Annotated in this window: 55 protein-coding genes, 2 tRNA genes, 1 rRNA gene and 1 riboswitch (1 of these 59 only partly in view); of the genes, 3 read left to right on the plus strand and 55 right to left on the minus strand. The window is 51.0% G+C overall.

All coding sequences use genetic code 11. The features are described 5' to 3' along the window. The 38 genes from ACFQ88_RS36250 to ACFQ88_RS36435 form a co-directional block, all read right to left on the minus strand. Positions 1-549: the beginning of a S8 family serine peptidase gene (locus ACFQ88_RS36250; RefSeq protein WP_379462414.1), read on the minus strand. The gene continues 1959 nt to the left of window position 1, outside the view; 549 of the gene's 2508 nt are visible here — the first part of the coding sequence; its start codon is at positions 547-549; its stop codon lies beyond the left edge, outside the window. Between the two features lie 369 nt (positions 550-918). Continuing rightward, on the minus strand, positions 919-2433 hold the full coding sequence (locus ACFQ88_RS36255; RefSeq protein WP_379462416.1) for an NADH-quinone oxidoreductase subunit N: 1515 nt from the start codon (positions 2431-2433) through the stop codon (positions 919-921). A gap of 4 nt (positions 2434-2437) precedes the next feature. Next, entirely contained in the window at positions 2438-4066 is a 1629-nt protein-coding gene (locus ACFQ88_RS36260) for a complex I subunit 4 family protein (RefSeq protein ID WP_379462418.1), read from the minus strand. Next, entirely contained in the window at positions 4056-5939 is a 1884-nt protein-coding gene (nuoL, locus tag ACFQ88_RS36265) for an NADH-quinone oxidoreductase subunit L (RefSeq protein WP_379462420.1), read from the minus strand. Before nuoL ends, ACFQ88_RS36260 begins: the two co-directional genes overlap by 11 nt. A 76-nt stretch (positions 5940-6015) precedes the next feature. Continuing rightward, positions 6016-6327, minus strand: a complete 312-nt coding sequence (gene nuoK / locus ACFQ88_RS36270; protein WP_239630509.1) for an NADH-quinone oxidoreductase subunit NuoK — start codon at positions 6325-6327, stop codon at positions 6016-6018. 2 nt (positions 6328-6329) lie between these two features. Next, on the minus strand, positions 6330-6854 hold the full coding sequence (locus ACFQ88_RS36275) for an NADH-quinone oxidoreductase subunit J (protein WP_379462422.1): 525 nt from the start codon (positions 6852-6854) through the stop codon (positions 6330-6332). A 1-nt stretch (position 6855) separates the two neighbouring features. After that, the gene (gene nuoI, locus ACFQ88_RS36280; RefSeq protein ID WP_239630511.1) at positions 6856-7299 is read right to left on the minus strand and encodes an NADH-quinone oxidoreductase subunit NuoI; all 444 of its coding nucleotides are present in this window, start codon (positions 7297-7299) and stop codon (positions 6856-6858) included. Positions 7300-7344: 45 nt separating this feature from the next. Further along, positions 7345-8358 (minus strand): NADH-quinone oxidoreductase subunit NuoH, encoded by a 1014-nt coding sequence (gene nuoH / locus ACFQ88_RS36285; RefSeq protein WP_379462425.1) that lies wholly within the window; start codon positions 8356-8358, stop codon positions 7345-7347. Further along, complete coding sequence (locus ACFQ88_RS36290; protein WP_239630513.1) at positions 8358-9458, minus strand: NADH-quinone oxidoreductase subunit D; 1101 nt, start codon at positions 9456-9458, stop codon at positions 8358-8360. Before ACFQ88_RS36290 ends, nuoH begins: the two co-directional genes overlap by 1 nt. A 6-nt stretch (positions 9459-9464) precedes the next feature. Then, the gene (locus ACFQ88_RS36295; protein WP_379462493.1) at positions 9465-10466 is read right to left on the minus strand and encodes an NADH-quinone oxidoreductase subunit C; all 1002 of its coding nucleotides are present in this window, start codon (positions 10464-10466) and stop codon (positions 9465-9467) included. Beyond that, complete coding sequence (locus ACFQ88_RS36300; protein ID WP_239630515.1) at positions 10463-10981, minus strand: NuoB/complex I 20 kDa subunit family protein; 519 nt, start codon at positions 10979-10981, stop codon at positions 10463-10465. Before ACFQ88_RS36300 ends, ACFQ88_RS36295 begins: the two co-directional genes overlap by 4 nt. Next, on the minus strand, positions 10966-11331 hold the full coding sequence (locus tag ACFQ88_RS36305; RefSeq protein WP_028550961.1) for an NADH-quinone oxidoreductase subunit A: 366 nt from the start codon (positions 11329-11331) through the stop codon (positions 10966-10968). Before ACFQ88_RS36305 ends, ACFQ88_RS36300 begins: the two co-directional genes overlap by 16 nt. Before the next feature lie 353 nt (positions 11332-11684). After that, a complete protein-coding gene (locus ACFQ88_RS36310; protein ID WP_239630517.1) occupies positions 11685-12086 on the minus strand; it encodes a F0F1 ATP synthase subunit epsilon in 402 nt (133 codons plus the stop codon). A gap of 132 nt (positions 12087-12218) precedes the next feature. After that, complete coding sequence (atpD, locus tag ACFQ88_RS36315) at positions 12219-13625, minus strand: F0F1 ATP synthase subunit beta (protein WP_239630518.1); 1407 nt, start codon at positions 13623-13625, stop codon at positions 12219-12221. Between the two features lie 125 nt (positions 13626-13750). After that, the gene (gene atpG, locus ACFQ88_RS36320; RefSeq protein WP_239630519.1) at positions 13751-14608 is read right to left on the minus strand and encodes an ATP synthase F1 subunit gamma; all 858 of its coding nucleotides are present in this window, start codon (positions 14606-14608) and stop codon (positions 13751-13753) included. A 119-nt stretch (positions 14609-14727) separates the two neighbouring features. Next, positions 14728-16245, minus strand: coding sequence for a F0F1 ATP synthase subunit alpha (gene atpA / locus ACFQ88_RS36325; RefSeq protein WP_239630520.1), 1518 nt, complete (start codon positions 16243-16245; stop codon positions 14728-14730). 17 nt (positions 16246-16262) lie between these two features. Continuing rightward, positions 16263-16814, minus strand: a complete 552-nt coding sequence (locus ACFQ88_RS36330) for a F0F1 ATP synthase subunit delta (protein WP_379462497.1) — start codon at positions 16812-16814, stop codon at positions 16263-16265. Then, the gene (gene atpF, locus ACFQ88_RS36335) at positions 16811-17299 is read right to left on the minus strand and encodes a F0F1 ATP synthase subunit B (protein ID WP_239630522.1); all 489 of its coding nucleotides are present in this window, start codon (positions 17297-17299) and stop codon (positions 16811-16813) included. The genes ACFQ88_RS36330 and atpF overlap by 4 nt, the downstream gene beginning before the upstream one ends. 85 nt (positions 17300-17384) lie before the next feature. Next, on the minus strand, positions 17385-17600 hold the full coding sequence (gene atpE, locus ACFQ88_RS36340) for a F0F1 ATP synthase subunit C (RefSeq protein WP_054796275.1): 216 nt from the start codon (positions 17598-17600) through the stop codon (positions 17385-17387). Positions 17601-17712: 112 nt separating this feature from the next. After that, positions 17713-18492 carry a F0F1 ATP synthase subunit A gene (atpB, locus tag ACFQ88_RS36345; protein WP_239630523.1) on the minus strand — a complete coding sequence of 260 codons (780 nt, stop codon included), beginning with the start codon at positions 18490-18492 and terminating at the stop codon, positions 17713-17715. Positions 18493-18517: 25 nt separating this feature from the next. Further along, entirely contained in the window at positions 18518-18886 is a 369-nt protein-coding gene (locus tag ACFQ88_RS36350; RefSeq protein WP_239630524.1) for an ATP synthase subunit I, read from the minus strand. A 1-nt stretch (position 18887) separates the two neighbouring features. Next, positions 18888-19124 carry an AtpZ/AtpI family protein gene (locus ACFQ88_RS36355; protein ID WP_239630525.1) on the minus strand — a complete coding sequence of 79 codons (237 nt, stop codon included), beginning with the start codon at positions 19122-19124 and terminating at the stop codon, positions 18888-18890. 174 nt (positions 19125-19298) lie between these two features. Further along, complete coding sequence (wecB, locus tag ACFQ88_RS36360) at positions 19299-20441, minus strand: non-hydrolyzing UDP-N-acetylglucosamine 2-epimerase (RefSeq protein WP_379462501.1); 1143 nt, start codon at positions 20439-20441, stop codon at positions 19299-19301. Positions 20442-20466: 25 nt separating this feature from the next. Next, positions 20467-21096 (minus strand): uracil phosphoribosyltransferase, encoded by a 630-nt coding sequence (gene upp / locus ACFQ88_RS36365; protein WP_239630527.1) that lies wholly within the window; start codon positions 21094-21096, stop codon positions 20467-20469. 186 nt (positions 21097-21282) lie between these two features. Then, positions 21283-22443 carry a tryptophan synthase subunit beta gene (trpB, locus tag ACFQ88_RS36370; protein ID WP_379462503.1) on the minus strand — a complete coding sequence of 387 codons (1161 nt, stop codon included), beginning with the start codon at positions 22441-22443 and terminating at the stop codon, positions 21283-21285. A gap of 90 nt (positions 22444-22533) precedes the next feature. Beyond that, positions 22534-23862 carry an ABC transporter substrate-binding protein gene (locus tag ACFQ88_RS36375; protein WP_379462505.1) on the minus strand — a complete coding sequence of 443 codons (1329 nt, stop codon included), beginning with the start codon at positions 23860-23862 and terminating at the stop codon, positions 22534-22536. 172 nt (positions 23863-24034) lie between these two features. After that, a complete protein-coding gene (gene glyA / locus ACFQ88_RS36380) occupies positions 24035-25282 on the minus strand; it encodes a serine hydroxymethyltransferase (protein WP_379462507.1) in 1248 nt (415 codons plus the stop codon). Positions 25283-25345: 63 nt separating this feature from the next. Next, complete coding sequence (locus ACFQ88_RS36385; protein WP_239630531.1) at positions 25346-26053, minus strand: TIGR01440 family protein; 708 nt, start codon at positions 26051-26053, stop codon at positions 25346-25348. After that, the gene (rpiB, locus tag ACFQ88_RS36390) at positions 26025-26483 is read right to left on the minus strand and encodes a ribose 5-phosphate isomerase B (protein WP_239630532.1); all 459 of its coding nucleotides are present in this window, start codon (positions 26481-26483) and stop codon (positions 26025-26027) included. The genes ACFQ88_RS36385 and rpiB overlap by 29 nt, the downstream gene beginning before the upstream one ends. 97 nt (positions 26484-26580) lie before the next feature. Beyond that, positions 26581-26661: riboswitch (ZMP/ZTP riboswitch) on the minus strand. Between the two features lie 44 nt (positions 26662-26705). After that, positions 26706-27293, minus strand: coding sequence for a low molecular weight protein arginine phosphatase (locus tag ACFQ88_RS36395; protein ID WP_239630533.1), 588 nt, complete (start codon positions 27291-27293; stop codon positions 26706-26708). A 144-nt stretch (positions 27294-27437) separates the two neighbouring features. Continuing rightward, on the minus strand, positions 27438-28001 hold the full coding sequence (locus ACFQ88_RS36400; RefSeq protein ID WP_239630534.1) for a manganese efflux pump MntP: 564 nt from the start codon (positions 27999-28001) through the stop codon (positions 27438-27440). 461 nt (positions 28002-28462) lie between these two features. Next, positions 28463-29548, minus strand: coding sequence for an L-threonylcarbamoyladenylate synthase (locus ACFQ88_RS36405; protein WP_379462511.1), 1086 nt, complete (start codon positions 29546-29548; stop codon positions 28463-28465). 125 nt (positions 29549-29673) lie between these two features. Continuing rightward, positions 29674-30480 carry a stage II sporulation protein R gene (gene spoIIR, locus ACFQ88_RS36410; RefSeq protein WP_379462513.1) on the minus strand — a complete coding sequence of 269 codons (807 nt, stop codon included), beginning with the start codon at positions 30478-30480 and terminating at the stop codon, positions 29674-29676. Positions 30481-30759: 279 nt separating this feature from the next. Beyond that, a complete protein-coding gene (prmC, locus tag ACFQ88_RS36415) occupies positions 30760-31659 on the minus strand; it encodes a peptide chain release factor N(5)-glutamine methyltransferase (protein ID WP_239630537.1) in 900 nt (299 codons plus the stop codon). 4 nt (positions 31660-31663) lie between these two features. Beyond that, complete coding sequence (gene prfA, locus ACFQ88_RS36420; RefSeq protein WP_379462516.1) at positions 31664-32737, minus strand: peptide chain release factor 1; 1074 nt, start codon at positions 32735-32737, stop codon at positions 31664-31666. A 41-nt stretch (positions 32738-32778) separates the two neighbouring features. Then, the gene (ychF, locus tag ACFQ88_RS36425) at positions 32779-33879 is read right to left on the minus strand and encodes a redox-regulated ATPase YchF (RefSeq protein WP_379462518.1); all 1101 of its coding nucleotides are present in this window, start codon (positions 33877-33879) and stop codon (positions 32779-32781) included. A 129-nt stretch (positions 33880-34008) separates the two neighbouring features. Next, a complete protein-coding gene (locus ACFQ88_RS36430; RefSeq protein WP_379462520.1) occupies positions 34009-34713 on the minus strand; it encodes a peptidoglycan recognition protein family protein in 705 nt (234 codons plus the stop codon). Between the two features lie 241 nt (positions 34714-34954). Further along, the gene (locus ACFQ88_RS36435) at positions 34955-35443 is read right to left on the minus strand and encodes a PilZ domain-containing protein (RefSeq protein WP_379462523.1); all 489 of its coding nucleotides are present in this window, start codon (positions 35441-35443) and stop codon (positions 34955-34957) included. Positions 35444-35678: 235 nt separating this feature from the next. Between ACFQ88_RS36435 and ACFQ88_RS36440 the strand changes: the two genes are divergently transcribed. Continuing rightward, complete coding sequence (locus ACFQ88_RS36440) at positions 35679-36122, plus strand: thiol-disulfide oxidoreductase DCC family protein (RefSeq protein ID WP_379462525.1); 444 nt, start codon at positions 35679-35681, stop codon at positions 36120-36122. Positions 36123-36348: 226 nt separating this feature from the next. After that, the gene (gene tadA, locus ACFQ88_RS36445; RefSeq protein ID WP_379462527.1) at positions 36349-36807 is read left to right on the plus strand and encodes a tRNA adenosine(34) deaminase TadA; all 459 of its coding nucleotides are present in this window, start codon (positions 36349-36351) and stop codon (positions 36805-36807) included. A gap of 99 nt (positions 36808-36906) precedes the next feature. On the opposite strand, the gene ACFQ88_RS36450 is transcribed toward tadA, so the two are convergent. The 7 genes from ACFQ88_RS36450 to map all read right to left on the minus strand — a co-directional run bounded on the left by ACFQ88_RS36450 (position 36907) and on the right by map (position 41381). Next, positions 36907-37572: a LiaF transmembrane domain-containing protein gene (locus ACFQ88_RS36450; protein WP_379462529.1), complete on the minus strand. Its 666-nt coding sequence runs from the start codon at positions 37570-37572 to the stop codon at positions 36907-36909. A gap of 4 nt (positions 37573-37576) precedes the next feature. Further along, on the minus strand, positions 37577-38662 hold the full coding sequence (locus tag ACFQ88_RS36455; protein ID WP_379462531.1) for a hypothetical protein: 1086 nt from the start codon (positions 38660-38662) through the stop codon (positions 37577-37579). After that, a complete protein-coding gene (locus ACFQ88_RS36460; RefSeq protein WP_379462533.1) occupies positions 38662-39189 on the minus strand; it encodes a hypothetical protein in 528 nt (175 codons plus the stop codon). Before ACFQ88_RS36460 ends, ACFQ88_RS36455 begins: the two co-directional genes overlap by 1 nt. Continuing rightward, positions 39186-39668: a sigma-70 family RNA polymerase sigma factor gene (locus tag ACFQ88_RS36465; protein ID WP_379462556.1), complete on the minus strand. Its 483-nt coding sequence runs from the start codon at positions 39666-39668 to the stop codon at positions 39186-39188. The genes ACFQ88_RS36460 and ACFQ88_RS36465 overlap by 4 nt, the downstream gene beginning before the upstream one ends. Before the next feature lie 318 nt (positions 39669-39986). Further along, a complete protein-coding gene (locus ACFQ88_RS36470; RefSeq protein WP_239630546.1) occupies positions 39987-40289 on the minus strand; it encodes a hypothetical protein in 303 nt (100 codons plus the stop codon). Positions 40290-40486: 197 nt separating this feature from the next. Further along, a tRNA-Arg gene (locus ACFQ88_RS36475) sits at positions 40487-40563 on the minus strand. Between the two features lie 71 nt (positions 40564-40634). Beyond that, positions 40635-41381, minus strand: coding sequence for a type I methionyl aminopeptidase (gene map, locus ACFQ88_RS36480; RefSeq protein ID WP_379462536.1), 747 nt, complete (start codon positions 41379-41381; stop codon positions 40635-40637). Between the two features lie 165 nt (positions 41382-41546). On the opposite strand from map, the gene ACFQ88_RS36485 reads away from it, so the two are divergent. After that, positions 41547-41753: a hypothetical protein gene (locus ACFQ88_RS36485; RefSeq protein ID WP_239630548.1), complete on the plus strand. Its 207-nt coding sequence runs from the start codon at positions 41547-41549 to the stop codon at positions 41751-41753. A gap of 61 nt (positions 41754-41814) precedes the next feature. On the opposite strand, the gene ACFQ88_RS36490 is transcribed toward ACFQ88_RS36485, so the two are convergent. The 10 genes from ACFQ88_RS36490 to rrf all read right to left on the minus strand — a co-directional run. Further along, a complete protein-coding gene (locus ACFQ88_RS36490) occupies positions 41815-41961 on the minus strand; it encodes a small acid-soluble spore protein P (protein WP_239630549.1) in 147 nt (48 codons plus the stop codon). A gap of 16 nt (positions 41962-41977) precedes the next feature. Then, entirely contained in the window at positions 41978-42166 is a 189-nt protein-coding gene (locus ACFQ88_RS36495) for a hypothetical protein (RefSeq protein ID WP_239630550.1), read from the minus strand. Positions 42167-42189: 23 nt separating this feature from the next. Then, entirely contained in the window at positions 42190-42534 is a 345-nt protein-coding gene (locus ACFQ88_RS36500; RefSeq protein WP_239630551.1) for a hypothetical protein, read from the minus strand. A 227-nt stretch (positions 42535-42761) separates the two neighbouring features. Beyond that, positions 42762-42851: transfer RNA gene (locus tag ACFQ88_RS36505), tRNA-Ser, on the minus strand. A 47-nt stretch (positions 42852-42898) separates the two neighbouring features. Next, the gene (gene serS / locus ACFQ88_RS36510) at positions 42899-44185 is read right to left on the minus strand and encodes a serine--tRNA ligase (protein WP_379462539.1); all 1287 of its coding nucleotides are present in this window, start codon (positions 44183-44185) and stop codon (positions 42899-42901) included. A gap of 11 nt (positions 44186-44196) precedes the next feature. Further along, entirely contained in the window at positions 44197-44769 is a 573-nt protein-coding gene (gene pdxT / locus ACFQ88_RS36515) for a pyridoxal 5'-phosphate synthase glutaminase subunit PdxT (RefSeq protein ID WP_239630553.1), read from the minus strand. Positions 44770-44796: 27 nt separating this feature from the next. Beyond that, positions 44797-45678 carry a pyridoxal 5'-phosphate synthase lyase subunit PdxS gene (gene pdxS / locus ACFQ88_RS36520; RefSeq protein ID WP_379462542.1) on the minus strand — a complete coding sequence of 294 codons (882 nt, stop codon included), beginning with the start codon at positions 45676-45678 and terminating at the stop codon, positions 44797-44799. Positions 45679-45792: 114 nt separating this feature from the next. Beyond that, positions 45793-47082 carry a D-alanyl-D-alanine carboxypeptidase family protein gene (locus ACFQ88_RS36525; protein ID WP_379462544.1) on the minus strand — a complete coding sequence of 430 codons (1290 nt, stop codon included), beginning with the start codon at positions 47080-47082 and terminating at the stop codon, positions 45793-45795. Positions 47083-47211: 129 nt separating this feature from the next. Further along, entirely contained in the window at positions 47212-48669 is a 1458-nt protein-coding gene (gene guaB, locus ACFQ88_RS36530) for an IMP dehydrogenase (RefSeq protein WP_379462546.1), read from the minus strand. 433 nt (positions 48670-49102) lie between these two features. Then, a 5S ribosomal RNA gene (rrf, locus tag ACFQ88_RS36535) occupies positions 49103-49195 on the minus strand; the annotation flags it as partial.

The raw sequence follows: 49195 nt of genomic DNA on the forward strand, positions 1-49195 counted from the left end.
GTCTTTTTCCTCCGCATAGCGGACAATATCATTCATATAATCAGAATATTTATTAATGCCAAGGGACAGCACAACTATTTTCGCCCCATGATCAATGGCATACTTGATTCCTTCGCCCAGTTTCTGCTCCCCGCCGGAACCGTCCGACTCCAGCGCTTTGATCGGCATGATTTTGGCATCCCACAAAATGCCCGAAATGCCTCTGTCATTGTTGGCTGCGGCAGCCAATACGCCGGCCACATTCGTTCCATGCCCGTTATCGTCCTGGGGCAAGAGCTTCGAATTGATCAGATTGATCCCTGGAACCAAATTCTTTTTCAAATCGGGATGATTCAAATCGACCCCGGTATCGACGATGGCTATCGTTATATTGGAATTGCCTTTCGCTATATCCCATGCTTCATTGATATGGATGTCTTTTAAGTAAGTTTGCTTTTCCCCCAGAGGATCGTTTGCCGTTGCCGCCAGCACTTGACCGGCACACAGCAGCATCATCACGATCACAACGGCCCAATGAACGAGTTGGCGAGTAACGGTTTTATGTAACATGTCCATGGTTCCTTCTTTGCTTTTTGGAGTAGCTTACCTATTTCGATACAGCCCCCTTGTTTCCTGCCGTACGGGGCCGTTCCCAGACTAGTAAATGATGGAGGTTTGAGCAGCGCCATCGTTTAGCTCATTCATTGTACCACTTCTATTCCGTGCGGTGAATAGCTGGATGACGCCCTCTCGATGCAAAATTATGACAACTTAGCGACGGTCATTCCTTTGACTGCCTAACCCCCTATTCAGAAGTACCGATCGGTTCCGTATCGTTGCGCACCATGCTAAGTATTAACACAAAAAAGCCCGGTTTGACACGCATGAAAGCGGCCAACCGGACTTTATTTTTTATGACTCAGGTCTATTCTTCTGGAACTAGCTCAAGAAAAATAAATCCTGCGTCAAGGAGAAGATTTGTTCGATCCATCCCAGCACCCATTGAGGGACGATACCGAGCAGCACGCTAATTCCCGCACACAGCCACAGTGTAATCCCAAGAGGCAAGGGCACTACGACGTCACGCGACTCGAAATCGGTACGCATGAACATTTGGCGGATCAAGCCAAAGTAATAATAGAATGAGACTACGCTCGTACCGATCATGACGGCTGCCAGCCAGTAATGCTGAGTCTGCATGGTGCCCATCATAATGTACACTTTACCGAAGAAGCCGCCGGATAAGGGAAGCCCCGCCAAGGAAAGCACCAGCAGCACGGTCGCTATGGCGACTCCCGGAGCCCGGTAATACAGGCCGGCCAGCGAACTGATCGCTTCTTCGCCTGAAGACCGTTCCATAATCATGAGGACGGCGAAAATCCCGATGTTCATAAACAAGTAGGCAATCAGGTAAAAAGCAAACTCCGAAAAGTTGGAGTAGTGCGCCATAGCAAATTGGACCGCGATCGGGACAAGCAAGTAACCTGAATTGGCAATTCCGGAGTAAGCCAACAGCCGCTTCAGGTTGTTTTGGCGCAGGGCGGTAAAGTTACCGATGATCATTGCCGCTGCCGCCACCACCATGAGGGATAGCAGCATATCGCCGTGGAACGGCAGGCTCATCAACTCTCCAATACCGAACACGCCGTATAGCATCCGGAATATGATAGCGAACGCCGCTGCCTTCGATACGACCGCTAGAAACGCCGTGACCGGCGTCGAAGCTCCCTGATACACGTCCGGCGCCCACATATGGAACGGAGCCGCCGCAATTTTGAAGCCGAATCCGGCCAGCAGCAGGAAGAACGACAAGTACAGGAACGGCATCATGGCTTCGCCGTTTTGTCCGAGCGCCGCATTGATTTCCGCGATACTGGTTGACCCCGACATTCCGTACAGGAACGACATCCCGTACAAAATCAAGGCCGACGAGATCCCGCCCAGCACAACATATTTGAACGCACCTTCGTTGGAACGGAGATCCTTCTTCCTCATAGCAACCAGAATATAAGACGTGATGCTGAGCAGCTCCAAACCGACATAGAGCGTAATCATGTCGCCGGACGACGCCATAATCATGCCGCCTAATGTTGCAGGGAGAAGCAAGTAGTAGAACTCCCCGATATGCGGTACTTCCTCTTCCTTTACGGAACCGATGCTCATGAACGTTACCAGTGCAGCCCCCGTCAGAAGAATCAGCTTCATGATGTTCGCAAAGTCGTCAACGCGGTAGCTGAAATTCAACAATACTTTCGGCTCCGTCGGATTCAAATATCCGAGTACGAACAAGCCCGATACGACAATGCTTACGAGCGAGAGCCATCCGAGCGCCGTACGATTCACTCGTTTGGGCAGCAACAGGTCGAGCAGCGACAATACGACCGCAGCTATAACCAGAGTCAGCTCCGGTGCCAAGTATGCCAGATCGCTCCCTTGGAGACGTAGTTGTTCCACCGGTCTAACCCCCCATCTTCACTACGGTATGGATAAATTGATCGAAGCTGCTGACCGTCTGATGCAGCGGATCGCTCAGCACCGCAGGGTAAATGCCCAGCACGACGACAAAGGCAACCAGCGCTACCATCGGAATAGCTTCCATTAACCGGGCATCGCGTATGCCTTCCGGCTGTACTTTCGGCGGCCCGTAAGTAATGCTCAGTACCCCGCGCAATACATACACCGCCGTCAGAATCACGCCGACCGTTCCGATCACCGTAATGATTTTGGCTTTTTCGAACAAGCCCGCGAAGGCCAGGAACTCACTGATGAACCCGGACAAGCCCGGCAGACCAAGCGATGCCATACCAGCAACCAGCAAAATGCCGGAAATGAACGGCACGTTCTTGGCGAGCCCGCCCAGCTGATCCAGCATGGTCGTTTGCGTCCGCTCATAGATAGCACCGACCAGAAGGAACATAAGCGCCGAAATCAAGCCGTGGGACACGAGCTGGAAGATCGCCCCCTGCATCCCTATCGTGTTGAATGCCGCAATCCCGAGCAGCACGATCCCCATATGGCTAATACTGGAGTAAGCCAATACCAGCTTGAAATCCTTTTGTACGAATGCCAGGATCGCCCCGTACAAAATATTAATTACACCCAGAATCGCCAGTACCGTCGCCCACTGCGTCGCTTGCTGCGGGAACAGCAGGATGCCGAAGCGGATCAAGCCGTACGCCCCCATTTTCAGCAAAATGCCGGAGTGGATCATAACAATCGACGGCGGAGCTTCCGTATGTACCTTCAGCATCCAAGTGTGGAACGGGAAGATCGGCAGCTTGATTCCGAACGCAACCAAGAGCAGGATGAATAGCGTCCATTTCATCGTCTCGCTCATGAAGAACGGGTTGCCTTCCAAATCTCCTTGATTTACATAAGCCGCCTGGTCCTGAAACAAATGACTCGTTATGACGCTGAGGTCACCGCTGTAAAAAATCGATGTGCCGGCATCATTCGACACTTGCCCGAAGCCTGCGGTCACAATAATAATCAGAAACGCAATCAGCATGACGGCCGAGCCCAAGCCGTTGTAGATCAAGAACTTGTTGGCCGCCCGCTCCCGCTCCATGTAGCCCCAGATTCCGATCAGGAAAAACACCGGAATGAGCGTCACTTCGAAGAAGACGAAGAATAAGAACAGGTCTTGCGCCATAAAGACTCCGAACATCCCGGTTTCTAACAGCAAGAACAAAATGTAGTACGATTTCCATCTTTTCTTGATATACACCGACGCAAGCGCCGCCATCGTACCGATGAATGCGGTTAGGAACACCAGCGGCAGTGACAAGCCGTCTACCGCCATGTTGTACTTGAACTGGAAGTAGTAAGACGTCATCTGATTCAAGCCTTGCGCCTCATGATTGAGAGGGACTTGAATCCATGTCGCTTCCTCCTTGAACTGCATTCCTTCGAGCTGGTGATTGAAATCGGCATAGAGCCAAGCCGACAAGGCCAGCGGGATCAGTGTGGCGATTATGGCGATCGTCTTGATCCATCTGCCCCGGTCTTTCGGCATGAATAGAAGCACCAGAACGCCAAGCAAAGGAGAGAAGGTGATCAGCGATAAAATATACGAGCTATCCGACATGGATAAACCTCCTTCCCGCTAATGCCAGCACCAGAATGATAAGCCCTAGCAGCGTCATCAAGCCGTAGCTTTGCACCTGACCGTTTTGCAGCCTGGAGCCGATCCGGCCGATCCCTACGACGGAATAGCTGGCCAGCTTCACAATGCCGTCAACGATATACTCGTCGAACAAATGCAGTACGATGCCGAGCCCTTTGAGCGGTTTCACGATAATGGTGTCATAAATCTCATCGATATAAAACTTCCGGTTTAGCAGCCGGTACAGCCACGGAGCGCGGCTTGATACGGCATCACTCGGGATCGAACGTTTCACGAAGACCAGATAACCGAGCCCGATACCCGCTACTCCTGCCAGAGTAGAAAGGATCATGACGATTCCGCTGGCATGCTCTTCCGCCTCGTGACCGGTCAACCAGGTGCCGAGCCAAGGACTGAATGGCGTGAACACGAAGCCGGCTACTACGGCGAGGACAGCCAACACGATAAGCGGCAGTGTCATCGTTGCCGGAGATTCGTGCACATGCGCCTGGTGGCGAGGCTTGCCCAAGAACACCAGGAAGAACAGTCTAGACATGTAGAACGCTGTAAAGAACGCAGCGATGAGCCCGATCCAGAACAACAACGGATTATTGGCATACGCTTCTGCCAAAATCGCATCCTTCGACCAGAAGCCGGATAGCGGAGGAATTCCCGATAATGCCAGGGCACCGATGCCGAACGTCCAAGCCGTAATTTTCATCTTGCTTCCGATGCCGCCCATCTCATGTATATCCTGCGTATGTACGGCATGGATGACGCTGCCTGCCCCGAGGAACAGCAGCGCTTTGAAGAATGCGTGCGTAAACAAGTGGAAAATGCCCGCCGTATAGGCGACCGTCGTCCCAATCCCCAGCGCCATCATCATATAGCCCAGCTGGCTGACGGTGGAGTAGGCGAGAATCCGCTTGATGTCGTTTTGCGCCGTCCCGATGACGGCTGCGAATATAGCTGTAAAGCCTCCGATGCAAGCAACTACCATGAGCGCCGTTGGAGAGGCCCTGAAAATGTCAAACGTGCGCGCAACCAGATATACGCCAGCCGCAACCATTGTCGCAGCATGGATCAGGGCGCTTATCGGCGTAGGGCCTTCCATCGCGTCAGGCAGCCATGTGTGCAATGGAAACTGGCCTGATTTGCCTATCGCACCGACAAAGATTAATATTGCGATCCACGTAGTTATATCGCCCGATATTTTCCCGCTAGTGAACGCATTATGAATCGAGGTGAAGTCCAGAGCGTGATTAGGCATCGCCCAGAACAGAAGAAGTATGGCAATCAGCAAGCCGACATCCCCGATTCTTGTAACGATGAACGCCTTCTTGGCCGCAGCCCGCGCCTCGGGCTTGAAATACCAAAATCCGACCAAGAGGAACGAGCACACCCCGACCAGCTCCCAGAATATGTACAGCTCCAGCAAGTTTTCCGAAATGACCAGCCCGAGCATGGAAAACGTGAACAGCGCTATGTACGAGAAAAATACATTGATTCGCTCGTCTCCCTCCATGTACCCTTTCGAGTACAGGTTGACCAGCAAGCTGACCAAGGTCACGATAACAAGCATCAATGCGTTCAGGTTCGTTATTTCAAAGCCCATGTTCAGCGAAAACGTGCCGAGATTGATCCATTGCAGCTTATTCCACGTATAGTCCTCGATTTGACCGCCCAACCGCTCGATGAAGATGAGCAAGGAGACGACAAAAGAGGCGAAGACCGCAACGATACTGATATAAGCGCCCGCTTCTTTTAATTGGCGTCCCACTGCCGTCAGTATTAGAAACGATAGCAGCGGGAACAACGGGATGAGCCAGGCATACTGCGAGTAGGCCGATATCATGAGTTAATGTCCTCCTCCTACAAGTTTGCGTAAGCAAACTTACTTCGAAAGCGCTGCTAGTCGACTCGCCAGCAAGCTATCGTTTCAACGAATCCATCTCGTTGACATCCGTCGTTCCTTTGTTGCGGTACAGCGCGATCAAAATCGCGACCCCTACGGCCGCTTCCGCCGCGGCAATCGTAATGTTAAACAGCGAGAAGATTTGCCCCGTCAAGTTAGGATGAATGCCCAGCTTGGAAAAGGCGACGAGATTCAAGTTCACTGAATTCAGCATCAGCTCGATGGACAACAGCACGACGACGGCGTTCTTTTTGGACAAAGCGCCGTACAGTCCGATACAGAACAGGATCGCCGCCAAAGTCAAATAAGGAGTTACCAACCCTTCCATGCCTAGTCCTCCTCTCTCTTGGCGATGACAATCGCTCCGATGAAGGCTACCGTCAAGAGCACTGACATCAGTTCAAAAGGAATGACATGCTGATTGAACAACAGCTTGCCGATCTCCATCGTGTTGTCCTCTGCCGCCTTGAACTCTCCCGATGGGAAGGTGACGTTCTGAATCGCATAGAACAGGACGCCGAACAGCGCCAAGGATCCGATAATCAGCAGCACATTATGGACCGGCCGCTTCGGCTCCGCTTCCTCCCCCTGGTGCTTGGTCATCATGATCCCGAAAATCATGAGGATTGTTATCGCACCGGCGTAGATCAATATTTGCACAAAAGCTACGAACTCCGCATCCAGAATGACGTACAATCCCGCCATACTAATAAAGGTCAGAGCCAGTGCGCACACCATGTGAACGACCTTGTCGAAGCTGATCATAAAGATCGCCCCGCCTATCGCCATCAGAGCAAAGACGAAAAACGCGATATTCTCACCGCTGGATAAAAACGTTCCGATATTTCCCAGCATGCTATTTCGCCCCACCTTTCGGAAGCGCCGAGTTGTTTTCCTTCCGCACATTCACATTGTTTTCGTTGAGCCACTGCAAGTTTTTGAACAGATCGTCACGGCTATAGGTACTGAGCTCAAAATTATTCGTCATGACGATAGCTTCCGTCGGACATACTTCCGTGCACAAGTCGCACAAAATACAAATTTCGAAGTTGATATCGTACGTATCGATGACCTTGCCCTTTTTCTCTGGGTCCGGGTTCGCTTTACCGATTAAGTTGATGCATTCCGTCGGGCAAATCCGAGCACACTGGTTGCAAACGATGCATTTGTCAGGATCAAAATGCTGTATGCCCCTGAACCGGTCCGGCATTTGCAAAGGCACGTCCGGATATGCATAGGTCACTTTTTTCTGCGTCAAGCTTTTCAGGGTAACACCGAGACCTTTGACTATGCCTTTCATGATTTCTCACCCTTTCCAAAGCGCCATGGTTATTTGAATGGAAACCTACGATCTGAGTCCGATACTCATCAAAATCGCCGTTACGAAGATGTTAACGAGCGCAAGCGGCAGCAGCACCTTCCAGCCCATTCCCATCAATTGGTCGACCCGAATCCTTGGCAGTGTGGCCCGAATCCAGAACAGGAAGAACACAATGAACGAGAACTTCAACAGAAACCAGATGATCCCCGGGATAAATTCCAGGAACGGGAACGGCGCGTGCCACCCGCCTAGGAACAAGGTCGTCGTCAATCCGGCGATGGCAAACACGTACACATACTCCGCGAGCATAAAGAAGGCAAAACGGAAGCCGCTGTACTCGACGTGATAGCCGGCTACAAGCTCCGACTCCGCTTCAGGCAAGTCGAACGGGGTACGGTTCAGCTCCGATACTCCTGCGATGATGAACACGACAAACCCGATGATTTGGGGCAAAAAGTTCCAATGCCAGAACCCGCCCGCCTGCTGCTCGGCGATCACATTCAAATTCAAGCTGCCGGTCATCATAATAACGCCGATCACCGAAATGACCAGAGGAATTTCATAGCTGATCATTTGCGCAGCGGACCGCATGCCGCCAAGCAATGCGTACTTGTTGTTGGACGCCCAGCCGCCCAATACGATACCGATCGTCGATATTCCCGAAAGGGCTACGTAATATAGCAGCCCTACGTTCAAATCGGTGCTGATCAGTCTTTCCGAATACGGAATGACTGCAAGAACAACGAAGGCCGGAATGAAGGTGATGACCGGAGCCAAAATAAACAGCTCCCGTTCCGCCTTCCGCGGAATCGTATCCTCCTTGATAAGAAGCTTCGTCACGTCCGCGACGCTCTGCAGCAGTCCTAATGGACCTACACGGTTCGGCCCGATCCGGAATTGCATCCAGCCGATAACCTTGCGCTCAAAATAGATGGCATACGTTACGAAGCCCAGTACGACCAGCAGCAGGACGACGCCCCAAGCAAAAAAGATCGCGAAATTGGTCAAAGTCAACTGCTGTTGCAATAAATCTCCCATTAGCAGTCCACCTCCCCAACGACAATATCGATGCCTCCGAGAATCGTAATTAGATTGGTCATTGTTTCGCCGACTAACAATTTCGGCAAAATCTGTAAATTAACGAATGAAGGTCGGCGGAATTTCAGCCGATATGGCTTATCTTTACCCCTGGATACGATGTAGCAGCCGATTTCTCCGCGCGGCGCTTCAATCCGGGCATAGACTTCGCCTTCCGGCGGGCGCACCACCCGAGGTACCTTGCCCATGATCTCGCCTTCTGCCGGGAATTGCTCCACAGCCTGCTCCAAAATGCGCAACGATTGGCGTATTTCCTCAAACCGGATTAAATAGCGGTCGTAGCAGTCCCCGTTATGGCCAACCGGCACATCGAACTCAAACCGGTTGTACAAGCTGTAGGGCTGATCCTTCCTAATGTCCCAATTCACACCGGTACAACGCAGGTTCGCTCCGCTTAAGCCGTAAGCGATAGCGGTTTGCGCATCGTATTTGCCAATGCCCTTGATCCGGGCCAAAAAGATCTCGTTGCCGCTGACCAGATTGTTGTACTCGTCCAGCTTGCTTCTCATGTAAGGAATGAACTTCCTTACCTTCTCGATCCAGCCTTCCGGCGCATCCCATTTTACGCCGCCGACCCGCATGTAGTTGTAGGTCAACCGTGCGCCGCACAGCTCGTTGAACAAATCAATGATGATCTCCCGGTCACGGAACGCGAACAGGAACGGGCTCATGGCCCCGATATCGAGCAAATACGTGCCCCACCAGACCAAGTGGCTGGCAACGCGCTGCAGCTCCATAACAATCAGCCGCAAAAACTCCGCTCTCTCGGGGATCTCCAGCTGCATCAGCTTCTCAACGGCATGAACCAGCACATAATTGTTGGTCATGGCCGACACATAATCCATGCGGTCCGTGTACGGGATGATCTGAGTGTATGACAAATTTTCCGCAAGCTTCTCGGTTCCTCTGTGCAAATACCCCATCACCGGATCGGCATGCGTTATGATTTCCCCGTCCAGCTTAACCACGATACGAAAAACCCCGTGGGTACTCGGATGCTGAGGCCCTACATTTAACAGCAACTCTTCCGTTCTAATCAAGAGACTCTACACCTCCGGGTCAAGCGGTTCATAGTCTTTGCGAAGCGGATGGCCGACCCAATCGTCAGACATCATGATTCTTCTCATATCCGGATGTCCCGGGAAATCAATGCCCAGCAAATCATAAATTTCGCGTTCGTTCCAGTTGGCCGTCGGCCAAACACCGGTTACCGAAGGGATCGTTGCCGCATCCCGATTCGTTTTTATTTTGACGCACAGCTCCTGCTTCGTCTCCAAAGACAACAGATGGTAAGCAACCTCCATATGTGTCTCCTGGTCGATGCCGGACACATTGCGCAAATAATTCAGTTGGAATTCGCTATGGTCCCTCAGCTGCTCTGCAGAGGAAACCCACTTCTCATTCTTGATGATGATATACGGAAGATGGCCGTCCTTCTCATTGATAAAAGCCTCCTCCACCGCATCGTCGCCTATCTGCTCCTTCAAGATTTTGACCCATTGGTCCAATCTCGGCTGATTTGGTGACGGCTGCTTGGGAGCATCATCCTCGCCCTCCGTCTTCTTCGCCCGCGCGTTAGCCCTTGCAGCCCGTGCTTCGGCTGCCGCTTTCGCCTTCGCTTCCTTCTCCTCGTCCGAAGGAGCGGCACTCTCCGCTGCCGGCGCGTCTGACGGCTCCTTGGCAGCCGCACGCGCAGCACGTGCAGCCGCTCTAGCCGCTGCTGCGTCAGCCTTTGCCTGTGCGTCGTCGGCTTTCTCCGCCTTCGGCTCGACCTTGGCGTCCGCCGGTGCGTCAGTGGCCTCGGCCTTCGGCTCTGCAGGAGCTGCAGCAGCCTTCTCAGCTTGTGCCGCCGGAGCCGCTTCACCTGCCTCAGCTGACGCCTCCGCTTGCTTCGCTTCCGCCGGCTCGGCTGCAGCTGCAGGCGTGACCTGCTCGCTTGGCGCAGCGCTCTCCGGCTTATTTACAGCCTCATCGGCTGCCGCAGGCTCCTCTTTCCGGGACTCGGCCGCCGCATCCTGAGGCAGATCCTTCTTTTGCTCATCGCTCATCGGTTCGTCACCTGCTTACCGGTTTTTGCTTCGTAGCGAATTTTCTCCTGCAGCTTGTTGATTCCGTAAATAAGAGCGGCAGGATTCGGCGGGCAGCCTGGTATATATACATCGACAGGTACCACCTGATCGACGCCTTTAACCACTGCGTATGATTTCACATACGGACCGCCCGCCGTTGCACAGGATCCCATGGCAATAACCCATTTGGGCTCCGGCATTTGTTCGTACAATCGGCGCAGCAGCGGAGCCATCTTCTTCGTTACGGTTCCGGCCACGATCATTACGTCCGATTGTCTGGGAGACGTGCGGAAAATAACGCCGAACCGGTCAAGATCATAATGAGACCCCCCGGTTCCCATCATTTCAATAGCACAGCATGCCAGTCCGAAAGTCAAAGGCCACAAGGAATTGCTTCGTGCCCAAGACTTGATCTGCTCCAGCGTCGTCATAAACACATTGCGTTCGAGCTCTTGTCTTTCTTCCGGAGTTATCGACTCTAAATTGAAGTCCATTGCAGCACCTTCTTCTTCCAAGCGTAAATTAATCCGACTACCAGCAGCCCGACAAAAATACACATCTCTACAAGCGCAAACAAGCCTAATTGCTTATACGCAACGGCCCATGGGTACAAAAATACAGTTTCCACATCAAAAATGACAAACATCAGCGCAAACAAATAATAACGGATGTTGAACCGCACATGGCTCTCGCCCACAGGCTCATTACCGCTCTCATAAGTGGTATACTTCTCCTCCACCGGTTTGTTTGGGCGAAGCAATCGTCCCACTGTAAGCGCTACAATAGGAAGTAACACTCCAAGCATGAGAAAAATGGCTACGACCACGTAATTGTTCATGTACATCGTGAACGATCCGCCTCCCACTTCGTTTTGGAAAGTATGTTCTTTGATAGTCTGTGCAGGATGGATTTTACAGTAGAGGCTCGTTCTGTCTTCTTGCATCCTATGTAAGCGCGAACAAGACGATTTCCCGATGTCCGTCTATTGACTAATCTTATCTTGCACATCACTTCTGTTAATTTATGCCTAAACAATTATAACAAATGCCCGTTGGGGTGTCTAATACAAATTCCCTTGAAAAGGTAATTATTCCGTTCATTTGACCCTTCTGCATGCAGGATAGGCCGCCAACCTCATCATTTCGATATGCAAAAAAAGCGGAGGAACCCAAGTTCCCCCGCATTTTAAGTTGTAGCTTATTTTCTCCCAAAAACCTCGATCCGATTCAATGCTTTTTGCAATGCCACCTCGGCGCGTTTAAAATCATATTCGTCCTTTTTGGACGAGAGACGTTGTTCTGCGCGGGATTTGGCTGCTTTAGCACGCTCGATATCGATTTGTTCCGGCAGCTCAGCGCTTTCCGCCAGAATAACCACTTTGTCCTTGCGAACCTCCATAAAGCCGCCGTTTACCGCGATATGCTCTTGCTTGCCGTTCTGCTTCACGGTAACCGGTGCAATTTTCAATGGAGTAACCAAAGGAATGTGATTTGGCAGAATGCCAAGCTCGCCTTCTACGCCCTTCACGATAATCATGTTCACTTCTTGGGCGAACACTTTGCGCTCAGGAGTTACAATTTCAAGTAGGAAAGTACTCACTTGGATTCCTCCTAAGAACTTTTCTTATGAAAAGTCCACTTCGTAAGCGAACACCAAACTCGCTTCGTGTCCGTACTGCATGCGCCGGACGAATGCTCTCGAGAGGTCCGCCCGGCGATGTATATGAATGAATTACAACGTTTTCGCTTTTTCGATCGCTTGCTCGATTGTACCTACGTTATGGAAAGCCGGTTCAGGAAGATTGTCGTGCTTGCCTTCGAGAATTTCCTTGAAGCTGCGAACCGTTTCTTTAACCGGTACATACAAGCCCGGAATTCCGTTAAATGCCTCGGCCACGTGAAGCGGCTGAGCAAAGAACAATTGAATCCGTCTTGCGCGGTGAACCGTGAGCTTATCTTCGTCGGACAATTCGTCCATACCGAGGATCGCGATGATATCGAGCAGTTCTTTATAGCGCTGCAAAATTTTCTTAACGCCTTGCGCTACGTTGTAGTGCTCTTCGCCAAGAATTTCCGGAGTCAAAATACGGGAAGACGATGCCAATGGATCCACCGCTGGGAAAATACCCATTGCCGCGATGTTACGCTCCAAGTTCGTCGTTGCATCCAAGTGAGCAAACGCTGTAGCCGGAGCCGGATCCGTATAGTCATCCGCAGGAACGTAGATCGCTTGGATCGACGTAACGGAACCTTTTTTCGTGGATGTGATACGTTCTTGCAATTGACCCATTTCCGTTGCCAATGTCGGCTGGTAACCTACCGCAGAAGGCATACGTCCAAGAAGGGCGGAAACCTCGGAACCTGCTTGAGTAAAACGGAAAATGTTGTCGATAAACAGAAGCACGTCACGGCCCTCTTCATCACGGAAATATTCCGCCATGGTCAAACCGGACAATGCTACGCGAAGACGGGCACCTGGAGGCTCGTTCATTTGTCCGAAAACCATCGCGGTTTTGGAAATAACGCCAGATTCCTTCATCTCGTGGTACAAGTCGTTACCTTCACGTGTTCTCTCGCCTACGCCGGCGAATACGGAGATACCGCCATGCTCGGAAGCGATGTTGTGAATCAACTCTTGCATCGTTACCGTCTTACCAACGCCCGCACCGCCGAACAGACCGATTTTACCGCCCTTCGCGTATGGAGCCATCAAGTCGATAACTTTGATCCCTGTTTCCAAAATTTCCGCTTGCGTCGACAAATTGTCGAACGCTGGAGCGCTTTTGTGAATTGGGCTTGTCAAAGTGCGGTCCACTTCTTCAACTCCGTCGATAGGATCGCCCAATACGTTAAATACACGGCCCAATGTTGCTTGACCTACAGGAACGCTGATAGCCGCGCCTGTGTCCACTGCTTCCAAACCGCGAACCAAACCGTCAGTGGAAGACATTGCAACGCAGCGAACCAGATTGTCGCCCAAATGTACAGCAGCTTCAACCGTCAGCTTGATGTCCTGTTCGCCTGCTTTTTCAGCTTTTTTCTCAATTTTGATCGCATTTAAAATCTCAGGGAGGTGTCCACGCTCGAACTCAATGTCGACGACCGGCCCCGTAATGTTCACAACGCGCCCTTTGCTCACTGTTTTCCCTCCTAAAGCTCTATTCTTGGACTAAGCCGCTTCTTAGCTTACACGATAGCTGCGAGCAGGCTTGTCACAAGCTGTACTTTTTAAACCGATGTCCGTACGTTCCAATATTGCGTATTCTAAGACTGTGCGTTCGCGCCAGCGACGATCTCGGAAATCTCTTGAGTGATGGCAGCCTGACGAGCACGGTTGTAAGACAGTGTCAACGAGCCGATCATCTTCGTCGCATTTTTCGTAGCGTTGTTCATGGCCGTCATTCTCGCACCGAATTCGCTTGCTTTACCATCCAGAACCGCACTGTAAATCAGTGTCTCTGCATATTTCGGAAGAAGTACTTCCAGAACGCCTTCCGGGGAAGGCTCATATTCATAGTTCGATACTACCGTTCCGCCCATATCTTCCATCGGTAAAAGCTGTTTCATCGTAGGAATTTGAGAGATCGCGTTCACGAACTTGTTATACACCAGGTACAACTGATCGTAGGTTCCGTTCTCGAAGTTTTTAACCGCTGCAGCAGCAACCGTCTTAATGTCACTGAAGGTCGGCGAGTCCGAAAGACCCGTCACTTCTTCAACGATAGTGATATTGCGCTTGCGGAAGAAGTCTCTGCCTTTGCGCCCGATCACAAAGATCGAGTACTCGGAAGGGGACTTATGTCTTTCGTTGATCTCCGCCATTACTTTACGCAGCACGTTTGCGTTATAACCACCAGCGAGACCACGGTCCGAAGTGACAACAAGATACCCCGTCTTTTTCACTTCGCGGTTTTGCAGCATTGGATGCTTAACACCCTTGGTACCTGCTGCAATACTGCCGACCACTTCCTTCAGCTTATCCGCGTAAGGACGCGCAGCTTCGGCTGCCTCTTGCGCTCTTCTAAGCCTAGAGGCCGCAACCATCTCCATCGCTTTCGTGATTTGCTTGGTGCTTTGTTTGGACTTGATCTCGCGCTTAATTTCGCGCATCCCTTTTGCCATGCTTGCTCACCTCTCTCTCGAAGCTTTTCCTTGGACAGAAAAGCCTTCACTCGAAAAGCCTGTTAAAAGACTTCATATGAAACACCGAGCTTCTCAAGCGAGAAGCTCAGTCTTAAGTTTTATTCTGCGGAAGGTGCGAATCCTTTTTTGAAGCTTTGGATCGCATCTTTCAATGCGTTCTCATTATCCGACGTCAAATCATTCGTGTCGCGGATGCTTTGCAGAATTTCCGGACGGTTGGAATCTACGTAAGCCAAGAAACCTGCTTCAAAACGACGAATGTCTTGAACCGGCAAATCGTCAAGATGTCCTCTTACCACCGTGTAGATGGAGACTACTTGCTTCTCAACCGACAGTGGTTGGTGAACGCCTTGCTTCAGAATTTCCAGCGTACGCAAGCCGCGGTCCAAACGGGTTTTGGTCGCTTTATCCAAATCGGAACCGAACGCGGCGAAAGCAGCCAATTCACGGTATTGAGCAAGGTCGGTTTTGAGCGTACCTGCGACCTTTTTCATCGCTTTGATTTGAGCGGAGCTACCTACCCGGGATACGGAGATACCGACGTTAACCGCCGGACGCTGACCGGAGTAGAACAGGTCCGACTCAAGGAAAATCTGACCGTCCGTAATCGAAATTACGTTTGTTGGGATATAAGCGGATACGTCGCCGGCTTGCGTTTCGATGAACGGAAGCGCGGTAAGCGATCCTGCGCCGAGCTCGTCGCTCAGCTTAGCTGCACGCTCGAGCAAACGGGAGTGCAAGTAGAACACGTCACCAGGATAAGCTTCCCGACCCGGAGGACGGCGAAGCAGCAAGGAAAGCTCGCGGTATGCTGCCGCTTGTTTCGTCAAGTCATCGTAAATGATAAGCGCGTGCTCGCCTTTGTACATGAAGTACTCGCCCATTGCGCAGCCTGCGAAAGGAGCAAGCCACAGCATTGGAGCAGGCTCGGAAGCACTTGCCGTTACGACGATCGTATAATCCATAGCGCCTGCTTTACGCAGCGTTTCCACAACGTTTACAACGGTGGATTGCTTTTGGCCGATCGCAACGTAAATACATTTTACGCCGTTGCCTTTTTGGTTGATGATCGTATCGATCGCAATGGCGGTTTTACCTGTTTGACGGTCACCGATGATCAACTCGCGCTGACCTCGACCGACAGGAATCATCGCGTCAATCGCTTTGATACCTGTTTGCATAGGCTCATGAACCGATTTACGGGCCATAACGCCTGGCGCCGGGGATTCAACCGGACGGAACGTCGTTGTGTTAATAGGACCTTTGCCGTCAACCGGCTGTCCAAGTGGATTCACTACGCGACCGATCAATTCGTCGCCTACAGGAACCTCCATGATACGGCCGGTACGTTTAACTTGGTCGCCTTCACGAATGTCTTTGTAAGGTCCCAAAATAACGATACCGACGTTGCTTTCCTCAAGGTTAAAGACATAGCCTAGAACCCCGCTCGGAAACTCAAGCAATTCGCCCGCCATAGCGTTTTCCAAACCGTGAGCGCGAGCAATACCGTCACCGACTTGAATGACTGTACCAACGTCAACGACTTGCATGTCGGATTTAAAGTTTTCAATCTGTTGTTTGATCAATGTGCTGATTTCTTCCGGTCTGATACTCAAGATTTCCTCACCCCTATCTACAGTGCTTGAGATTGATTCAATGATTTTTTCAACCGCTCAAGCTTGCCGGACAAGCTGCCGTCATACAGACGGTCGCCAATGCGAACTTGAATGCCTCCAAGCAAGCTTTTATCGAGAACCGATTCCACACGGATTTGTTTGCTTATCAATTTGCTGAAAGATGCCGTGATGCTGTTCAATTCGGCCTCCGTCAATTCCACAGGAGTATAGACGATGGCTTTCGCTTCACCCAGCGCGTCGCCGGCAATCTTGTTATAAGCATTCACAACTGCTTCAAGCGATTCTTCTCTTCCTTTTTCGATCAAAAGATTGATCGTGTTTACCACGACTTCCGAAAGAGTGGATTCGAAGATTTGCTTGATCAACCCGATTTTCACATCAGCCCCGATGCCCGGATGCTTGATCAGCTTGTTCAGATCCGCATTTTCTTTCAAAACGGAAAGAACGGAGTCAAGCTCCTGCTCTACTTGAGCAATCCGGTCTTGATCGCGGGCTACTTCAAACAAGGCTTTCGCGTATCTTTTGGCTGCAATTGTGTTCTGGCTCATTGATTGTTGCCCCCTACTTCTTTCAGGTAGTGCTCAATCAATTGCTCCTGAGATTTTTCGTCAATTTGCTTCTCGATAATTTTGGAAGCGATCATGACGGACATTGCGCTAACTTGACCTTTAAGAGCTGCAATGGCTTTGTTCTTTTCATTCTCAATATCTTTGAGCGCTTCGTCTTTCATACGAGTCGCTTCCGCTTTAGCCTGCTCCACAATTTCCTCGCCTTGCTTGGCGCTGGTTCTGCGAGCTTGTTCAATAATCTCCTGAGCTTCTTTGCGTACATCCTGCAATGCTTGCTTTTGCTCAGCCATCAGTTGTTCCGCTTCACGGCGGTTTTGTTCTGTTGTAGTGATTTGTTCAGACAGCATGCGTCTGCGTTGTTCCATGATACCGAACAAAGGCCCGAAAGCATATTTGTTCAAGAGTGCATATAAAATCACGAACGCTACGATCGCAAACACGAACGATTCCCAATGCCAACCCATTTAAGCAACTCCTTTCGGTGATTTCAGGCAAAACGAAGGCGTGGAAGGGCTTAGGCCTTCCGCGCCAAACCTAATCGTCATGGAATTAAGCGCCGAAGAAAATCAAGAAGCCGAGAACGACGCCGATAATTGGAACAACCTCTACGATACCGACCCCGATAAACATTGTTGTTTGCAATGTACCGCGAAGTTCTGGTTGACGGGAGATACCTTCAACTGTCTTGCTTACGATCATACCGTTACCGATACCTGCGCCAAGTGCGCCCAAACCGATTGCCAAAGCTGCTGCCAAAAATTCCATTGTTAAATCCTCCTCAAAAATTGTACTGGATTTTAGTATAGTTGTATTTCTCTTATTCTCTTTCCACGCTTAATTGAAACGCTGCCATGGTTGAGATAAGTTCGTAAAGAGACTAGTGATGACCATCTTCCTCGTGTACGGTCGCTTGCGAGATGTACACCATCGTAAGAATCGTAAACAAAAACGCCTGAATGGCACCGACGAAAATACTGAAGCCTTGCCAAGCAATAAGAAGCGGAGTCCCGAAAACGCCTGCCATCAGGATCGTCGCAATCAACACTTCACCCGCAAAGATGTTAGCGTACAAACGAAGACCGAGCGTAAGAGGCTTGGAAATCTCCTTGATCAAGTTGAGCGGGAAGAAGAACCAGAACGGCTCGAAGTAGTGTTTCAGATAATGCTTTCTGTTCAGCTTCAACCCAAGGTAATGCGTCAGTATAAATACAATCGTTGCCAAACCGAAGGTTACGGATACGTCGGCGGTCGGCGATTTCCACCAAGCCACTTCAGCACCATGCTCGCCGTGTGCGTTGTGAATCATTTCCTCGGAGACGATCGTGTATCCCATGAATGTCACCGGTTGCTCATGCGTAGTAACAAAACCGAATGGCAGACCCAACAGGTTGGATACAAAGATGAACATAATCAAAGTCATGCCAAGCGCCACATAAGGCTTCACTCTGTTGAGCGGCATCGTGCTGGCGATCAGGTTTTGTACGAACTCGATGACCCATTCCATAAAGTTTTGCATTTTGGACGGATTGGTTACGGACAAGTTCTTCACAGCCATGCGAGCCATAATGAACACGATTACGCAGGATACGATAATCCCGAGAAAACTGGACAGGTCAATATTCAAACCACCCAGCTGTAACACCGGAAATTCATGCATTCGATATTTCCCCCCTTTCCATGCACTACGAATGATTTCTTTTACTAAATAGTAAACCCATCAGGAGTGTTGCCAATTGGACGAAAAATAATCCAATAATGGTGAAAATAAGGTCGAATTGCGGCACTTTCAATGCGATCATGACCCCAATCAGTGCCATGCACATTCTGGAAACCGTTCCCAAACCAACCCGTTTCTCCGTTTTTTCGATAATGTTGCGGGAGATCGCTTTGATCTTGATCGACAAAATCCAAGCGTTTACAAGGCTGATCGACATTCCGAGAATGAAGCCCGCAGCATAGGTGCGGTACATCGGAACAAAGGCCCAGAACAGCAGCAAGGCAGACAAAAACAACAATGTGGCGCGAACGATAGGCTTCATCTGGTCATTCATTTTATTCCCGTTTGTCCTCCAGAAACTTTTTAAGAACCAGTACGACCGTGAAGATACCGATTGCAAATCCAATCAGTACTCCCCAGATCACCCAAGCCTTTTCGCCATTGCCAAATTGTTTTCCGGCCAAGCCTCCTACAAAATACCCTATCGTAGTGCAAACGACGATGTCGATGCCCAAAGCGCTGACCAAAGCAGCTGCGCGCCAAGGTGAATTGTACGGATCTTTTTGATTCATAGGCTGTACCCTAACAATCCTCATTTATTTTATCTAAGGTTAGCTTCATTTGTCAATGAAAGATAGATTGGTTTTTTTAATCAAAAATCTCCAGAAACCCTTGATATATCAAGGATTTCCGGACTTGCAAACCAAACAGTGCAACTGTACGCTGTGACGTTTGTCATAGGATTGTCACGGTTGGAACGGCTCGGGTCTTGCAGAAGCATGTCCAAAATGGTAAAGGATGGCCTGAACGATACGTTCCGACGCTTTTCCGTCGCCGTACGGGTTCGCCGCCTGGCTCATTTTTTGGTACAATTTGTCGTCGGTCAGCAGTGCTCTCGCACGCTCGTAAACCTTCTCTTCATTAGTCCCTACAAGTTCCAGCGTTCCCGCATCGATCCCTTCCGGACGCTCGGTAGTTTCACGCAGAACGAGCACCGGTACACCGAACGAAGGCGCTTCCTCCTGAAGACCTCCGGAATCGGTCAAAATCATATGCGCATGCGGATAAATGTTATGGAATTCAAACACGTCCAATGGCTCGATCAGCTTGATGCGAGGGTGTCCGCCAAGCAGCTCGTACGCTGGTTCCTTCACAGCCGGGCTCGGATGAACCGGGTAAACGATGGCGATATCCTCGAATTCATCGGCAATACGCCGTACGGCGCGGAAAATTTGCCGGTGCGGCTCCCCTTGCGCTTCACGGCGGTGAGCCGTCATCAGCACAAGACGCTTGCCTTCGGCCCATTCGAGCACCGGATGGTTGAAATCCTTCTGTACCGTATACTGGAATACATCCGTAACTGAATTGCCTGTCACGAAGATCGACTCATCGGATTTGTTCTCCTTGCGGAGGTTGCCAGCCGATAAATTCGTCGGCGCAAAATGAAGATCAGCCAGCACTCCCGTCAGCTGCCGGTTCATTTCTTCCGGATATGGCGACATTTTGTTCCATGTCCTAAGCCCCGCTTCAACATGACCTACCTTTACCTGCTGCAGGAACGCAGCGTAACTGGCCAAAAATGTCGTCAGCGTGTCGCCGTGGACAAGAACCAGATCCGGCTTCTCCTCCCGGAACACCGGCTCCAGGCCTTGCAGCACCCGAATCGTCACTTCGTTCAGGGTCTGACGCTCTTTCATGACGTCCAAGTCGTAGTTCGGCTTGATTTTGAACGTGTCGAGCACCTGATCCAGCATTTGACGATGCTGCGCCGTTACGCAAACCAGCGATTCGAAATGCTCCGGATGCTTCTGCAGCTCGAGCACAAGCGGCGCCATCTTGATAGCCTCAGGCCTCGTGCCGAAAATGGTGATCACTTTAATTTTGCTCATATCCGGTTTCCCTCCGATTTGTTTCTTATTTCGTTCCGAACAAACGGTCCCCTGCGTCTCCCAATCCCGGGATGATGTACCCGTGATCGTCCAAATAATCGTCGATGGCCGCTACATAAATATCCACGTCCGGATGCGCCTGCTGTACCGCTTGTACGCCTTCAGGCGCAGCAATAAGGCACATCAGCTTGATTTGCGTGCACTGACGGTTCTTTAACGCCGTAATCGCCGCATTAGCCGACCCGCCGGTTGCGAGCATCGGATCGATTACGATCAGCTCCCGCTCCGTTACATCGGTCGGCAGCTTGGCATAATATTCAATCGGCTCGAGCGTCTCCGGATCACGGTACAGCCCGATATGGCCCACCTTAGCCGCCGGAACCAGCTGCAGGATGCCTTCGACCATGCCGAGACCTGCACGCAAAATAGGGATCAACCCCAGCATCCGCCCCGATATGACTCGGCATTCAGCGGTAGCGACAGGCGTTTGCACCTGCACCTTCTGCAAAGGTATGTCCCTCGTTATTTCATAAGCCATCAGCGTGGCCACCTCATCGACAAGCTCGCGAAAATCTTTCGTCGTCGTGGCCTTGTCCCTTATGTAAGTGAGCTTATGCTGTATCAACGGATGATCGCACACAAATACTTTTCCCATATTCTGTCCCCTTTACGCCAAATCTTATCTATTATACCACAATTGTCAGATGCTATCCCAACAACTTCGCATTTTCGTAACAAGATTGGATTGGCGGCATAAACAGGCATTGAAAAGCCTCCCCCAGTATAAGCAGAAGTCTCGATTTCCTATACTTAGAGGAGGCCTATGATTCAACGACGCTTACTATTTTTGCAGCATATGGAACACTTGTTCTACATCCTTGTCGCCACGCCCGGACAGGTTCACGATCAGGATATCCTCGCTGGACAGCGTCGGAGCCAGCTTGAGCGCATAAGCAACCGCGTGCGCGCTTTCCAGAGCGGGAATGATCCCTTCCGTCTTGGACAGTACCTGGAAGGCTTCTAGCACTTCCTCGTTCGTCACCGTGTAATATTCCGCGCGTCCGCTTTCTTTTAAATAGCTGTGCTCAGGTCCGATCCCCGGATAATCGAGACCTGCCGCGATAGAATACGTTTTTCTCGGCTCGCCGTTCTCATCGAGCAATACGAGGCACTTGAAGCCGTGAATGATGGCCGGTACGCCTTCCGAAAGCGTCGGAGCCTGATCCGGCTCTACGCCGATCAAGCGGACGGACGGCTCATCAATATAATGGGCGAAGGAGCCGATCGCGTTGCTGCCGCCCCCTGCGCATGCAAGGACAGCGGTAGGCAAGCGGCCTTCCTTCTCCATGATTTGCCGCTTCGATTCCTCACTGATAACCGATTGGAAATGCTTGACCATCGTCGGGAACGGATGCGGTCCTACTGCCGAGCCCAGCAAATAAAACGTGTTCTTGTAGTTTTGCACCAAATCGCCGAGCGCCTCGTCCACGGCGTCCTTCAGCCTGCCTTGGCCTTTATCGACGGCAACGACCTTCGCACCGAGCAGCTCCATCCGGAACACGTTCAAAGCCTGACGGCGCGTATCCTCCGCTCCCATATAGATGGTGCAGTCCATGTCGAACATCGCGCACACGGTGGCCGTCGCCACGCCATGCTGACCCGCTCCGGTCTCCGCAATGATCCGCTTTGCTCCCATTCGCTTGGCAAGCAGAATTTGCCCCAGCACGTTGTTGATTTTGTGCGAGCCGGTATGGTTCAAGTCTTCGCGCTTCAAATAAATTTTGGCTCCGCCAAGCTTCGCCGTCAGATGCCGGGCATAGGTCAAAGGATTTTCCCTGCCGACATACTCTCTCAAATAATATTGAAACTCCTCGATAAACTCGGGATCGTTCTTATACTTCTCAAATTGCTGTGCCAAATAATCCATAGCTTCCTGAAGATCGGGAGGAATAAAGCTGCCTCCGAATTGGCCGAAATAACCTGGGGTTTGAACCGTTTCCATATCTTCTACCATCCTCCTCAAGCTTCTGCAACATATATGGTATTTATTGTACTAAATGGCATTCGGTTTGTACAAGCACGGTTTTTGCGGTTATTTCTTCCCTGCGGCAGCGGCAGCGGCTTCCGCCTCTTCAATCTTCTTGTTCGCCTTCTCTGCCGCTTCTCTAAGTGCGGTATTGATGTCTTTCGTGCCAAGGTTGACGTTCTTGAGGGTCGTATTCAACTCTCCGCTAGCCGTAGCGTTGTATTTATCGACTCCGCCGGAAGGGGCGTACTTATCCGGCTGCAATGCTTTGACGTTCTTCCCTTTGTACATCGGGTTGTCTTGTCCGAACGCCTGCCGGATCTCCTTTTTATTCAGAACGGTCAAGAACTTCCCTTCCTTGGACTTTTGCATCTGATATTCGTCCGTTGTCAAATAGCTGATCGCCTCAAACGCATCGTCCTTATAATCGCTCATGGACGTTACGAAGAAGTAGGTCGGATACGCTTGCGGTCCGACGCCCGGCATCTCTTTATAGAACGGGAACGAGGCGAGATCCCAGTTCATGTCCCCGAGCTCCTTCTCAGAATGGAGCGCGGTCGACGCGAGGAACATTCCGATGTTCCGGTCCTTGAAGAACCGGTTCCGCTCGTTCGGCTCCGACATCTGGTTAGCCTGCAGGTTGTATCCCGGGATTTTATAAAACCGCGTCAAGTTATCGGAGAACGTCTTCCACTTCTCGTTCGTGTCAAAGGTAGCCTTCCTCGTCGTCGGATCGATCATAGGCATGGAAAATTGGTTCATGACCGCCAAATGGCCGTAGGAAGAGGCAAAGCCGTAGTATTGGGTGCCGCTGTCCATGCGGGTGAGCTGCTTGCTCAATTCGTATAGATCATCCCAAGTCATGCCGTCCTTCGGATAGGCGACCCCGAATTTATCGAAAATATCTTTGTTGTAATAAATCGTAGACGGGGGAACGAGCACAGGAATCCCGTAGATCGCATTGCCTCCGGCCTGCTTCTTCGCAGCGTCCACCATCGTAGGCTCGAGTCGGCTGAGATCATAATTAAACTTTTTGATCTGCGGGGTGATATCGTATTGAAGCTGGTTCTCGATGAGTTGGGCGGCTACCGTTCCGATCGACGTATAAAGGATATCAATTTTTTGGCCCGCGGTCAGCAGATCCTGGATTTTACCGCCAGCGATATATTTGAAGGTGATGTGAGGATATTTTTGCTTCATCGGATCACCGAACGTCTTCATGAAATCCTCTTCGCTCCAGTCTTGAGGAAACGGATGGTACACAACGAGCTCAATCGGGTCTCTTTTGGCTTGAGGCTGCGGGCTGTCTGTTCCCGTTGTAGCTCCTCCTCCGCCGCAAGCGGATAATAAGGCCATGCAGATAGCTGGTACGATCCAAAATGCTTGTTTACTCATCATTGACCACCCCTTATAAAAATTAAAACAAAAAATAAAGCGCTTTCACAACTACATATTATATGCTATTTTTCCTTATTTAGGAATATACAAAATTCAATTACAGTTGCATGAAGTTCAGCAATGCAAAAAAGAGCCGGCGCCCTTAAGCGTCGACTCTCTTGTGTTATTCTTAGTAAGCCAATCCAGGATACAGCGGGAATTGAGCGGTCAAATCTTTCACCATGCCGCGCACTTTGTCATGAACAGCGGCGTCGGATGGGTTTTTCAAGGTCAAAGCGATAATTTTGGCGATCGTTCTCATCGCTTCCTCGTTCATGCCGCGGGAAGTTGCAGCCGGTGTACCGATCCGGATTCCGCTTGTTACCATAGGCTTCGCCGGGTCGAAAGGAATCGCGTTTTTGTTACAAGTCACGCCTACTTCGTCGAGCAAATGCTCGGCGTCTTTACCGCTGATGCTCAAGCTGCGCAGGTCGATCAGCATCAGATGGTTATCCGTACCGCCGGAAACAAGATCAATGCCTTCGGCAATCAGAGCTTCGGACAACGCTTTGGCATTGTTAATCACGTTTTGCGCATACGTTTTGAATTCAGGCTGCAAAGCTTCACCGAACGATACCGCTTTGGCCGCGATAGTATGCATCAGAGGACCGCCTTGCGTTCCAGGAAATACGGCTTTATCGATAGCTGCAGCCCAAGCTTTGCGGCACAGGATCATACCGCCGCGAGGTCCGCGAAGCGTTTTGTGAGTCGTTGTTGTTACGAAATGAGCGTAAGGAACCGGATTCGGGTGCAAGCCTGCAGCAACCAGACCGGCGATGTGAGCCATGTCCACCATGAACAATGCGCCTACATCATTAGCGATTTGAGCCAAAGCTTCGAAATCGATAATGCGCGGATATGCACTTGCACCGGCAACAATCAAACGAGGCTTATGCTTGAAAGCCACTTTGCGCACATCATCATAATCGATGCGGGAATCGGATTCGCTTACTCCGTAAGCAACGAAGTTGTACAAAAGACCGGATGCGTTAACAGGGCTTCCGTGAGTCAAGTGGCCGCCATGAGCCAGGTTCATACCCAATACGGTATCTCCAGGCTGAAGTGCCGCCAAGTAAACCGCCATGTTCGCTTGAGCGCCGGAATGAGGCTGAACGTTCGCATGCTCCGCACCGAACAGCTCTTTTGCGCGATCGCGTGCAATATCTTCAACGATATCGACGTACTCGCATCCGCCGTAATAACGGCGGCCCGGGTAACCTTCCGCATATTTGTTGGTAAGAACCGTACCCATAGCTTGCATAACCGCTTCACTTACAAAGTTCTCCGAAGCTATCAGCTCGATTTTATCGCGTTGACGGCCGATTTCGAGATTCATCGCCTCAACGATTTTAGGGTCTTGCTTGCGTAATTGTTCCATGTCTAATGTCCTCCTTAAAGTTCGGCTTATAGGGATGTATCATTCCAATTAAGACTAATCAATTTAGCTGCAGGTTTCCGTGCCGTTAGCCGGAACTTCTTGGGCAGTATAAACCGCCCGCGCTCCGCCGATGAGCTTTGGTCGGGTAAACGCCATTTGGACGGACGCCTGTCCGATCTGGCGAATGGTCGGTCTAACCGGAACGGCTACCCGCTTCAGATGCATGCCGATCAGCGTGCCCCCGATATCGATTCCCGCATGAGCTTCCACCGTTTCGACAACACACGCTTGCTCCAGCTTCTTAAAAGCATAGGACGCCATGGCTCCGCCCGCTTTGGGTACCGGAACGACCGATACTTGCTCCAGACGATATTCCTTCATTGCCTCCCGCTCCAGCACAAGCGCCCGGTTCAAATGCTCGCAGCATTGAAACACAGGGTAAAATCCGACCTCGGCCCGTACCGCCTGGATGGCGTCGAACAAATGCCCGGCGACCTCTTCCGTTCCGGAAGTGCCGATGTGCCGGCCGATCACTTCGCTCGTGCTGGTACCGAATACGATCAGCTGTCCCCGCTCGATGTTACCCGCACGGATAAGCTCGCGCAGCACCTGCTCCAGCGCAGGACGTATCGAAGCGATATCCCACGCGCCGTTATCTGCATGACTCAAGTCTCCAGAGCTTGCTGCTGCAGTAGAAACGTCCGAATTGTTCACTTGAATCGCCTCTTTCATCAAGCTTCCGTTACGGATGAATTGCGTACTTGTCTTCAAGCGCCTTGACTTTATTAATGCGGTTTTGGTGACGTTCTCCTTGGGAGAATTCGGTTTCGAGCCAAATTTTGACGATTTCCTGCGCTACCCCCGGCCCAATGACACGCTCGCCCATGGACAGCACATTCGTATCGTTATGCTCGCGGGTTGCTTTCGCCGAGAATAGGTCGTGAACCAACGCACAGCGAATGCCCGGTACTTTGTTGGCCGCAATCGTCATCCCGATCCCTGTTCCACAGATCAGAATCCCTTTGTCGGCTTGACCGGATACAACCTGGTCGCATACGGCAATCGCATAGTCGGGGTAATCGACCGAATCCGTACAGTTGCACCCGACGTCGGCTACCCGATGCCCTAACGATTCGATAAATCCGATCAATTCATCCTTCAGACGTACTCCTGCATGATCTGCTCCAATTGCAATGTTCAATGTCTTTCGCCTCCTGACTGTAGTTAGCTTCATTATAACCGAAAGATGGCAAAAAAACGAAAAAAGAGCAATCGAGTGCTGCGGACAGCACATCGACGCTCTTTGCCCAGGCGACCGGCCGTATGTCCCGATGCTCCACTGTGGTTAAGCCCACTCGTCGCCAGTTACATCGGGTCTTGTAATGTATCTTTATCATAGCGGAAATAAAGGCAGGTGTAAAGCCTAATTGGCTTGTGACTTTAGCTTTGCAACCAGCTTCAGCAATGCCGCTTCGATTTCCTCCGCACACTCTCGGTACAAGGACAAAGAACCTCCGAACGGATCGGCGATATCGTAATCGGGAAGCTTGCGCTCCAGCGTCAATATTCTCGCCCGTTCCTCGTCCGTCACTTGCTGGGACAGCGCCCGTTTTACCTGCAAATCGGCGATAAGACTCTCCATTTCCGCAATCAGGTCGGCGGCGTTCGGATCGTCGTCCACATATTCTTTCAGCGTATAGATTTTATCGATAAACTCCGGGTAACGTCCGATGGCGTGCTGTTTGTGGCCCGACGTCATGGTCAGGACGATATCGGCCCATTCAATCAACGATCTTGACAAAGTGCTGGAGCTCATGCTGCAATCCGAACCGGTCTCCTTCAATATCGCAGCGGCATGACGCGATACGGGAGCTCCATCCATCGCCGACACTCCGGCTGACCGCACCTCGATATGCGGTAATTGATGTTCCGCCAGCAGCCGCCGCATTAATCCTTCGGCCATTGGACTGCGGCAGGTATTGCCAGTACAAACGAATAAGATTCGATTCATAGGGATCCCTGCCTTTTCTTGTATAAGGATAGGCTGCATAGAGCCTTACCTCTCTATTGTACCTCAAAATCGCAAAAATAGGGACTATCCGGTTAACCAGCCCGAGCCAAAGATCGGTAGCTTGACTGGCGGCGAGGCTGGCTGCTAGAACAAGAAATGAACTCCGAACGCCAACAAAATAACACCGCCCATCGCTTCTCCGTATTCTCCCACCCATTTGCCCATCTTGCTGCCCAGCATCAGACCGATTATGGACATGAGCCCTCCGACGGAGCCGAACATCAGCACGGTCAATACGACATCACCGGCAAACATCCCGAGCGACACTCCCACGGAAAAAGAGTCTATGCTTACGCTAAGAGCGAATAAAACGATGCCCCATAACGTCCGGTGGTCGATGGATCTCACTTCATCCCCTTTTAGGGAGCTGTACACCATATGGATACCGAGCAGCAAAAGCAGGGCTCCGCCGGCTTTGGTAGCGACCCCGCCCAACAAGGAGCTCACGTAGCCGCCCATAAACATCCCCATTAACGGCATCAACATGTGGAAAAGAGCAATGACGAAGCTGAGCTTCAATATGTCTAGCTTCCGGATTCCCTTCATGCCGATCCCGATGCCCAGCGACAGCGCGTCCAATCCCAGGGCAATAGCCATGATCAATATCGCGATAAATTGCCCCACCATTAGCGGAGATGTCCAATCCATCCACCCTCTACCCCCTGTCCGTTCCTAATCAACATATGCGGACGAGTTGGGAAACATGACTTGTCTGGGAATTTGGTGGGACAAAGGTGGAGCCGCGAACGGTAAAATGACGGTAAAAGCTGACCAGCTTACGATGCGAGTTTGCTAAAGCAAACCTTTAGCTATTTCCCCCCGTTTCTCACTGACATTTTCGGCAGTTCGCTGCGGGATTATACCTGTACCAGCGCCTAGACTTGGGTTATCGCCAAGCGGAAAAAAGCCGGTCTCCATTAAGGGAGCACCGGCTAGACTTCAATTTGCTAATGCGCGCGAATCTCAGGATGACTTTCGAGCTGCGCGGAGGTTAGTCAAACGCCATAGAATTCCGCGTAGATAAGGAATGCTCTAGGCTTCTATGACACGATCCGCGCTGCGTGGAGATCGGTCAAGCCCCATAGAATTCCACGTAGATAAGGAGTGCTCTAGGCTTCTATGACACGGTCGCCGGCCGCCTTGCGCAGCCGGTTCATGATAGCGGCCCCGATGCCCTCCTCGGGGCAAGTCTCGGCCAGGATGAAGCTGATCCCCGCTTCATCAAATTCGCGCAGCGCAGCGTACAGCCCCTGCGCCACCGATTCCAGGTCGCCCAGGCTGCCGCAGGCGACGACTCGATCCGCGCGCAGAGCGTCGGCGTGCTCACGGAACGTGAGGGCACCGGTACGCTCCCCGCGCGCACGGGCTGCATCGAGCTCGCGTTGGATGCGAGCGAGCACCCGTTCAGGCGCATCGCCCTGAACGAGCGTCATGACGCCGCGCGGCGCGTAATGCGTGTACTTCATCCCCGGCGAGCGCGGGGCCGCCGCGGGTTCAGCGTGCGCGGACGATTCGCGCACCTCCACACCCGGCAGCGCTTCGCGAAGCTGCGCTGCGGTAATGCCGCCCGGCCGCAGGATATGGAGCACGCCGCGGCCACTAGCTTCCTCCGGGCCGGCAGCGGCGTACTCCACCACCGTCGATTCCAGGCCGACGCCGGTCGGCCCCCCGTCGACGATGGCGTCGATGCGGCCCGTGAGATCCTCCAACACATGCTCGGCGTGTGTTGGGCTCGGCCGGCCCGAGCGGTTCGCGCTCGGCGCAGCTACGGGACAGCCTGCAGCGGCTATAAGCTGCAGCGCAACGGGATGGTCGGGCATGCGCAGCCCGACCGTAGACAGCCCCGCGGTGACAAGCGGGGACAGGACGCCGGGACGAGCCGGCAGCACGACCGTCAGCGGTCCCGGCCAGAAGGCGTCCAGCAGACGCGAAACGGCCTCATCCGGCGGAAGCGTCAGTTCCTCCAGTTGAGACCGGTTGGCGATATGTACGATCAAGGGATTATCCGACGGCCTCCCCTTGGCCGTAAATATTTGCTGCACCGCTTCCGTCTGTCTGGCATCCGCTCCCAATCCGTACACCGTTTCTGTCGGAAAGGCGACCACGCCGCCCTGCTGCAGCACAACCGCCGCCTCCGCGACGATGGCCGGATCCGGATTCCCGGCTGTTACCTTCCAGTATGTCGTCATCGTCATTCCATCCTTATCGCGATAAGTTTCCCTCTGTATCTTTTGAATACCGGGCTCTCGCTTTACCTAGCGAGCCAGCATGCTATTAATCTTTGTGGCCGATGTGGCTTCGGCTACTTTCCCCTGCTCAATTAAGCAAACATGGAGCCGATTTTTTTCAGTAAGTCCCACAAAAAGAAGCGAATTTCCGGCTGTGGAGTCTCGTCATCAACAACCACTACAGCCGATTTGCTGTCAGTAGAACCCTTCGAGCCTTGAACCGTTTTGGAGTCGCTGCCTTTACTAGCATCGCTTGCCTGCTTGCTTTCGGTTTTAGTGCCTTTTCCGCTGTCAGCTGCTGCCTTACTGTCGGCTTGCTTCGCTTCCGGAGCGCTTTTGGCTTGAACCTCGTTCGGGCTTTTCGCAATCGCTTCACTATCTACAAAGCATAGCGGCGGGAACAGCACACACCACCAGTTTTGGCCTTCCGCTTCACCGATCGAAACGCGAAGCGCTTCGTAGTTGCCTGCAGGATAAACCAAATTGCCGTACATTTTGGTCGGAAACGGAACCATCCCAAGCTCTACATGATAGGAATAATCAAAGCCGTTTTTGCGCAGCGTTTGCCCTACCAGCTCGTTCAATTCCGGCAAATGGGCCCTGACGGTTTCTCTCGCCGCTTCAATAGTTTGCGGACCGGTAACCCATTCGTTCATTTGAGCGACGATAGCATCGCGAACCTCGCGCTTGATCCATTGATCGGACGGCGAGTCCGAATTAGCCAATATACGAAGACGGATCGATTCGTCAGGAATCTTGCCTTCCGAGCTGCCGGTTGCCGATACTGCAGCAGACGCATAAACGACCGTATTTTCACGCTGTGCTTCCCAACAAGAGATTAATAGAATAATTGCAAATGCTATATACAAATAATGAACTCGGGATGTCCGCTTAACCATGGTCCGTTGCCCCTCTCCATTCGCTTCATAGTGACTAGTATGGACGGAATGGAGAAGGTTTAAACCTATCAATCTATTTTTTAACTCTATTATTTCTTAGATAACTTAGAGAGAGAGTACAGATTCCGAGACGGTCTAGATCCTCTCACAAGCTTCAAGCGAAGGATTCTGGACTAGATCATATCCCGTTTCGGCTTCCCTCCCCCTGCTCTTCTTTTTTGGGGTCTACCCTACCCTCTTGCCCACGGTTTATTTACTCATTCGGGCAAGCAAAAAGCTTCACGGATGGTTTACGGAGATGACATGGCGGTTAATCCCGGCCAAATCCGGCACAATCCGGATTTCATCCCAGGCCGCTGCATCCGCCAGCATTTGCGAGACAGCTTCGGCCTGGCCGATGCCGACCTCGAGCCCCACAAGCGACGGCAGCGCCGGAAGCTGTGCCAGCTGCGCAATCAGCCGACGGTACAGCACAAGCCCGTCCGCCCCGCCATACAGCGCGGAAGGCGGCTCGTACAGCCGTATCTCCGGCTGCAGTCCCTCCTCATCCGCCTGCGGGATGTACGGCGGATTCGATACGACCGCATCGAGCTTCAACCCCCGCTCGATGTAAGGCGCTAGCAAGTCTCCTTCCACGAAGGAGACCCGCTCGCCAACCCCGTTCAGCTCCGCATTCGCTCTTGCCACCGCCAGCGCAGCCGGCGATATGTCCGAGCTCATGATGCTCCACTGCGGGCACTGCACGGCGAGGCTCACGGCAATCGCCCCGCTCCCGGCACCGATGTCGGCGACAAGCGGGCTTGTCTTGCGGTCGCCTCCATCCTGCCACAGCTGCTTGCCGAGCAGCACGATCTGCTCGACCAGCAGCTCCGTCTCCGGCCGTGGAATCAGCACGGCCGGGTTCACCTTGAAGGGGAGCCCATAAAATTCCTGCTCCCCTATAATATACTGCACCGGCTCGCCGGCCGCCTTGCGCTGCAGCAGCGCTTCCCATTCCCCTTGGCGTTCCACGGGGAACATTTCCTGCCAGCGCAGCAGCAGCTCGCTGCGGCTCCAGCCGAACAAATGCTGCAGCAGCAGCTCCGCACAGTGGGCCGCTTCAAGGACGTCATACCCCTGTAAAAAAGAAGAAGCCTTCACATAGGCTTCACGAATCGTCAACTTCCGTTCGACGGTCATCTCTTTACACTTGTTCCCCTTTATCCATGAGCTCCGATTGCGCAGCAATCGTAAGCGTGGAAATAATCTCTTCCATATCGCCGTTCAATACAGCATCCAAACGATGCAGCGTCAATCCGATACGGTGATCGGTAACGCGGCTTTGCGGGAAGTTATACGTCCGAATCCGCTCACTGCGGTCACCGGTACCGACTTTGCTTTTCCGCTCGCCTGCATATTTGGACATTTCCTCTTGCTGCAGCTTGTCGAAAATACGGGCGCGCAGCACCTGGAGCGCTTTTTCCTTGTTCGAGTTTTGCGATTTGCCGTCCTGACACGTCGCTACGATCCCCGTTGGGACGTGAGTCACGCGTACGGCCGACTTCGTCGTATTAACGGATTGTCCGCCGGCTCCGCTGGAACAGAACGTATCGACGCGAATATCGTTGTCGTTGATCTCGATATCGATGTCCTCCATCTCCGGCAATACGGCTACCGTTGAAGTGGACGTATGAATACGCCCGCCGGATTCCGTTGTCGGAATCCGCTGTACGCGATGCGCGCCGCTCTCGAACTTCAGCTTGCTGTACGCACCCTTCCCGTTCACCATGAAGATAATCTCCTTGAATCCGCCGAGATCGTTCATGCTGACATCCATAATTTCCGTCCGCCATCCTTGGGCGTCGGCAAACTTCGTATACATCCGGTACAGATCGGACGCGAACAAGGCCGCTTCATCTCCGCCGGCTGCGCCGCGGATTTCCACGATCACGTTCTTATCGTCATTAGGATCCTTAGGCAGCATCAAAATTTTGATGCGCTCCTCTAGCTCCTCCTTGCGTTGGGAGAGCTCTTCAAGCTCCATCTTCACAAGCTCGCGCATTTCGTCGTCGAGCTTCTCGTTCTGCATGATCCGTGCAGCATCGTACTGCTCTACTACGGCTTTGTATTCCGTATAAGCCTCGTACGATTCCTGCAGATCGGATTGCTCCTTGGAATATTCCCGCAGCTTTTTCGTATCGCTGGTTACATCCGGATCGCACAGCAGCTCACTCAATTTGTCATAGCGGTCCGCCAACGATTGCAGTCTGTCTAACATCTTCATTCACCCCTTATGTCGCCAATGCTAGTAATATTATTTTAAACATTAAAACGGAAATGCATAACATCGCCGTCCTGCACTACGTACTCTTTCCCCTCCAACCGCAGCTGTCCTTTTTCCTTCGCAGCGTTCATCGATCCCGCATTCACCAGGTCGTCATAGCTCACAACCTCGGCACGAATGAAGCCGCGCTCAAAATCGGTATGAATGACGCCGGCCGCTTGCGGAGCTTTCATTCCTTTACGGATCGTCCATGCGCGCACTTCCTGCACGCCGGCCGTAAAGTACGTGTACAACCCGAGCAGCTTATACGCCGCTTTGATCAGGCGGTTCAAGCCCGATTCCTGCAAGCCCAGCTCCTCCAGGAACATTTCCTTATCTTCGCCTTCAAGCTCGGCGATCTCGGATTCCACCTTCGCGCTGATCGGCACTACCTCTGCGCCTTCCAGTGCTGCATATTCGCGAACCTTTTGCACGAACGGATTGTCGTCGGCGTTAGCCACTTCCGATTCGCTCACATTAGCCGCGTACAGCATCGGTTTCATAGTCAACAGGTGCAGATCGCGGATAAGCAGCTTTTCATCTTCCGTCAGCTCTACGCTGCGGGCCGGCTTATCGTTGTACAGCGCCTCTTTGATCCGCTCAAGGCATTCCACTTCAGCAGCGTACTTCTTGTCGCCGCCTTTCATATTTTTGCGGGATCGTTCAATCCGCTTCTCGACCGATTCCACGTCTGCCAATATCAGCTCCAGGTTGATCGTCTCGATATCGCTAATCGGATTGACCGTACCGGATACGTGCGTAATGTTCTCATCCTGGAAGCAGCGCACCACATGAACGATGGCATCCACTTCGCGGATGTGGGCGAGAAACTTATTGCCCAAGCCTTCGCCGCGGCTCGCGCCTTTAACCAAACCGGCAATATCTACAAATTCGAAAGCGGTAGGCACCACATTCTTCGGCACGACCATCTCGGTCAGCTTGACCAGCCGCTCATCCGGAACCTCGACTACACCCACATTCGGATCAATCGTACAGAAAGGGTAATTCGCCGACTCGGCACCCGCTTGCGTAATTGCATTAAACAAAGTGGATTTGCCAACGTTCGGCAGGCCCACGATCCCTGCTTTCAAAGCCATATATAGGACAACTCCTTAGCTATCGTTTCTAATATTACTAAATAGTTATTATATCGCAAAAAGAGGTCCCCTGTCACGCAAGAGACCGTTTTTCCAGCAATATTCAGCATTTTATTTCTTCGTACCTGTCTATAGCTGCCCGGAAACTCGCCGCAGCTCATTGGCCAACCGATGAAATTCCGCTTGTGCCTGCGCATCATCGGTTGCAAAATAGGCCGCCGACAAAAAGCCGATCACTTTATTCGCATCGTCCGGGCTAATTAAAATGTCCGGCTCCAGACTCGCTTCATATTCCGCCGCAACATCGATAATAAGATCGTCGAACGTTTTGCCGACCAGCGCGAGCGCCCCTACCGGGTCCGTTCTTCGCTGAGGATCGAGCCTATAATGACCGATGAGATCGTTCGCCGGGTTCAGTCCGTATAAAAAGCATGCGTAGGCGAGCGTCCAGCAATATCTTCGGTAAGCCTCCTCCATGTCGATGGATCCGCCGTAGCATAGCTCAATCGATCCGGCCGCATCGTTGGCATTGGTTCCGTAGCGTATATTATCGCCTACGACATCGTATCGGACATGCCATGCCTTTTCCGGAGGGGCTGTCAAAAACGGAATACACTCGATAATCGACCTGTCATCCACAAAAAGATGCGCCGACGCTTCCATATCATTATGAGTTCGTTCGTAAAAGGTCACATTATTGGCAGCCGTAGAGCCGGGGTTCCCGGTATCATGCGCAACCAAAAAACGGCAAGGCTCCAGCGGAATCATCGGCCTGCGTCGGCTCGGTCCCGTCAAATAGGCGGTTGTTATGTCGTATTTCATTCGAAATGCCATCATGCTACCCCCTCTATGTCCTTTTTCTTATCCTTATGCATCCCGCTTCCTATTTCTCACGGCCCCCGCCCGTTTTCCGGCAAAAAGCGGCAGGAGCCCGCACCCGAATTGGACACGCTGAAATGCTGCGAACAAGTGACATGTTGGGAGTAGGCAAAAGTACCTCAACAGCTCCGGTTAAACAACAAAAAATCGCCGTTTCCGGCGGAATAAAGCTACGATGCGGCAGTGTTTCACACCTTTATTTAAACATTCGTTTTTCCGTTTCTATTTTCTTGTTCTCAAAGTACGATTCGATCTGCTTTCTTAGCACAAAAGCCCGTAAGGAATTAACCTGCTCAGAAGACATGTCGGTGAATTGAACTCCGTAGTAGTATCGGTCACCCAGTAAATCCTGCCTCACTAACTCGGCACGGCACGATAAGAAAAAACCGATATGAAGCTCCAAATCAATCTGGCTCCAATTGCTCTCTCCATTTATAGCATCTTTCTCCAAAGTAAAGCCAACACCGCTTACGCTGATGTTATGAATACGGAGCTCGATCTCCTCCTCCGGAAGTCTCATTATATCTCCCGGCCCCGAGGCGATACCGCGGATCAGACCGGTTTCGTTCACATCCACTCGAGGGAACTCCCTTTTTTCGGCAAAGCGGCGCTGATTGTCAGGAAGATTGAGCAGCATCAATGCGCCTTGATCTTTGGCTACGACCGTTGAATGGAACGTATACACGCCCCCTGGAGAATACACAGTACATAGGACATTGCATCTAAAAGTTGTAGGCACATGGACCTAGTTTGATTTTATTATACATTCCCGCCTTAAAAGGTAGCAACCGATTACCTGCAAATTAACGATTTCTTCAAAAGCAAGGTATAATGATAACAAAGAGAAGCTGCCGTACATCCTTGCTTGCCAAGAGAAGTCGGCCATTGTGCCTTTATTATCCATGGAAAAAGGTGATCGCATGAAAGCTCATCGCCATGAATCAGATCCTGCCCTCGATACCGCCCGGCATCCGGTGATTCTTTTTGACGGAGAATGCCGTTTCTGCAACGGCTGGGTGAAGTTCCTTCTGCGCCGCGACAAGCGCGATGTATTCCGTTTCGCTCCCTTGCAATCGGAAGCTTCACAGCTGCTGCTGCCATCCCACCTTAGGAATGGCGGGTCTTCTCTGGATTCCGTCATTGTAGTGGAACCCGGAGCCGTCTACACTCATTCCTCGGCTGTGCTGCGAATTGCCAAGCATCTTGGAGGCGCATGGGCCCTCCTCTACGGATTGATCATCATACCGGCCCCGCTCCGGGATCGTATATACCGCTGGGTCGCCAAAAACCGCTATGCCTGGTTCGGTAAGGAACAAAGCTGCATGATGCCTACCGAGGAAACGAAGCGCAAATTTATTGGATAACAGCCTGGGCAGGCCTTCCGTTGACGCAAGTGCTGCCTTATCCCCATATGGGGATAGCGACTGGAATAAATCGAAGGTGCTTGCGTCAATATCCCCAGATTTTTATAATGAAATGTGCATAATAACCTAGTTATCCACAATGTTATCCACAGCATGTTAACAAATCGAATATTTGTTCGTTTATCCCTGTTTGTGGATAAGTAACCATACTGAATGAGGTGTCTGTGTGCAAGAACATATCCCTTTTATGAACGCCGCCATCGAGGAAGCGCGCAAAGCCGAGGCGCTGAAGGAAGTGCCCATCGGCGCCGTCGTCGTGTGGAAAGACCAAATCATTGGCCGCGGCTATAATTTACGCGAAACGACCCGCGATCCGCTGGCGCATGCCGAGCTTATCGCGATAAAACAAGCCAGCGAGTTTTTGCAGGCGTGGCGCTTGCTTGATTGCCGGCTCTACGTCACGTTGGAGCCTTGCCCGATGTGTGCCGGGGCCATCGTGCAGTCGAGAGTCCCGCAGGTCATCTACGGGACTACGGATCCTAAAGCCGGCTGTGCGGGAACATTGATGAATTTGCTGCAGGAGGAGCGGTTTAACCATCGCGTAGATGTCGTAAGCGGCGTTCTCCAGGAAGAGTGCAGCACCATGCTGACCCAATTTTTCCGCCGCTTGAGGGGCAAAGAATGAATAACTTCAATGGATTTTTCCCCTTCGCCTTGCGGACGGTTCGTGGCAAACAAAAAAAGCAGGAGTTCCCATTCAAACCGGGCTCCTGCTTTTTTTCATTCAAGATGAGATTACCTGATTGTCGCTCCCTCTTAATTCCACCTGCACATCCTGCGGCAGAACGACCGTCACATTCATATACGGATAGTAGGAATCGAAGCCTTGCTCCGTCGGAAGCCTTTTAATCTGCAAATACATCGTATCTCCCACCGTATGGACCGAGACTACCTGCTCCTTCGCTAAAGGCGGGGATTCCTCACCCGCTTTGATTCTATCGCGGAACGTACCGAAGACTTGCACCGATCTCTCCGGCGATTTGTCTACCTTGACGGCATGCTCCGACGATTGCACGACGATCTTTTTGATCCCGTCCCCTAGCGATTCTTTGACGGAAGGAAGATCCTTCGTAAGCTCCGTTGTATTCAGCATTGACCTTACTTCTCCCATGATGCCGGCTGAAGTAAGCAGCGTGAAGCCAAGACAGCCGATACACAGCACGCCGACGAAGAACAAGCTCATCATATCGTAATGAAGCACGGTGTTTTCCTTTTTGGAGAAGAGCAGATAGACGATGATTTCCAGCCCAAGCATGACGAAAATTAACGGCCACCATGTTATGAACGCGTCGTACGCCTGCAGCCCGTTCCATTGTGACATGAATAATATGACACCCAGCACTATGAGCGACAAGCCCATCGATAACGTGCCTACACGCCATTTTTTCATCCGCTCAATCCCTCCTCTGCTTACTTCCGAGCAATAATCGAATCCCGCCGCCGATGAGCAGCACAGATACAACGAATGTCTGGAAATATTGGTGGAATAGCATCGAGATGCGTTCTTGAGGGAACATCCGGTCCAGAGCGCTCAGCAGCACTTCATCGGCTAAATAATACAATCCCAGCAGCAGCAGTACGATGCCTACCCATTTCTGGTGATTAATGAGCCAATCGACAAAAGGCAAATCCCTAAGCTCTTCGCGGCCTTGCTTGGAAATAAGCTGAAGCGCGTCGAAGAAGCTGTAAAACCAAAGGATCGGGATCAGAAACAAAAAGAGGGACAGACGCAGCACATCCATAATGTAAATGCTGAACAAGAAGGCAGCCATCAGCTGCAAACCGCGTTTTTGCAATCCGAGATACATATGCCCCGCTCCTGGAATGATAGAGAGGAACGTAGCGATCATCTTGCTTTTTCTGCCGTCCTCGCGGCTTTCTTGGAAATCCTCCAAAAACGTTTGATCGATCAAAAACTCACCCCGCTGCTTCCGGTTCAGCTGCTGAATGCTGTCGAACATGGAGTACAGCCAGATGATAGGCATTACGCCGAGAAACGCCAGAAATCCCTCCTGATGCGTCAGGACCGAAATAAAGACGATCATCGCAAACGAGCCGAAGAAAGCAATCAAAAACGCCAATCCCCGCTGCATCAAGCCAAGCTGGAAATGGCCGAGACCCGGAATGACCGACAATACAATGGTAAAAAACCGTTCATTATCCGGACGCGGAGGTGAAGCATACACTCCATCCGGCGACGGAACAGGAGCTTGAAGAGATGGCTCGCGCCCGCGGATTAAAGTAATCACCATATCGACTAAGTTAATGAATCCAACGAATAGCGCCACCGCCATCAGGAGCGCCAAAATTTCGCCGTTGTAACGGTATTTTCCCGATACGACCAGCAGGAACATGAGCAGCACCGGTCCAAAAAAACCGCATCCGTAAATTACAGCCCGGAACAAACGGTTTAAATAAAGATGTCCCATTCCGGGGATGAAAGACAGCAGCAGCGCCGCCATCGGGTTTTTTGGTTGCATTAACGATTCCCCCCTCTTTCGTGTTTAGGCTGGATCGAATCCAGCATGCCAATGGTTTTTTCCATAATGCGTTGCGATACGGAGGACCGGTCTTCCTGGACAGGCGGAGATGCTACCACGTTCGTCTCTGCAGAGCCTACCCGTTCCGCCAGCGAATGAAACACCCCTGTACTCATTAAGAGGAAGGTTACTGCAGCTGCCACCGCATAATGAAACACCGGATGGCGCAGGAACGATGGTGCGATTATTTTCTTGTGGTGTTGGGTCACCGGCTCCGGCTTCCATGCATCGATCGCCTCTGACTGTGTAACAGAGGCCGCGATGGACTGCATGACGGCGTCAGCCATAGCGGTTTTCGTTTGTTCCGCCAGCACTGTGAACGAGTCCCTAGCGAGCTCCAGACACTGCATATACTGTTCAAGACATTGATCGCACGAGCTGAGATGCGTTTCGTATTCAAGCTGCTCTTCCATCGCCAGTTCTTCTCTCACATAGCGGGCCCATTGTTCCAACGAATAATGCTTCATCCCCACTCCTCCTCCTTCCAGTGCTTGCGGATCCATTGTTTGGCTCGATACAGCTTCGATTCCACCGTCTTCAGGGTGACACCCTGCTCTATCGCTATCTCCTGATAACTTTTATCCTTGATATAAAAGGCAACGACCACGTCCCGGTAATTGTGGGGCATATCGTCCAGACATTCCCGAATCCTCTGCCGCCTATGATTATGAAGCACTTCCTCCTCTACCGTATGGGTCGGATTAACCGGAATTAACAGCTCCGGCTCATCGGTCAGCTGCTCTCGTTTGCGCTCCAGCGACCGTTTGTAGTCAATCGCTTTGTTCACGGTAATTCGCGTGATCCACGTCTTAAACCCTTGATGCTGATACTGAGGGAGAGAAGCATATATTTTCAACAGCGCTTCTTGCGTCACATCTTCGGCATCCTTAGACGACCGGAGCACAGAGTACGCTACATGGTATAAATACGATTGATATTTAGCCATCAATAAGCGAAATGATTGCACGTCGCCGGCTACGATGCGTTCGATCCACTCTGTTTCCTCTGTAATGTTCTCCCCCTCCTCTCCGAAGTAATAGACGCGGCTGCAGCGAACGACCCCTGCACTTTACAGAAATATTTTTTACAGGGGCATCTTTTTTATTGTACAACAAGAAAAGTCCCCAAAGGTGCAGCGTGCTAAGGAACTCATTCTGACTACTTTTAGGTACACTTTCCAGACCAACAAAAAGAACCGCTCCAAGTCTTGAGCGGCCCCTCTCTATTTTTGAATAATAGTTCCACGAGGAACAATTCGGCAGCTTTACTTCAGCCCGTTTTGGGATTTCACTTGCAGCTTTCCGCCTTGGAACACCAGGATCGCATTGGATCCTAATCCATCGCCTTTGTATTGATAAGTAACGATGTACATTTCTTCGCCCTTTTTGCCCGTCTCAGCCATCAGTTCCCCTTCGCCGCCTATAATCTCGGTGGCTTTTTCGTACGTCATTCCGCTTTCCAGCTTCTCAAACTTCGCTTTCGTTATTTTAGCATTAGGAGCGTCTCCGCATCCTGCCGCGGTTATCGCAATCGCCACACAAATAAGCAATGTAAAAAGTACTCTCATCCAAAACTCCTCCAACTTTTCATTTTTTTCCATAACTACCGCATATTCTATAATGTTTACCACGTGTTGACCATGGGTCCAGAGTTTCAACTGTTAGGAGCTAACGGCAGGAATGCAAGCAGAATGCACAAAAAAACTCCTGCGGATTTCGCAGGAGATCGCTTATGTGATCATTATTTTTAATGAAAAGCTTGAAATGGCGCGCCCGATACGATTCGAACGTACGACCTGCAGTTTAGGAAACTGTCGCTCTATCCTGCTGAGCTACGGGCGCGCGGCAAGAGTATTATAGCATACATTTGCGTCAGCGAAAAGATTATCGCAGGCAGTAATAAGGGAACCTTTTTACAGCTCGGTTAAAATTTCCGGACCCTTCTTGGTTATCGCCACCGTATGCTCGAACTGTGCCGATAAGGCGCCATCCCATGTACGGGCCGTCCACCCGTCCAATTCCACATACATTTCATGCGTACCTGCATTGATCATCGGCTCGATGGTGATAACCATGCCTTCCTTCAAAACAAATCCTTTTCCAGGCTTCCCTACATGCTGAAAGGTTGGCTTCTCGTGCAGCGATTGCCCAATCCCGTGTCCGACCAAATCCCTTACGACCGAATATCCCGCTCCTTCGGCGTGCTTTTGAACAACATGCATGACATCCCCTATCGTATTGCCTGCTACCGCTTTCAGAACCGCCATATCGAGGCATTCCTTGGCCACTTTCACCAGACATGCGGCTTCCGGAGATACGGCGCCTACCTTGTACGTACGGCAGGAATCGGCCATCCAGCCGTTATAGCTGCATACGATGTCCATTTTGACAATGTCGCCGCTACGCAAAGGCGTATCATTGGGGAATCCATGAGCGATCACATCGTTCAGTGAAGCGCATGTTGCATAAGGGAACCCTTTATAGCCTTTCGTCACTTGGCGGGCTCCATGGTCGTTAATAAACCGCTCTGCGAAGTCGTTAATCTCCAGCGTCGTGATGCCCGGACGAATCATGCGGCTAAGCTCTTCATGACATTGGGCCAGCACTTGACCTGCTTTTCGAATCGCAGCAATCTGTTCCGGCGTTTTCAAAATAATCATGCTCATCGCCTCTTTGCGTTTATTACCTATAGTACGCATCGGTTTGCAAAATGCCCCTCTGCTGGAACGATCCAAATATTTGTCCCATACCACAATAGTCCATGCTGGCCGAAATAGAATATCCATTCTCTTTTTAAATTGTTCATGGTAGAATGAGGAAAGCATATGAGTGAGGTGTTGGGCTGCGTGTTGGAGGACAATCGGTTTTATATTATTTACGATGAGTTTTCGATTTCGATCTGCTCTGTTCTTGACGACGTATGTGAGGAGTTGGCTTTAGGGGGCACACTGTACGGCTATGCCGACAACGAAGAGCTCGCGCAAATGATGATGGTAGAATGTTTCCATTATTTGTCCGCGAAAAATGCGTAATATAAAGACGACAGCCCTCCATGTAGAACTGTCGTCGCTTCATTATTTAGATTAGATTTGATCAGCCTTCCCCGTTATTGTGACGGGAGTGATTTTGCTGTTTAACCTTCTTGGAGCCCGATAGAGGTTCCATCGGCTGATTGTTTTTTTCGCTGCGGTTTTTTTGTCCGCTTGGGGGATTTACGGGCTGGGCAATATCTTTTGGCATGGTCCGTCCTCCTTGATCAATCTTTATCGTTTAATGTAATCGACATCTCTTGGGACGACTCGTCATGATTCAGCGCATCTTGATGACGGCGATCGTTCGTTTGCTGCTGCAGCTGTTGGGCATGATGGCTGTTAACGGCCACCTGATCCAGGTCTTTGACTACATTTTGCAAGTTTTTATCGACACTGCTTTTATTTTTTGTCATTACTCATCCCTCCACGCTCGTGGCTACTTCGTTATGCTGTGAAGCTGTTGTGCGCACTCGTGAATATGACGGACATAGTCGTCAACCATCGTTTGGATGATATTTGTCCGTTCGTCTACATTGCGTCCGTCAACCTCCACATCCACAAGATCCACTTTAACTTCCCGTGAATCCACATACGTGCATTTGAAATCAAAGCTGTAGTTGGAATGACCTGCTGTCGCAATATGCAAACGAAGCGCATTAGATTCGGCCTCGTCCGCTAGTACTTCCGCCCGGTCCGATGCATTGAGCACCGTAGGCAACGTTTCCGACCATGCAGCGGCCAATTGCTGCTGATCTATTGCAAGGGTATCTGTATTTGCCATCTTATCAACACCTCCACAATCTATAAGGTGCGAATCCGCCAACCTGTTTATGCGATACGGCAGGAAGTAAAAAAAGGAACGCATCTTCTAATGCCATTCCTTTTTTCATCCGATGATCTCAGAATCTTATCCATTCTATCATAATAAAAAAAGCCGCATCATCCGCAAAGGACGATACAGCTTCTTAATCAAGGTTATGAAATCCTTATGTAAGCCACAAAATTTTATGGCGGAGAGGGTGGGATTCGAACCCACGGAGACCTCACGACCTCGGCGGTTTTCAAGACCGCTGCCTTAAACCACTCGACCACCTCTCCGGGTGACAAAAAGGATTGTATCACATTTGATCAGGCTATTTCAAGTTCTATTTTTTGCTGATCTTCGTCAAATTGTTCATGTAAGGACGAAGCACCTCAGGAATAACGACACTTCCGTCTTCCTGCTGGTAATTTTCCAAAATAGCGGCAACGGTCCGTCCGAGCGCAAGGCCCGATCCGTTCAACGTATGCACGAATTCCGGCTTCGCTTTCGCATCGCGGCGGAAACGAATATTGGCACGACGAGCCTGGAAATCCTCGAAGTTGCTGCAAGACGAAATTTCTCTGTACGTGTTGCCGCTAGGCAGCCACACTTCCAAGTCATACGTCTTCGCCGACGAGAAGCCCAGATCGGCAGTACACAAGGTCAGCACCCGATAAGGCAGCTTCAACAGCTGCAGCACCTTCTCCGCATCGGCCGTCAGCTTCTCCAGCTCGTCATACGAGCTCTCGGGAGCTGTAAGCTTCACCAATTCAATTTTGTTGAACTGATGCTGGCGGATCAGGCCACGGGTATCCCTGCCTGCAGAACCTGCCTCAGAACGGAAGCAGGCGCTAAAGGCACTGAAATATTTCGGCAAGTCCTCGATGGACAAGATGTCGTCACGGTAATAGTTCGTAACCGGAACCTCCGCCGTCGGGATAAGGAAGTAATCAATGCCTTCGCCGGCAATTTTGAATACATCCTCTTCGAACTTAGGCAGCTGTCCGGTACCGGTCAAGCTATCCCGATTCACGATTTGCGGCGGGAGCATCTCTTCATATCCATGCTGGTCGCTGTGCAAATCCATCATGAAGTTGATTAAAGCTCGCTCCAACCTGGCTCCGAGCCCCTTATAGAATACAAAGCGGGAACCCGTTACCTTCGCTGCAGCCTCGAAATCGAGAATACCGAGCTCTTGTCCAATTTCCCAATGGGCCTTAGGCTCAAAGGAGAACGCTGCAGGCTCGCCGACACGGCGAATCTCGACATTATCGTCTTCGGACTTGCCCACCGGCACGCTTTCATGAGGAACATTAGGTATGGACATCGTAATTCCGTTCAAATCCGCTTCCAGTACACGAATCTCTTCATCCAGCACTTTAATGCGGTCGCCGACGCCCTTCATTTCCTCAATCAGGGCATCCGCATTCTGCTTCGCTTTTTTCAAAGCGGCCACTTCCTGAGACACGACGTTCCGGCGATTTTTCAAGCTCTCCACTTCCTGGAGCAGCTCTCTTCGCTTGGTGTCGAGATTCGTAAACCGGCTAATATCTTCGAGCGTTTTGCCGCGATTGGTCATCGCTTGCTCTACAAGCTGCAAATCGTTTCGCAGCAGTTTTACATCCAACAAGGGGACCCCTCCTACCTCGCTTCACGTACCATATCTAGAAAATATGCATGCATCCGTTCATCGTCCGTTAGCTCCGGATGGAAAGAGGCGACTAGCAAGCGCCCCTGACGAGCGGCAACAATTTGATCTTTGTACGTGGATAATACCTCGACGCCCTCGCCTACCGCTTCGATCAACGGGGCACGGATAAACACCGCACGAACATCGTCGGCGATGCCTTTCACGTCAAGATCCGTTTCAAAGCTCTCCCGCTGTCTCCCGAACGCATTACGAGCCACCTTGATATCCATCAGCCCAAGATGCGCTTCAGGCTCACCGGCAATTTCCTTGGCGATGACGATCAGGCCGGCACATGTCCCGAAAATCGGCTTTCCTTGCTCATGAAACGAACGCAGTGCATCTATGAAGTGATAGGTTCTCATCAGCTTGCCGATCGTTGTGCTTTCCCCGCCGGGAATGATCATCCCGTCCACTTCATCCAGCTGCTCCGTTTTTTTGACAACGACACCTTCGCCGCCGGCCTTCTCGATAAGCTTAATATGCTCGGCAACGGCTCCTTGGAGAGCCAGTACTCCTATTTTCATCGCTAATCCACCTTTTTGCTTACACCATTACCAGCCGCGTTCTTGCATGCGTTGAGTGGCGTCCAGCTTGGAAATTTCGATCCCTTTCATCGGAGTTCCCAAGTTTTTGGAAATTTTTGCGATCAATGCGTAATCCGTGTAGTGAGTCGTAGCTTCTACAATCGCTTTAGCGAACTTCTCAGGGCTGTCCGATTTGAAAATACCGGAGCCTACGAACACGCCGTCCGATCCCAAATGCATCATCAGCGCAGCATCGGCAGGAGTCGCTACGCCGCCTGCAGCAAAGTTAACGACCGGCAATTTGCCTGTTTCGTGAACTTGCAGCAGCAGCTCGTACGGAGCTCCCAGGTTTTTGGCTTCCGCCATCAGCTCGTCCTTGGACATAGCTTGTACTTTTTTAATTTGACCGACCATCATGCGCATATGACGAACCGCTTCCACGATATTACCCGTTCCCGGCTCACCCTTCGTACGGATCATCGATGCGCCTTCACCGATTCTGCGCAGCGCTTCGCCAAGATCTCTGGCGCCGCAAACGAAAGGAACCGTGAACTCTCTTTTGTTAATATGGAACACTTCATCGGCAGGAGTCAGCACTTCGCTCTCATCGATGTAATCCACACCCATGGCTTCCAAAACCTTAGCTTCAACGAAATGCCCGATACGAGCTTTAGCCATTACCGGAATGGATACGGCCTTCATTACCTCTTCCATAACCGTTGGGTCCGCCATACGGGCTACACCGCCCACTGCACGGATGTCCGACGGCACCCGTTCCAAAGCCATTACGGCAGATGCACCGGCAGCTTCAGCGATTCTCGCTTGCTCCGCATTCATGACGTCCATAATGACGCCGCCTTTTTGCATTTCTGCCATCCCTTTTTTAACGCGAGATGTTCCTGTTTCCATGTCCGATTCCTCCATACCTATGTCAATAATATCGTGGATCAACGAAATTAGCACAAACTACTAAACAATTATTTTACAGGAAGACGTTTAAATAAACAACAGGTTTACTTGTTTTTATTCCTTCTTTGCACCCGTAACCATGTCTACAAAAAAGTTTTTAATCGCCCGGAAAAACAATCGGAACCAGCTGCCCTTCTCCACATCTTCATTCGCTATCAAATTCGCGACTTTTTCGGTCCCCTGATAAGTCACCTTGACCGTTCCAAGCACATCTCCGCTTTTAATTGGAGCTACCAGCTTGCTCTCTTCAACCGGCTGCGCCGTAATCGTGAATTGATCCGGTGTTGCGCCTTTCTTCACTACAAAATTAACACCGGTTTGCGTCACTACCGGAACTTGCGTAGCTACACCTTTTTTAATATTTACCGTTTTTAGCGAATCTATTTCTTGCTTGGCTGTCAATACCGGTTTCGATTCAAAATTGCTAAATCCGTAATCCAACACCTTTCTGGTTTCCTCAAATCGAGTCGGTTCTTTGGGGGTACCCATAACGACGCTGATTAAACGCATGCCGTTTCGCTCCGCCGTTCCCGTGAAGCAGTAGCCCGCGTCATCCGTTGAGCCTGTTTTCAAACCGTCCAAGCCCTCATAAGCATACTTCTTGAAGTTGATATTATCTTTGTTCCCTGCCAGCATCCAGTTCCAGTTGATCATAGGCGTTTTGTCTTTCTCACGGAACTTTTTCGATGGAATACTTGTATATTCGAGTACTTCCTTATGGTCCTTTAAGATATTATAAGCAATAATGGCTGCGTCGCGTGCTGTAAGCAGTGTTTCCCCTTGAAGCTCCTTCGGCGCGTATTTCCCCATATCCGCTCTGGACAAGCCTGTGGCATTAATAAAATGCGCCTGCTCGGATAGCCCGAACTCCTTGGCTTTTGCGTTCATCATTTTAGCGAATTCTTCTTCGGACCCCGCTATTTTTTCCGCTAACGCAACCGAAGCGTCATTCGCCGAATAAATCGACATCGCTGCGAACATATCCTTCATAGAAACCTGTTCGTTCAGTGCCAGCAAACCGCCCGACCCGATAACATCAGCCGCATTTTGACTGGTCGTGACCATCTCATCCCAGCTGAATTTGCCGCTCTTCACCGCTTCCATAGTCAAATATTCCGTCATCATCTTCGCCATACTTGCCGGCGGCAGCGGGGTGTCCGCACGATCTTCGAATAATATTTGCCCCGATGCAGCATCCATCAAAATAGCGGATTTTACATTCAATTTTAAATCAACCTGCTCTGCAGCCACAGCCGCTTTAGGTTGAGTAACCAATGACAATCCCAACTGAGCCAACAATGCAACCGTCAATACTACGGAAACTCGCCTTACAGAAAAAAACACAGTCTCACTCCTCAACTTAAAATTTGATGCGTAAACGCGTAATTCATATTGTACCACAGGGGGAAAACCTGTTCAAAACAAAGAAAACGCAGCCCGTAGGCCGCGTCTCGAATATTTCCATATATTACATTACAACGAGTAGTTTGGAGCTTCTTTTGTAATTTGTACGTCATGCGGATGGCTTTCACGAAGTCCGGCACCCGTAATGCGAATGAACTCTGTGTCGTTGATAAGCGATTCGATGTTCGCTGCACCACAGTAACCCATACCGGAACGCAAGCCTCCGATAAGCTGGTACACAGTATCGGCCAAAGGCCCTTTGTAAGCGATACGGCCTTCGATCCCTTCCGGAACGAGCTTGCTCTCGTTCTCTTGGAAGTAACGGTCCTTGCTGCCTTCCTTCATAGCGCCCAACGAACCCATACCGCGGTATACTTTGAACTTTCTGCCTTGGTAAATTTCCGATTCGCCCGGGCTCTCATCCGTTCCTGCGAACAAGCTTCCGATCATTACGGCACTTGCACCCGCCGCAATCGCCTTGGTCACGTCACCGGAATATTTAATACCTCCGTCCGCGATAATAGGTACGTTATATTCTCTTGCCACTGACGCGCAATCATAAATCGCGGTAATTTGCGGTACGCCGATCCCTGCGATGATCCGTGTCGTACAGATCGATCCCGGTCCGATACCTACCTTAACGATCGATGCTCCGGCTTCGATAAGGTCTCTTGTCCCTGCTCCCGTTGCCACGTTACCGGCACAAATAGGAAGATCAGGATATTGGGCACGAATTTGTTTGACCGTGTTGAGAATGTTGATATGGTGGCCGTGTGCCGAGTCAACGACGATCAAGTCCGCTCCAGCTTCAACCAGAGCCGCTGTACGCTCCATAACGTCCTTGGAGACCCCTACCGCTGCACCGACCAGAAGACGGCCGTGGATGTCTTTTGCGGAGTTAGGGAACTGAATAGCCTTCTCAATATCTTTAATTGTAATAAGGCCCTTCAGAGTGTTGTGCTCGTCTACCAAAGGAAGCTTCTCGATCTTATGCTTTTGCAAAATGACTTCCGCTTGCTGAAGCGTAGTACCTACAGGAGCCGTTACCAGATTGTCGCGAGTCATAACCTCTTTAATCTTGATCGAGTAATCGTGCACGAAACGCAAGTCACGGTTGGTCAAAATACCTACCAGCTTCTTGTTCTCATCACAAATCGGTACGCCTGAGATCCGGTACTTGGCCATCAGCTCTTCGGCATCGTACACATGATGTTCTGGTGTAAGGGAAAAAGGATTCGTAATAACGCCGCTTTCCGAGCGTTTAACGCGATCCACTTCTTCAGCCTGCTGCGCAATGGACATGTTCTTGTGAACAATACCGATCCCGCCTTCTCTTGCGATAGCAATGGCCAAAGCCGCTTCCGTTACCGTATCCATCGCAGAGCTTAACAACGGAATGTTCAACTTGATCTTATCCGTTAGCTTCGTTGAGATGTCGATCTCCTTACCAAACACTTCTGACTTCCTTGGCACCAACAATACATCATCAAACGTCAAGCCTTCTTTAGCAAACTTCGTATCCCACACAGAACTTAATCCTCCTTAGATTTCTTACTTGCCCGTAGATATTATTGCAATATTAACAAAAGCCCAATTTTCATGTCAAGCCCATCTTCATAACCGAAATAGAATCTTCATATTCGGCTTATAAATTGGGAAAAGAAGGATTGTAAACGGGATTGTTGCTCCCCCTCCTCAGTATTCCCATCGTCACCATGCAATATATAAAAGCTTCAAGGGTTGTCTTACCCTTTTCTTTCTGCTTTGAGTATGGTAAGTAAACCTCTATCGAGGCCACCAAAAATGAGTGACCTTCAAGTTTTACTTTGGCAAAACTCTCTTCGTAAGAATGGCAGTTTTATCGCCACCTTCCATCGGATGATCTCGGTATCGTATAAATTCTATTGCGGTAACAAAAAAGAGCCTTTCTGGAATTTATCCAGAAAAGCTCTTTGCCGTTGCTTGGCGACGTTCTACTCTCCCAGGACCCTTCGGTCCAAGTACCATCGACGCTGGAAGGCTTAACGGTCGTGTTCGGTATGGGTACGCGTGG

Origin of the sequence: Paenibacillus sp. NPDC056579 (assembly GCF_042793215.1) — a bacterium.
GTDB lineage: Bacteria > Bacillota > Bacilli > Paenibacillales > NBRC-103111 > Paenibacillus_S.

What these genes read in the sequence shown, in the direction of transcription:
- ACFQ88_RS36470 (WP_239630546.1), bottom strand. Translation starts at nt 40,289, where the DNA reads ATGAGAGTACTTTTTACATTGCTTATTTGTGTGGCGATTGCGATAACC.
- ACFQ88_RS36460 (WP_379462533.1), bottom strand. Translation starts at nt 39,189, where the DNA reads ATGAAGCATTATTCGTTGGAACAATGGGCCCGCTATGTGAGAGAAGAA.
- spoIIR (WP_379462513.1), bottom strand. Translation starts at nt 30,480, where the DNA reads ATGGTTAAGCGGACATCCCGAGTTCATTATTTGTATATAGCATTTGCA.
- ACFQ88_RS36275 (WP_379462422.1), bottom strand. Translation starts at nt 6,854, where the DNA reads ATGCTGGGAAATATCGGAACGTTTTTATCCAGCGGTGAGAATATCGCG.
- nuoL (WP_379462420.1), bottom strand. Translation starts at nt 5,939, where the DNA reads ATGATATCGGCCTACTCGCAGTATGCCTGGCTCATCCCGTTGTTCCCG.
- ACFQ88_RS36350 (WP_239630524.1), bottom strand. Translation starts at nt 18,886, where the DNA reads ATGAATGACCAGATGAAGCCTATCGTTCGCGCCACATTGTTGTTTTTG.
- ACFQ88_RS36330 (WP_379462497.1), bottom strand. Translation starts at nt 16,814, where the DNA reads ATGAGCCAGAACACAATTGCAGCCAAAAGATACGCGAAAGCCTTGTTT.
- prmC (WP_239630537.1), bottom strand. Translation starts at nt 31,659, where the DNA reads ATGACCGTCGAACGGAAGTTGACGATTCGTGAAGCCTATGTGAAGGCT.
- pdxT (WP_239630553.1), bottom strand. Translation starts at nt 44,769, where the DNA reads ATGAAAATAGGAGTACTGGCTCTCCAAGGAGCCGTTGCCGAGCATATT.
- ACFQ88_RS36295 (WP_379462493.1), bottom strand. Translation starts at nt 10,466, where the DNA reads ATGAGCGATGAGCAAAAGAAGGATCTGCCTCAGGATGCGGCGGCCGAG.
- nuoK (WP_239630509.1), bottom strand. Translation starts at nt 6,327, where the DNA reads ATGGAAGGGTTGGTAACTCCTTATTTGACTTTGGCGGCGATCCTGTTC.
- ACFQ88_RS36305 (WP_028550961.1), bottom strand. Translation starts at nt 11,331, where the DNA reads ATGTACATGAACAATTACGTGGTCGTAGCCATTTTTCTCATGCTTGGA.
- ACFQ88_RS36500 (WP_239630551.1), bottom strand. Translation starts at nt 42,534, where the DNA reads ATGGCAAATACAGATACCCTTGCAATAGATCAGCAGCAATTGGCCGCT.
- atpE (WP_054796275.1), bottom strand. Translation starts at nt 17,600, where the DNA reads ATGGAATTTTTGGCAGCAGCTTTGGCAATCGGTTTGGGCGCACTTGGC.
- trpB (WP_379462503.1), bottom strand. Translation starts at nt 22,443, where the DNA reads ATGGAAACGGTTCAAACCCCAGGTTATTTCGGCCAATTCGGAGGCAGC.
- ACFQ88_RS36375 (WP_379462505.1), bottom strand. Translation starts at nt 23,862, where the DNA reads ATGAGTAAACAAGCATTTTGGATCGTACCAGCTATCTGCATGGCCTTA.
- atpB (WP_239630523.1), bottom strand. Translation starts at nt 18,492, where the DNA reads ATGCATGAATTTCCGGTGTTACAGCTGGGTGGTTTGAATATTGACCTG.
- upp (WP_239630527.1), bottom strand. Translation starts at nt 21,096, where the DNA reads ATGGGAAAAGTATTTGTGTGCGATCATCCGTTGATACAGCATAAGCTC.
- glyA (WP_379462507.1), bottom strand. Translation starts at nt 25,282, where the DNA reads ATGGAACAATTACGCAAGCAAGACCCTAAAATCGTTGAGGCGATGAAT.
- ACFQ88_RS36465 (WP_379462556.1), bottom strand. Translation starts at nt 39,668, where the DNA reads ATGGCTAAATATCAATCGTATTTATACCATGTAGCGTACTCTGTGCTC.
- ACFQ88_RS36485 (WP_239630548.1), top strand. Translation starts at nt 41,547, where the DNA reads ATGAGTGAGGTGTTGGGCTGCGTGTTGGAGGACAATCGGTTTTATATT.
- nuoH (WP_379462425.1), bottom strand. Translation starts at nt 8,358, where the DNA reads ATGGGAGATTTATTGCAACAGCAGTTGACTTTGACCAATTTCGCGATC.
- wecB (WP_379462501.1), bottom strand. Translation starts at nt 20,441, where the DNA reads ATGAGCAAAATTAAAGTGATCACCATTTTCGGCACGAGGCCTGAGGCT.
- ACFQ88_RS36260 (WP_379462418.1), bottom strand. Translation starts at nt 4,066, where the DNA reads ATGTCGGATAGCTCGTATATTTTATCGCTGATCACCTTCTCTCCTTTG.
- ACFQ88_RS36405 (WP_379462511.1), bottom strand. Translation starts at nt 29,548, where the DNA reads ATGACGATGACGACATACTGGAAGGTAACAGCCGGGAATCCGGATCCG.
- ACFQ88_RS36490 (WP_239630549.1), bottom strand. Translation starts at nt 41,961, where the DNA reads ATGCCAAAAGATATTGCCCAGCCCGTAAATCCCCCAAGCGGACAAAAA.
- ACFQ88_RS36355 (WP_239630525.1), bottom strand. Translation starts at nt 19,124, where the DNA reads ATGAATCAAAAAGATCCGTACAATTCACCTTGGCGCGCAGCTGCTTTG.
- ychF (WP_379462518.1), bottom strand. Translation starts at nt 33,879, where the DNA reads ATGGCTTTGAAAGCAGGGATCGTGGGCCTGCCGAACGTTGGCAAATCC.
- ACFQ88_RS36455 (WP_379462531.1), bottom strand. Translation starts at nt 38,662, where the DNA reads ATGCAACCAAAAAACCCGATGGCGGCGCTGCTGCTGTCTTTCATCCCC.
- ACFQ88_RS36450 (WP_379462529.1), bottom strand. Translation starts at nt 37,572, where the DNA reads ATGAAAAAATGGCGTGTAGGCACGTTATCGATGGGCTTGTCGCTCATA.
- map (WP_379462536.1), bottom strand. Translation starts at nt 41,381, where the DNA reads ATGATTATTTTGAAAACGCCGGAACAGATTGCTGCGATTCGAAAAGCA.
- pdxS (WP_379462542.1), bottom strand. Translation starts at nt 45,678, where the DNA reads ATGGAAACAGGAACATCTCGCGTTAAAAAAGGGATGGCAGAAATGCAA.
- atpF (WP_239630522.1), bottom strand. Translation starts at nt 17,299, where the DNA reads ATGGGTTGGCATTGGGAATCGTTCGTGTTTGCGATCGTAGCGTTCGTG.
- ACFQ88_RS36495 (WP_239630550.1), bottom strand. Translation starts at nt 42,166, where the DNA reads ATGACAAAAAATAAAAGCAGTGTCGATAAAAACTTGCAAAATGTAGTC.
- prfA (WP_379462516.1), bottom strand. Translation starts at nt 32,737, where the DNA reads ATGTTAGACAGACTGCAATCGTTGGCGGACCGCTATGACAAATTGAGT.
- atpG (WP_239630519.1), bottom strand. Translation starts at nt 14,608, where the DNA reads ATGGCAAAAGGGATGCGCGAAATTAAGCGCGAGATCAAGTCCAAACAA.
- ACFQ88_RS36440 (WP_379462525.1), top strand. Translation starts at nt 35,679, where the DNA reads ATGAAAGCTCATCGCCATGAATCAGATCCTGCCCTCGATACCGCCCGG.
- ACFQ88_RS36400 (WP_239630534.1), bottom strand. Translation starts at nt 28,001, where the DNA reads ATGGATTGGACATCTCCGCTAATGGTGGGGCAATTTATCGCGATATTG.
- ACFQ88_RS36430 (WP_379462520.1), bottom strand. Translation starts at nt 34,713, where the DNA reads ATGGCATTTCGAATGAAATACGACATAACAACCGCCTATTTGACGGGA.
- ACFQ88_RS36395 (WP_239630533.1), bottom strand. Translation starts at nt 27,293, where the DNA reads ATGAATCGAATCTTATTCGTTTGTACTGGCAATACCTGCCGCAGTCCA.
- nuoI (WP_239630511.1), bottom strand. Translation starts at nt 7,299, where the DNA reads ATGAAAGGCATAGTCAAAGGTCTCGGTGTTACCCTGAAAAGCTTGACG.
- ACFQ88_RS36300 (WP_239630515.1), bottom strand. Translation starts at nt 10,981, where the DNA reads ATGGACTTCAATTTAGAGTCGATAACTCCGGAAGAAAGACAAGAGCTC.